This is a genomic window from Calidithermus roseus (genome assembly GCF_003574095.1).
Classification (GTDB): domain Bacteria; phylum Deinococcota; class Deinococci; order Deinococcales; family Thermaceae; genus Calidithermus; species Calidithermus roseus.
The window spans coordinates 1-55,909 of sequence record NZ_QWLA01000001.1 but is presented as its reverse complement, the minus strand read 5'-3'; the positions used below and the strand labels follow the sequence as shown (position 1 = coordinate 55,909).

Genomic DNA, 55,909 nt, shown 5'->3' with positions numbered 1-55,909 from the left:
CTCTGCGTGACGTGGGCTTGCAAGACCTCCCCAAAGTCGAGGCCCTGCCCGAGCCCGTCAACCGCCGGGCCCGGCACGTCGTCACCGAGAACGCGCGGGTGCTCGAGGGCCTCGAGGCCCTGCGCCGGGGCGACGTGCAGCGCTTCGGCGAGCTGATGTACGCCTCCCACGCCAGCCTGCGCGACGACTACGAGGTCTCCATCCCCGAACTCGACGAACTCGTGGAGGTCGCCCGCAAACACGGGGCCATCGGCGCCCGGCTCACCGGCGCGGGATTCGGCGGCGCCGCCGTCGCGCTGATCAAGGCCGAGGACTTCGAACGCTTCAAAAGCGGCGTGCTGGAGGACTACCCCAAGGCACAGGTGTTTTAGAGGACCAGGGCGCACCACAGTGCGCCCTTACGGGAACGCCGATAGCCGATGGCTGCCGGCGTTTTGCGTCTTGCGCTTAGCCTTCCGCAGTCCTTTTCAGCAATCCAACACGATGGCGAAAACCAGCGGCGCCACGATGGACGCGTCCGACTCGATGATGTACTTAGGCGTGTCCACCCCCAGCTTGCCCCAGGTGATCTTCTCGTTGGGCACGGCGCCAGAGTAGGAGCCGTAGCTGGTGGTGGAGTCGGAGATCTGGCAGAAGTAGCCCCATACCGGGATGTCGGGGCGGCGCATGTCCTGGTGCAGCATGGGCACCACGCAGATGGGGAAGTCGCCCGCGATCCCGCCGCCGATCTGGAAGAAGCCGATGGAGCGCTCCCTCGAGGTCTGCACGTACCACTCGGCCAGCACCATCATGTACTCGATGCCGCCTCTGACGGTGTGCACGTTCTTGATCTCGCCCGCGAGGCAGTGGCCGGCGTACATGTTGCCGGTGGTGCTGTCCTCCCAGCCGGGGACGAAGATGGGCAGGTTCTTCTCGGCGGCTGCGACCATCCAGGAGTCCTTGGGGTCGATCTGGTAGTACGGCTCGAGCTTCCCCGAGCGGATGACGCGGTAGAGGAACTCGTGGGGGAAGTAGCGCTCGCCCGCTTTGTCGGCACGGGTCCACTCCTCGATGAGGGCGCCCTCGAGCCGCCGCATGGCCTCCATCTCGGGGATGCAGGTGTCGGTGACGCGGTTCATGTGGCGCTCGAGCAGGGCCTGCTCGTCGTGGGGGGTGAGGTCGCGCCAGTGGGGCACGCGCTCGTAATGGTTATGAGCGACAAGGTTGAAGAGGTCTTCCTCGAGGTTGGCCCCGGTGCAGGAGATGGCCTGCACCTTGTCCCGGCGGATCATCTCGGCCAGGCTCAGCCCCAGCTCGGCGGTGCTCATGGCCCCCGCCAGCGTGATCATCATGGCCCCGCCCCCCTCGAGGTGGCGCTTGTAACCCTCGGCGGCGTCTACTAGGGCCGCGGCGTTGAAGTGCCGGAAGTGGTGCTTGATGAACTGGCTCACTGCTCCACGAGACATGAAATCCTCCTTCAAGGCTCGCGGGGTGGGCGAGTTGTTCCGGCTCCCCCCTGGCGGGTGCTGGCCCCGCCATGCCGGGCCGCCGCCAGATCGCGGCAACGGTTGAAAGTGTACAGGAAGCGGCGGGAAAATCAACCCTCAGCGCACGCCCCGGACCCTCGAGATGAACACCGTCCCCAGCGCGAAGAGGGTCACGGCGATGGCGAAGAGGATGGGGTAACCTCCTCCGGGGCTGGCCCGGTTGCCCGCGTCGAGGATTTGGCCGAACAGGCCCTGAAACAGTTGCGGGAACACCAGTGCCACGTGCCACACGCCCATGTCCCGCGCGTGCTTGGAGGGGTCGGGCAGCACCGAGGTGGCCATGGCCCAGTCCACGCTGACGTAGGCCCCGTAGCCCAGGCCAAAGATCAACCCCGCCAGCGCCGCCACGGCGAAGCTATGGGTCAGGGCGAAGCTCAGCGCGGCTGTCGCCATCACGGCCCCCGCGAAGTAGATCACCGGCTTCTTGCCGATCTTATCGGAATAAGGCCCGCTGGTGATGGCGGTGAGGGCCGCCGTGAGCGAGAGCAGCACCAGCAAGGCCGCCAGGGCCAAGTCGGCGGAGGGAAGGGTGATGGGGCCAATCTTGAACTGCCCGATCACGTCCTTGAGGTAAAACAGCAAGAAGGGCTGCACCGCAAAGCGCCCCGACTCCACCAGGGCGCGGGTGAGAAAAACCCAGCGAAACCCGGCGTACTGGGAGCGGAAGAACACCCGCAGGTCCAGCGGCTCGACGTCACGCTTGACTTCGGGCTCCCGCACGCTGCGCAGGGTGATGAACGTGCAGACGGACAGCACCAGGATAATCGCCAGGTATTGCCCCTCACGACTGCCCCCCAGGGCAAAGGCGGCCATCCCTCCGGCGATCTGGCTCGAGAGTTGGAAGAACCCCATCACCCCGCTGGCCGCCCCCTTCTCGTGGGCGGGTACCAGGTCGGGGATCAGTGCGGCGTAGGGGGCCGAAGCCACCGAGTTGCCCAGTTGCACCAGCACGTAACCCGCCGCATACACCCAGTAGCCCGGCGCGAAGAACATCACCACCAGGCCCAACACATTGATGAGCGTGCCCCACACCATGAAGGGCAGACGTCTGCCCAAGCGATCCGACCACATGCCCAAAAAGGGCGGCAACAGCAGCGGAATCAGCGCCAGGGTCCCGGCCAGCCAGCCCAGGTGGGTGCCCTGCTGCTCCTGCCCCACGAAGCGCAGCACGTCCGCAGGCATCAACAGCGGCAGCAGCAAGAACCAGTGAAAGGAGAAGCCGAACCAATAGGCCGAGAAGCCAAAGTAGCGGGACACGCCAGCCGAGCGGGTTTGCTGCATGGCTGGGGCGAGTATATCAGGGTATGCCGAACGCAAGACGCCTCATTGGGATAAATCATCCCCTGGGGTTGCACCCGGCCCAACAGCCGACCACAGCCCCACTTTCCAGGGGACACCCGCTCATCTCGCGAGCCCGTCACGCGAGAGGGGGTGGGCGGGGTGTCGGGGGACACCAAACCACGCCCCCGCACACCACCCACCTTCCTGCACACGAGCACCATCAGCCGGCCAAAGCGCTGTTCCAGCCGAAAATCACGTGCCTTTCCCGTGAATACCCGCTCTTTCCCCGATTCGGGCCCGATCCCAGCCTGAGTTCACACGAGGGGGGAGGGTTGATAGCATAGAACCCTGATGTCGCCGAAGCCACCCCTCAAGACCCAGCTTCAACAAAGCGTCGCCCAGGCCCTGAACGCCCTGGGCGTGAACGAGGTTCCCGAAATCGTCATCCAGGAAACCCCCAGCGACAAAGAAGGCGATTACGGCACACCCGTGGCCTTCAGCCTGGCGCGGGTATTGCGCAAGGCCCCGGCCCAGATCGCAGGCGATATCGCCCAGAAGCTGCAAGCGCCCCCCTTCGTCCGGCGCGCTTTCGCGGTGGGCGGCTACCTCAACTTCGAGCTCGAGCCCGGTTACGTGGTGCGCTCGGCCCTCGAGCCCGTGCGGCCCTTCCCCAAGCAGCCAGGCAAGGTGCTCGTCGAGCACACCGCTGTCAACCCCAACAAGGAACTGCACGTGGGCCACCTGCGCAACGTGTGCCTGGGCGACTCGGTAGCCCGCATCCTCGACTTCGCCGGGCGCGAGGTGGAGGTGCTCAACTACATCGACGACACCGGGCGGCAGGCCGCCGACTCGCTGTTCGCCCTGCGCTACTTCGGCCTGAAGTACGACGGCAGCCAGAAGTACGACCACTGGGTGGGCGAGGCCTACGTGCGGCTGCACAGGGAACTGGCCGACGAGGCCAAGAAGGCCGAACTCGAGCCACAGATCGCCGAGGTGCTGCACCAGCTCGAGGAGGGAAAGCTGCGCGAGGAGGTGGATAAAATCCTGCGCAGCCAGCTGCAAACCATGTACCGCCTGGGTGCCCGCTACGACGTGCTGGTGTGGGAATCGGACATCGTGCACGAGGGGTTGTTGAAGAAGGCGCTGGAGATCCTCCAGAAGAGCCCCTATGTCTTCAGGCCCAGCGAGGGCAAGTACGCCGGCGCGCTGGTGATCGACGCCTCGCAGATCATTCCGGGGCTGGAAGACCCCTACTTCGTGCTGGTGCGCTCGAATGGAGCCAGCACCTACTATGCCAAGGACATCGCCTTCCAGATGTGGAAGATGGGCTTGTTGCAGGGACTGAAGTTCGACCCCTACCCCGGCGACTACCCCGGCTTCCACCCAGGCCGTCCCATGTACACCAGCACTCCCTCAGGCTCGGTGCTCGAGCACGTCGGGGCCACAGAGACGATCAACGTCATCGACGCCCGCCAGTCGCACCCCCAGATGATCGTGCGGGCGGGGCTGGAAGTGGCCGGAAGGCACGACCTGGCCGAGGGGGCCTACCACCTGGCCTACGAGACGGTGCTGCTGGAGGGGCAGCAGATGTCCGGGCGCAAGGGCATCACCATCAGCGTGGACGAGGTGCTCGACGAGGCCGTGAAGCGGGCCAGGGCGGTCATCGCCGAGAAAAACCCCGACCATCCCGAACCCGACGCAGCGGCTGAGGCCATAGGAGTGGGGGCGGTGCGCTTCGCCATGATCAAAACCGAGGCCAAGAAGCAGATCGACTTCCGCTACGATCAGGCCCTGGCCTTCGAGGGCGACACCGGGCCCTACCTGCAATACGCCCATGCGCGGGCTTCGTCCATCCTGCGCAAGGCCGAGGAGGGGGGGATTGCGAACGAGGCTCCCGACTTCAGCCAGGTCACGCCCTATGAGCTCGAGCTGGCCAAAGCCCTGCTGCGCTTCGGGGAAACCATCGAGGAAGCCGCCAAAAACAAAGCGCCCAACCTGCTGGCGCAGTACCTGTTAGACCTGGGAGCGACCTGGAACAGCTACTACAACGCCAAGACCTCAGACGGCAAATCGGCGACCCCGGTGCTCACCGCTCCGCAGGGTTTGCGGGGGGTGCGGCTCGAGTTGGTGCGCAGCCTCAAGCGCACTCTGGCCCAGGGGCTGGGGCTGTTGGGATTGCAGGCTCCCGAAGTAATGTAGCTATGATGCGATCGGTCGTTGGACTCGCACTCATCCTGCTGCTGGCGCTGGCGCTGGCCCAGGGCCCCCGGCTCACTACCCCCGAGGAAGTGGCCCGTGCAACCGTAATTCAGCGTTCCCTGCCCGCGGTGGTCAAGGTTGAAGGCATCCCCCAGGAGAATTTCGGGCCCGGAGGCAACGAGCCGGTGGGGGGTTCGGGCTTTTTCTACAGCCCCACGCGCATCGTCACCAACTACCACGTCATCCAGGGCCTCAAGGACCTGCGGGTGGTCCTCTACGACGGGCAACCCTACCCCGCCCAGGTCTTCGCGGTGGACCGCGGCATCGACATCGCCATCCTCACCGTGCAGGGAGTGCGGGCTCCAGCGACGCTCAGCTTTGGCAGCTCACAGAACCTGCCCATCGGCATGGGCGTGGTGGTCATCGGCAGCCCCTTTCTGCAACGCCACGTGGTGACTTACGGCATCCTCTCCAAGGTAGGTCCGGTCGAACTCGTCCAGGAGGCCCCCCAAACCGACATTGGCACCGAGGTGGGCGAGGTGCTTTTCACCGATGCCCGCACCGAGGAAGGCAACTCCGGCGGGCCCATGCTCAACCTCCAGGGGCAGGTGATCGGGGTGGTGAGCATGGTGGTAGGGCCTCCCAGCGGGCTGGCCGGGATCGGTCTGGCCATTCCGGGCGACTTGGTGCGGCAGAGCGTGCAGGATCTCGAGCGCTTCGGGCGGGTGCAGCGCGGCTGGCTGGGAGCCAGCCTGGTTGACCTGACCGACCTCGACCCCATCCTGCTGCGCAGCGTGGGCCTCATCAGCAGTCAGGGCGCCATGATCGACCAGATCGAGCCCAGTAGCCCGGCCCGCAGCGCGGGCTTGCGCGGCGCCGAGCGCAACCCCAACGGCAAGCTCACCAGCCTGGGCGACGTGATCCTGGCGGTGGGCGGCAAGCCGGTCAGGAACCGGGCCGAGGTCGTCCAGCAGATCGCACGCTTCCGCGTGGGGGACAAGGTGCGGCTGACCGTCTGGCGGCAGGGACGGCGCATCGAGGTAACCCTTACAATGGTGGCAAGGCCGTAACGGAAGGTCAAGTCTTGACCCATTCCTTCAATCCAGGTAGCCTCACTCCGTCATGTACGTCGCGATCGAGGGGGTCATCGGGGTGGGCAAGACCACCCTCACCCACCTGCTGGCCGAGCGCCTGGGCGTGCAACCCCTGCTCGAGGTGGTGGAGGAAAACCCCTTTCTTCCCCTCTTCTATCAAGACCCGGTGCGCTACGCCTTCAAGGTACAAGTCTTCTTCCTGCTCTCCCGCTACAAGCAACTGCTACCCCTGGCCCAGCCCGAGCTCTTCAGCCGGGGCGTGGTGGCCGACTACCTCTTCGACAAGGACGCCATCTTCGCCGCCATGAACCTCTCCGGTGACGAGTGGGCGCTGTACTCCGACCTCTACGAGCACCTCTCCCCCCGCATCCCGGCCCCCGATCTCACCATCTATCTACGAGCACCGCTGGGCGTGATCCTGGAGCGCATCCGGCAGCGGGGCCGCAGCTTCGAAGCCGGCATGGACCCGGCCTACCTCGAGCGCCTCGGCGCAGCCTACGAACACCACTTCACCACCTATCCCCACCCGCTATGGGTGGTGGAGGCCGACCAACTCGACTACGCCAACAACCCCACCGACCAGGATTGGGTCGTAAGCCAGGTGCAGCAGCGCCTGGGGCTGGTCGCCCAGCCGACCGGAGACTAGGCCGAACGCGTTTTGCGCTTGGCTTTGAGCCTTTAGCCCTATGTACATCGCCATCGCCGGAAACATCGGAGCGGGGAAGTCCACGCTGACCTCGCTGCTCTCCAGCCGCTACGCCCTGCGCCCGGTCTATGAGGCCGTGGATGAAAACCCCTACCTGGCCGACTTCTACCAGGACATGGGAAGCTGGGCCTTCCACTCGCAGGTTTTCTTCCTGGCCAAGCGGCTAAAGCAGCACCTGAGCGAGATCAACGACGCCACCTACGTGGTGCAGGACCGCACCGTCTTCGAGGACGCTCACATCTTCGCCCAAAACCTCTACCTCGAGGGCCACCTCTCCGAGCGGGACTGGCAGACCTACATGGCCCTTTACCAGGGCATCGCCCCGGCCCTGCGCAAGCCCGACCTCCTGATCTACCTCGAGGCCGACCTCCCCACCTTGCAGGCCCACATCGCCCGCCGGGGCCGTGCCTACGAGCAGTCCATCCCCGCGAGCTACCTCGAGGCCCTCAACCGCCTCTACGCCGCCTGGATCGCCAGCTACGACCTCTCCCCCGTCTTGGTCCTGCCCACCCAGCGCCTCAACTTCGCCGACGACCCCGCCGCCCAGCAGGAGGTTTTCGCCCTTCTAGACAGCTATGGGTTGGCTCTGCCCTTTATCTGAGGTAAGTAGTGGGGCAGGGTAAAACTCACGCTTAGCGTTCAAGTGCCCTGCTTGATTTTCCCTCATCTGGGGCCCCCACGGGGAGCGTCCGTTGGCGCGGTGTCGGGAAGATTGGTCCAAGACACGAAGCTTCCTGTGGGTACTCAGCGTCTGGCGTACGACGTAGGACGTACGGCGTACGCCCCTTATGCTTTCTCACCCAAGACCCATTAGGCTTTTAGGGATGAAAAAGATACCCCTGACCCCGATGCTCACCGGCCTGTTGCTCGTGCTCACCGCCTGCCCTGGCCCGTCAGCGGGCATTACCGGGGAAAAGGGCAGCGTGCAGTTGAAGAATTGGCCCAGCGACACCACGGCCACCATTACCTTCGTGAACCTGGTCAACAGCGCCACCGTGCTCGAGGCCAAGGTCACGGCAGAAGGAGGGTTCGAGTATCGCCTGCCCGCCCTGGCGAGCACCGATCTGAAGCCTGTGGGCCAGCTTCTCGCTTCGGGTTGCACCGCCAGCCCCACCACCGCCAACCTGGCTCCGGTCAAGGCGACTGGCAAGACAGATGGCGGCGCAGATTTCTACCCCTTCGCCATCGACTTCCCCCTCGATGCACCCAGGCTGCGAGTGGGCGATGAATTGCTCAACTACATTGGCAGCTTCGACGTGGGCTGGTACTACAGCGACCAGGATGTCACGATCACCTGCAGTGGCTGGAGCGAGGCGCTGAAGTTCAAAAAGGGCTGGAACCTGTCGGTGACAAAGATCACCGACGCGGAGGGGGGCGTTGTTAAGGCGGTGCAGCAGACCAGCCCGAGTTCTCTGAGCAGCGCGTTCAGCTTCTACGCCGAGTTCAGTGCCTCCGGTCCCGCTCCCTCGTTCAGCTTCGATCCCGAGGGCTCTGCCGTCATGCTGAACCCGGAGTATCAGGCTAAAGCCGCACGACGGCTCGAGCGCTAGGCACTTTTCTCGGCGAAAGCTACCCATTCGCTTGCCGCAAAGCCTCGAGCACCTCGATCTTCTCGACTTCGAAGCGGATGTAGGTTTTGAGCCAGCCTGCACCGTCGGGCGCGGAGTACTCGAGCCTCGCCCAACAACCCACCAGCCCGAAGCGTTCCAGCGCACGCGGGAATGGTCCGCACGGCTATGAGCTATACGCAGCATGGCTTACAATCCCCCTAGTGCAGGGGGCCACATGATGCGCTATCTGTTGCTCGCAGTGAACTTCGTCGTCGTCTTGCTCATGGCCATCGCGCCGTGGGCAGTGCTCAAGCGCGAGTTCGGCGGGGTTGGGGTACTGCTCACTCCCTTCGACCTCGTCAACCCGCAAAACCTCGAGCTTCCCGCCATGAACACCGGCTGGGCCACGCCCTTCTTCTGGATCTGGGCGCTTCTGGTGCTCGGGACAAGCGTGGTGTTGTTCCTACCCGATGCCCGCACCCGCGCACGGCTGCTGTATGCCATAGGAGTCGTCGGGTTGGCGTTGTTCGCGGCGGAAGCCATCGTGTTTTATCAGAGCGTGGAGGCCATCAACGGGCCCGCGCTCGAGGCCGGTACCTCCCCGCGCCGCTTGCCCTTGCGGCGCTTCAGCCTGTCGCTGGGAGCCTACCTGGGCGTGTTCTTCAGCCTGGGCATGCTGATCCTGGCCCGGCTGCAACTGCCTGGGGGCAAAGCCTTCCTGGTGCGCTACCGGGGGGTGGTGGTCCCGCTGGTATCGTTGCTGCTGGCTTCGTTCATCGGGGCGCTGGTGGTGGGGTTCATCCGGCCCGGCCTGGGAGCCGAGGGCAAAGTACTGCCCCTGCTGGATGCGGTGGCGACCAAGCTCGACCTGGTGACTTACACCTTCCAGTTGCTCTTCAGCCCCATCATCAGCCTGACCGGCTGGTTCCAGAGCCTGCTGCTGGCGACGCCGCTGATCTTCACCGGGCTGGCTGTGGCCTTTGGTTTCCGCTCGGGTCTGTTCAACATCGGGGCGCCGGGGCAACTCACGCTGGGGGCCATCTGCGCCATGGTGGTAGGCGTGTACCTGCCCGGCCCCGGCTGGATCACGCTCCCGCTGTCCATCATCGCCGCGGCGCTGGGTGGGGCTTTGTGGGGAGCCATTCCGGGCTGGCTCAAGGCCCGCTTCGGAGCCCACGAGGTGATCAACACCATCATGCTCAACTACGTGGCTGCCTCGCTGTTCCTCTTCCTTATCGCTTCCAACGAGTACAAGTTCTTCGGGGCCACGGTGCACCTGCCTTTCAAGGCCGAAGGCTTCGAAGCCCGCAGCAACGAGGTACGCGAAGGCTCGCGCATCCCTTTGATGCTCGACCTGCTCGTGCGCGACGGGCACATCTCCTGGGCCATTCCCCTGGCCCTGCTGCTGGGGCTGGGGGTCTACTACACCCAGCGCCGCGCCGACCTCAGCCGCAGGCTGCTGATCTCGGGAGCGGCGGTGTTGGTGGGGTACGCGGCGGGCGGTTTCCTGCCGGGCCCGGCGGTCGAGCTTACCAGCGCCCTCACTTCATCGCGCTTCAACGGAGCCTTCCTGCTGGCCGTGCTGGCACTGCTGTTTTACAACTTCTACCTCTTCCGCACGCCCGGCGGCTACGAGCTGAGGGCAGTTGGGCTCGCTCCCAAGGCCGCCGAGTACGGCGGGGTCAATCTGCGCTCGAAGATCGTGCTGGCCATGGCCATCTCGGGGGCCCTGGCCGGGCTGGCCGCCACCCACTACGTGCTGGGCGGCGGGGTGGACGAGTACCGCCTCAAACAATCCCTGCCTACCGGGGTGGGGTTTGACGGGATCGCGGTGGCCCTCATGGGGCAGAATACCCCCATCGGCATCAGCCTCTCGGCGTTGCTGTTTGGGGTGCTACTCACGGGGGGGTTAGACCTTAACCAGCAACTGGCGATAAGCCGCGAGTTGGTGACGGTGTTGCAGGCTCTAATTGTGCTGTTCATCGCCGCGGGTGGCTTCCTGCCGCGTTACTTCATCGACCCGTTGCAAGCGGCGCAGGTAGAAACCGAAGCCCGTGCAGAGCAAGAAGACCACGAGAGAGCGCTGATCGGGAGGGCTGGATGAAACGCTTGTCGCCTTTCATGATTGGCTTCCTCGTGGTAGCGGCAATTGCCGTGGTGGTTCTGGGCATGCGGGTGGAGTCGGCGATCCTGATCGCACTGTTCTTCTCGACCCTGCGCCAGACCACTCCCCTGCTGCTCACGGCCCTCGGAGGCATGTTCTCTGAGCGCTCGGGGGTGGTCAATATTGCCCTCGAGGGCATGATTCTCTTCGGAGCCGCCGCCGCTGCCATCAGCGTGGAGCGGCTCGAGGCCCCCATGCTCGCCGCCGACCCCCTGGCCCGCTCAGCCTGGATTCCCTGGGTGGGGGTGCTGGTCGGGATGCTGATGGGTGGCCTGGTGGCCACCGTCTATGCCATCGCGGTGATCCGTTACAGGGCCGAGCAGATCGTGACCGGCACCGCCATCAACCTGCTGGCCGCCGGGGCCCCGCCGGTGTTGATGCAGGCTTTGTACAACACCACCACCAACTCCAAGGAGGTCGAGAACCGCCTGATCAACATCCCTATCGCAGGAGAGAGCATCTCTCCTTTGGTGTTCCTGGCCTTCCTGCTGGTGCCGCTGTGCTGGTGGGTGATGTTCAAAACCCCCTGGGGCCTGCGCCTGCGGGCAGTGGGCGAGCAGCCCGAAGCCGCCGATACCATGGGGATCAACGTCTACCGCATGCGCTACACCGCGGTGATCCTCTCGGGCCTGCTGGCCGGGCTGGCCGGGGCCTATCTCTCCGTCGGCTTCCTCAACCAGTTCGTCAAGAACATGTCAGCTGGGCAGGGTTTCATCGCCCTGGCCGCCCTGATCTTCGGCAAATGGCACCCGCTGGGCGTGCTGGGGGCGACGCTGCTGTTTGGCTTCTTCCGGGCTCTGGCCATCCAGCTTCAGGGAGGGGAGGTCATGCCTTCGGTAGTGGTGGAGGCCATCCCCTACGTCCTCACTATCCTGGTGCTGGCCGGATTTATCGGGCGCAGCCGCCCACCGGCGGCTGTCGGCAAGCCGTACGAGAAGTAAGTTGTACGTCGTGCGCCAAAGGCAAAACGCCGTGCTGCGCCCTAAGTCATCCCAATCTCTCAGCGCCTAACGGTGATCGTAGCCCCCTCGAGCGGCAACCCGCTGACGGTGAGGGAGTTGTTGCTGCCCGCTCCCCTGGCGCTCACAGCGCTCAGGGTGGCCTGGTAGGTGAGTTCCCTGGGGCGGTTGTCGCAAGCCGAAGTCAAGATCCCCAGGAGCAAAGCCACGATGAAGAGCCCCCTCCCGCGGTGCAGCCTCCAGAGGCTCACCATCAGCAACATGGCCAGAGTCACGACAAAAGAGATGAAGCCGGGAAACAGGCTGGCCTGCACGGCTTGGGGCCACAGGCCGATGGTGGTGTTGAAGGCGTAAACCACCAGGAAATCGCTCGAGCTCCCCGCTGCCAGCGGCAGGGAGCCGAGCACGAGCTTCAACTGACCGTTGTCCATGCCGTAAGCGCCGCTGGCGAGGGGGGTCTCGCCCACATCGACCTGGCCGTTGCCGTTGAGGTCGAGGTAGATCGAGACGCCGGTGATGTCCTTGTTGTCCACCCCGCTGCCCCTGGCCTGGAGGGTCACACCCTCGATCATCACGTCCTCGGCTCCCGGCACGCCGGTGTTGGTCAGGCGGAATTGCAGCACGGGGGTGGAGTTGCCCTTGTCGGCGGTCTTGTTGGCCGGGCTATTGCCGCCCTTGCTGGCCATCAGGCCCGCTGCCGCTACCACCGGGGTGTCGAGGGTCAGGCTGTTGTTGGCGGCGTTGGGGTCGGGGGTGCTGCTGCTGGCGGTGAAGGTGCTGCTGAGGCTGCCCATAGCCGTGGGCCTGACCACGATCTGCGCCGTGGCGAAGGCAGCGGCGGCCAGGTCGCCCAGGTTGCAGCTCACGCTGCTCCCCGAGTTGGTGCAGCCGCTCGAGGCCCCGACGAAGCTGGCTCCGGCAGGCAGGGTATAGCTGAGGGTGCTCGAGGTCGCAGTCTGAGGGCCAAAGTTGGTCAGGCGCAGTCCGTAGGTCAGCTCGCTGTTGCCCGCCACCGGGCTGGGCGCGGCCTGGCCGGTGAGCGAGAGGTTGGCCCCGCTGCTGGCCGTGCCGAAGTCGAGGTAGAAAGCACCACGCCCGTGGGTGAAGGCGTACAGGCGTCCACCGTTGGCCCCGAAGCCCAGTTCGAACACCGCCACGTTGGGCAGGCCGCTGCTGGGCCCCATGAACTCCCAGCTCGCTCCGGCATTGGGGCTGTGCCAGATGGCGATGTCGGTGCCCACGTAGACGTTGGCGGGGGCGTCGGGCCTGAGGGCCACGGTGTTGAAGGGAAGGTCGACCGGCGGGCTGATGTTGCTCCAGTTGGGCGAGGCCGCGAGCGCACCGGTGCTCTTGAACAGGTGGCCGGGCTTGCCGGGGGTGCCTTCGTCGAAGCCGGAGAGGCTCACGTAGAGGATGTTGGGGTCGGTGGGGTCGAACTCGAGGTCGGTGACGTAGCGACCTGGGACCTGATCGGCGGGGTCGAGGTCGGTCCAGGTCTGGCCGCCGGTGGTGGTCAGGCGCAGATCGCCAAAGCGCGTGCCGTAAGCGTAGGTCTTGCAGGTGGGGTCGGAAGGGGCGAAGGCGATGGCGCTGACGCGATTGGGGCGGCCCTGTCCGTCGGTGCCCATCTCGGGAGCGTTGGCCCGCCAGGTGGCCTGCGCGCCGCTGAAGAAGTTGTCGCTGCGCCAGAGGTTGTCGGTCCCGGCCAAGAACACGTCGTCGTCGGAGGGGCACTTCTCGAAGCGAGCGATGAACGGGGCGTTGGTGCGGTCAATACCCCCGCCAGCACCGACGAAGCTATTGCCCCCATCGGTGGTGCGGTAGATGTTGAGGCCCTGCGAGGAGACCGCCCAGTCGTTCTCGGGATCGCTGGCCGAGATAGCAGCGTCGGCCCCGTCGCCGCCGAAGATGGCGGGCCAGCCGTCGCTGCCCTGCCACAGCGAGGTGCCGTTGTCCTGTGAGCCGCCGATGGCCAGGCTGAGCCCGCTGGGATGGGCCACGCCCTCGTAGAACTGGGTGAAGGCCAGCTCGAGGTTGTGCGTCGCCCAGGTCGCACCACCATCGCCGCTCGACCACACCCCGCCATCGTTGCCCACCACCAGCCGGTTGCCCGCCCAGGCGAAGGCGTGCTGGTCGACGTGGGTGCCCAGGCTGGCCTTGTTGGAGACGTCGCTCCAGGTGAGGCCGTCGTACTTCCAAATCTCGATGCCCCCGGCGTAGAGCACGTTGGGGTTGGCGGGGTCGACGATGATCTCATGGTCGTACCAGCACTGGTTGACCGCCGCTTTGTAGGCGTCACCCCAGCCGCAGTAACCCAGCGTGCCGGTGCCGTTGTCGGTGGGCTTGAGCGAGATCTGGGTCCAGGTGGGGGTGGCGTCCCAGGCGTTGGTGGTCTTGTACAGGCCGATCATCCCGCCGTCGTTGCCCGCACCGTCAATGGCGTCGGAGACCGAGACGTACATCACGTTGGAATCGGAAGGGGCGATGGCCAGCTCGGTGCGACCCATCCCGCCCGCGGCATCATCCCACGGACCGCTCACCTTGGCCCAGGTGACCCCGGCGTCGGTGGAGCGGTAAAGGCCGTTGGTCTCATCTCCCAAAACCGCTCCCCTGGCAGCGTACATCTGGGCGAAGTTGCCGGGTCGCGCCTCGAGGTCGGTGACATCGCCGCTCAAGCGCAGCGACCAGTCGGCCCCAGCGTTGGTGGAGCGGAACACCCCGGTCGGAGCAGGATTGGGCAGGCGGCCTGCCCCCTTGCCCCCAATGCCCGACGTGGTCGCAGCCAGCAGGGTGTTGGCATCACTAGGGCTCACCACGATGTCGCTGAACGACCCCCCCTTGAAGGTGTCCGCGGTCCCAGGGATGACGCTCCAAGTGCTGCCACCGTCGAGCGACTTCAGCATCCCCGCGCCGAAGTAGCTCGAGCCCGAGAAGGTGGCCTCCCCGGTCCCGGCGTAAACGACGCTGGGGTTGCCGGGCGCGAAGGCGATGGCTCCCATGGCCATGGAGGGCTGGTCATCGGTGCGGGCGCTCCAGCTCACGCCGCCATCGGTGCTTTCCCAGATCCCGGCCTGGGCCCCGCCCACCAGCCAGTGGTTGGAGTCGGCGGAGTCGATGGCGACGTCCCCCACCCGGCCCGACATCTCGCGGGTGCCCAAAGCGAGGCCGATCTGGCCGCCCTCGATGGGTTTGGGTCCGATCGCCACCCAGTTTTCGGCGGCCAGGTTGCTCAGGCCCTGCCGCTGTCCAAACTGCTGGATCTGGCCGTAGGCCCGCAGCCGGGCCTGTGGGGGAACGTCGGCCAGGGGATAAGCCCGCTGCTCATGCCAGAACTCGTAGTGCTCCCAGGCCTCGAGGAAGGCGTTCTCGCCACTGCGCTCGAGTTCGGCCCTGAGGCGCTGACGGTCCTCGGGGGTTTGCACGAACAGTAGGGCGAAGGGCACCCAGTTGCCGTCCTTGACCTCGAACTCCTCGAAGCCTTCGGGATCTCCTTCCCCGTCGGTGGCCTGAACGGGAGCGGGACCCAGGGCCCACAGGCCACCCCCCCACAGCAAGAGGGCTACCATAAACCACCAGCGCCGCAAGAATCGCAACATGAGGGCTCCCCTGGTCGTGTCCTACGTCCTACGTCTACGCCAAGTGCCGAACGTTGAACGCCATATGCCATAGGCCTTTAGGCAGCGCAAAGTGGTCTACCTGAGCCTGAACGTGTTGATCCACCAGTTGACTTTGGGGACCTCGCCCCTCAGCTCGAGGGTGGCCTCAACCTCCTTTCCTACCCATAGCGGCAGGGGCCGCAGGGAATAAGCCTCGACCTGCATGCCCGCCCGCGCCGGGTTGCGCAGGCCAGGACCGATCGGTTCGGCGCTTTTGAGCTCGAGCCAGTACGAGTACACCCGCCTGCCCGCCTCGAGGGCTATCCCCTTCTCAAGAAGGGCCTGGGGCGACCACACCGAGTAGCGCAGCACTAGTGCGGCAACCCGGCTGCCGCCCTCAACCTCGACGGGAGGAGGCGGAGGCTGGGCCTGAGCCAGCATCAATGCGCCCAGGATCAGCGCCGCGAGCACTTGCCGCAGGTGCTTCGAGCGGTTCATGGGGGTTCCTCTACATGAAGCTATCACGGCTGGGGGTTGAGCTGGGCATAGGCCACCACCCCGATCAGGCCGCTAATGCCCACCAGCAGCACCAGCACGAAGAGATCGAGCAGCGGCAGGGAGGTTCCGGTAGGGACGTAGTTGATGAGTTGGATCAGCAAGACCAGCAGCACGTGGGCGGGCACCCCAGCCCGCAGGATCAGGTGCCAGCCTTCGCGCACTGCCCAGGTCCAGGAGCCGTGCCGCTCGGCGAGGTACTGGAAGGGGTAAAACCACAGCAGTCCCAAAACCGTGTTGGCTGCGAGGCGCAGCAACTCGGCCACGACCGGGGAGAAGCGCTGAAGTGGCAGCGGCACCACCAGCCCCACCAACAGCAAGGCCAAGTACACCCAACCTGCCAGAAAAACCTGGCGGCGAAACTGTTGCCACAGCAACTCCGGCACCCACTCCCCCTGGCGCAGGTAGCGCAGCATCACCGCGTTGAAGCCCACCTGCATGGGCCCGATAAGGATACCGAAGCTGACAAAGCTGAAGAGCAGGGCCACGAAGGTGACCCACAAAATGCCCAGCGGGTTGTGTGCGAAAATTCGCAGAGTCACCAACAGCACCTGAGTGAGGTTGAGCATTATGCGCCCATTGTATAGGGCCTTTGAAAGAGTTCCAGTCGCCCGACTTGACATATATATATTGCTTGCAATATATATATACGAAAGGTGTTAGAGAGGACGTCATATGACCGGAGCTACTACACTAGACCGCGAGCGCTTTTACCAAAGTCTGGCGAACTGGAAAGACGACGGCCCCATCTCAGTCGCGGTGGCCGACATTGACGAGTTTCTGGCGGTCAACCAGAACTACGGGCGCGAGGTGGGCAACGCGGTGATCGCGCTGGTGATGAAGGCGCTGGCTGGCAGCCTCCCCCCTGGCAGCCTGCTCACCCGCCTCGGCGGCGACGAGTTCGCCTGTGCCCTGCCGGGGGCCAGCCCCGAGGAGGCGCTGATCCAGCTCGAGGAGATCCGGCAGTACCTCGCGGGTCGCAAGCACAACGTGGGGGAGGTCTCGCTGGCGGTGCGGCTGTCCATCGGCATCGCCAGCTTCCCCCGCCACGTCTCCGACCCCCAGCAACTGCTCCAGGCCGCCGACGAGGCGCTGTTGCGGGCCAAGCGCGAGGGGCGCAGCCGTGTGGCGATCTACGTGGAGGACAGGATGGTGCTGAAGTCGAACTACTACCCCAAGAACCAGCTCGCCCGCCTGGCCACGCTCTCCGAGCGCTTAGGCCGCACCGAGGCCGCCCTGCTGCGCGAGGCCCTGGCCGACCTGCTCGACAAGTACCGGGAGTTCCTGTGATCGAGCGGCGCTGGATGGAGCGGGCCGTGGAGTTCGCCCTGCGGAGCATTGAGGAAGGCACCGCTTTGATCCCTCTGCCGGAGGTAACAAAATGCCCTGGAACCCCGAACAGTACGAGAAATTCAAAGCCGAGCGCACCGCCCCCTTCGACGACCTGCTCGCGCTGGTCAGGGTTCGGCCCGGCCTGCGGGTCGTGGACCTGGGCTGCGGGACCGGCGAACTCACCCGTCGCCTGGCCGACCGCCTCCCCGGCAGCACCGTGACCGGGCTCGACAGCTCCCCCGAGATGCTCGCCAAGAGTCAGAACTTCGCCCGCGAGGGGCTCAGCTTCGTGCAGGGCGACTTCCGGGAGCTCGAGGGGCAGTACGACCTGATCTTCTCCAACGCCGCGCTGCAATGGGCCGACGACCACCCCACCCTCTTCGCCCGGCTCTGGGGCCACCTGAACCCCGGCGGGCAGATGGTGGTACAGATGCCCGCCAACGGCGATCACCCCTCCCACCGCCTGGCCCGCGAGGTCGCCGAGGAGCCCGAGTTCAGGGCCTACTTCCCGCACCAAGGCCGCCGCCACCCGGTCCTGCCAGTCGAGGACTATGCCCAGTTGTTCTTCGACCTCGGCGGGCAGGACATCACCGCCGTGCTCAAGGTGTATCCCCACGTCCTGCCCGACGCCGACGCGATCGTGGAGTGGGTCAAGGGAACCTTGCTCACCGCCTACCTGGGCGTGCTGCCGGAGGGGTTGCAGGGGGTTTTCCTCGAGCGCTACCGCTCGAGGCTCAACGAATTGATGCCGCAAAAGCCGGTGTTCTACGGCTTCAAACGGGTGCTGCTGGCGGCGAGCAAGCCCGCCGTGTAACGCCCGACACGCAATCCAGGGCGGGAGTGGGCTGCGTAAGGTTTGGGAGGAGGTTCGGAGATGGAGTGGGTGGGAGGTTTGTTGCTGGGCGCATTGATCGCTAGCGCCGGGTGGAGGGTGGCGTACCTGCGGGTGCTGGAGCAGTCCTGCACCGACTCCCTCACCGGCCTCCCCAACCGGCGGGGCCTCGAGCGGGCGCTCGCGCGCGAACTCACCCTGGCCGAGCGCTCCGGCGAGCCCCTGTGCCTCGTCCTCTTCGACCTCGACGCCTTCAAACGGGTCAACGACACCTTTGGGCACGCGGCAGGCGACAAGGCCCTGCGCCTGGTGGCGCGCGTGGCACGGGAGAAGCTCCGGCGCTCCGACTGGGTGGGGCGCTGGGGCGGGGAGGAGTTCGTGGCGGTGCTGCCGGGCACCCTCCTCCTGGCCGCCGAGACCATCGCCCAGCGGCTGCGCAAGGCGGTGAGCGCCCTCGAGCCCGTCCCTGCCTGCCGCCTGAGCATCAGCCTGGGGGTGGCGGCGTACCGGCCGGGCGAGAGCGCGGCGGAACTGCTCGAGCGCGCCGACGCCCTGCACTACCGGGCCAAGCGGGCCGGGGGCGACCGGGCCTGCGCCGAGGGGTCAGGGCTCGAGCTCGACCACGTGGCGCGGGTGATCGGGTAGCCGCGTGAGGCCCTCGCGCAGGAAACGGGGCCGCACCGGCAGGCGCGGCATCTGGTCCTGGGGGAACCAGCGGTACAGCAGGTGGGTGTGTCTCTCGCTCCCGCGCCGCTCCCCCTCCCAGAAGTCCGGCAGGCTCATCGCGAAGTAGAGCCCCACCTCGTGATGGGCGCGTCCCCGATGGTCGAACAGGTTCTCGACCACGAAGAGCAGCGGGCCGGTCTGGGCCTCGAGCCCCAACTCCTCGCGCATCTCGCGCCGCAGGGCCTGCTGGGCGGTCTCGAGGGCCTCCACCCGCCCGCCAGGCAGCGCCCAGAAGTCGTCCTCCAATCCCCGGTGCAGCAAAATTTGGCCGTGCTGAAGGGCGATCCCGGCCACCCGGTAGATGAAGCGCACCCCCTGCGCGGCGAAGTAGGTAGGGGCTACCCCCTGCTCAGGAATCTCAGCCATAGGCCCTAAAGCCTACGCCAGCCCGGCGGCTCGGGCAAGGCCCGCTCGAGCTCAGCCCACCGACAGCGCCAGCAGGTACTGGGCCGCGTAGTACAGCGGCAGCCCCAGCAGCGGGTTGAGCACCTCCGAGCGCACGAAGCGCTCGCGGGCCACGAAGAGGTCGGAGAGGTAGAACAGCAGCGCCCCCAGCCGGGCCTCCGGGCGGCCTGCCGCCAGGGCGAAGAGCAGCATCACGCTGATGACGGCGGCGTAGGCCAGCACCGGGACGCGCCAGCCCTCGAGGTGCGGCCACAGCCAGCGCACGACCCCCAGCCCCACGCCCAGCACCAGCGCGAAGGCCCACGGGCCGGGGCTTCCCTCGGCGGCGAAGGCCCCCACGTAGGCCAGGTGCGCCAGCAAAAAGGCGACCAGCCCCGCCAGGAAGGCCCGCCCCGATGGAAAGATCAGAAAAACGTCGCCCAAAGCCGAGAGCACCAGCCCGGCGAACACCCACTGGGCGAAACGGCCCTCGAGGCCCTGTGACAGAGCCAGCAGGATGAAGCCCAGCGAACAGGCCACCTTGGAAGCCGCCCGCGCCAGGGGCCGCCGGCGCACCTCCGCCGCCAGCAGGCCCAGCAGGGAAAAGCCCCCCAGGCCGATCCACAGCCACGCCGCCGACACCCGCCCGCACCCGCCTCAGCGCCGCAGCTCGTCCTTGTGGGCCGTGACCAGGCTGCCCTCCTCGGTGATCATGTCCACGGTCTGGGCCAGCGGGTTGAGCTTGACCACCTTGCCGCACACGTCGTGGATGGTGCACACCTTGGCGTTCTTCTTGGGCAATCCCGCCAGCAACTCCTGGTACAGCTCGTGCTCGTACTGCAAGCAGCACAGCAAGCGCCCGCAGGGGCCGGAAATCTTCTCGGGCGACAGCGGGAGCTGCTGGTCCCTGGCCATCTTGATGGAGACCTGGGCGAAGTCTTGCAGGTGGGTCGAGCAGCACGACTCCATGCCGCAAGCCCCCAGCGTGCCCAGGTAGGCGGTCTGGTCGCGCGGGCCCAGCGCTAAGAACTCCACGCGCGCACCCGCCAGCCGGGAGATCTCCCCCACCCAGCGGCGCAGGTCCACGCGCTCCTCGGCGGAGTAGTGCACCGAGAGGTGGTTGCCGTCGAGGGTGAACTCGCAGCCCAGCAGCTTGGCCGGGACGTTTTCCCGACGGAACTTGGCCTTGAGCCACCACTTGAGGTCCTCGGCGCGCTCGCGCAGCTTGCTGGCGGTCTCGAGGTCCTGCGGGCTAGCCTGGCGCACCACCTCGCCTTGGGGCCGTCCCGCCCGGGGCGCGGTGCGCACCTTGCCCAGCTCGAGGCCCCTGGGCGTGCTGACCACCACCCAGCTCCCCTGCGCGGGGGGTTCCCCGCTGAAGCTGTAGTCGTAGAGTTTTGGGCCGTGATTGAAACGGACGCCTACGCAGTCCATTGATGCCGATCCTCCTCGCTTTGGACACTCTGAGCCAGCAGGCGGGCTCCAGAGCAGTTGACAGACCAGAGTCTGATGTCTTTCACTCTACAACTTCAGCGCTCGGCCATCACCGACCACAGCCGCAGACCCAGCCAGCTCAGCACCAGGTCCTCGCCGACGTAAGCGCTCAGGGCCTCCTGGGCCTGGTGGATGGCGAGCAGGGCCGCCGCGCGTCGCGGATCCTCGGGGGGAAGGGACTGCCCCAGCTTGCGGGCCAGGTAGTTCAGGCCGCCTTCGGTCTCGAGCAGCGGCCCCAGGGCCTCGAGGGTCTGGGCGGGGCCTTTCGCCAGGCTCTCGAGCACCCCCTGAGCCCGCCCCACGAGCTGGTTGAAGAGGGCCGGGTTGTCGAGCGCCCAGCGCACCCGCCCCGCGCTGCCCTCGGCGTAGGCCAGGATTTCGGGGTCGCGGGTGAGGCCGTGCAGCGTCTCCTCGGGCAGGGGGCCGAAGGCCAGCTCGAGCGAGCGCGAGGCCAGGGTGGGCAGCACCAGTTCGCGGCTGGGCGCGATGAGGACGAGACGGGCGTAGGTGGGGGGCTCCTCGAGCACCTTCAGCAGCGCGTTGGCCGCGGGCTCGTTGAGCAGGTGGGCCCCGTCGATCACCGCCACCTTGGCCCGGAAGCGGGGATAGGTCGAAAGCCACTCCAGCAGGCTCTCGCCGCCCTCCTCGCGCGGGGCGATCTGCTCGAGCCGGATTTGCAGGTTGCGGGCTTTGCGCCCGGTCTTGGTCTGGGCCTCGGGGGCGATCTCGAGGTAGTCGGTGTGCTCCTCCAGGCGGCAGGAAGCGCAGTCACCGCAGCCTGGAAACCCCTTAGCGCAGTTGAGGCCGTAGGCGTACCACCGCGCTACCGCCCGCCGCCCCACCCCTTCCGGGCCGGTAAACAGCAGGCTCTGGCTGCTGAGGCTCGGCAGCAGCCGCAGGATGTGCTCATGTCCCAGGATCGAAGGCTTCAACTGCGGTCTCCATTGCGAAAGTGCCTTTGAGGTCAGCGTGCCTGATATGAGCCATCGGCTATCGACGGTTTATTTCCCGTGCAGCAGCCGCTCGTAAAGCCAGTTGGGAAAGCCCACTTCCTCGATACGGCGCAATACCTGCTTGAGGTCGTAGGTCACGCGGTAGAACTCGACGAGATCCTCCTCGCTGTCCCAGATGGCATAAGCAGCTCCCGGCGTGCCGTCGCGGGGTTGCCCTACTGAGCCGGGGTTAACGATGGCCCGGACCTTGGGGGCTAAGATGAGCTCGCCGCCGTTGGTGTAGCGCTGGTAGCGCACCCACTGGCCGTTGGGGCCGTCGAGGGAGAGGTAGGCTCCCGCCAGGTGAGTGTGGCCGTGGAAGACCCAGCGGGCCGCCGTGCAGTCGAAGCCCTGGCGGGCGAGCTCGAGGTCGTCGAGGTACTGCATGGGATCACAGGGACTGCCGTGCACCAGCAAGGCCCCTTCCACGTTGGCGGCCATGGGCAATTTGGAGAGGTAGGCGTGGCTGGCGGCACTCATGCGCTCGGCCTGCCAGGCGATGATCTCGAGGATGGGCCCCTCGACATCCAAGGAGCCCAGCGACAGCATCCAGGCGTCGTGGTTGCCCAGCACTCCAATGGCATCGTGCGAGGCCAACCACGACACCACCCGCTCGGCATCGGGATAATAGCCCACCGCGTCCCCTAGAAAAAGAACCCGCTCCCAGTCCCTGGCCTCGCGCACGATGGCCTCGAGGGCAGCCCAGTTACCGTGCAGGTCGGAGAGGATCAGGTAACGCACAGTGACACATCATACGGCAGGTCAAGGGTCGAGGGTCGGTGGCTGAAAGACGCCAAGCGTCGAAGGCCACCGACCCTCGGCATCCTGCGTCTTGCGTTTGGCGTTTGGCCTTCGGCGTCTTATGCTGTGGCTGTGCTCGAGGCCGAAGAGCATAACACGGCAATGACGGAGGCCCGCTTGGTGAAAGAGGCTCTGGCTTCCGAGGAATCTTCCGGCCCTAGCAGCTCCGCCTGGCTGGAGGAGATCCTGGCGCGGCACGTCCGCACCGGATACGACGAGTTGGGCAGTTTCTACGCCTGGCTCGAGGGGCACTATGGCGGCGAGACCCTGCTGCTGTGGGCCCCCAGGGAGTGGGGCGAGGCCGTGATCCGCGCGCTGCGGGGCCTGGAGTACAAGGGTCGCATCGTGCTGGGCCTGGATGCTTCGGGAGGGCACGGCACGCCCTTTCAGCGGGCGCTGGAGTGGGTTCGCCCTCGCCGCGCGCTCATCCTGACCGAGGGGGAGGGGGTGGGCTCGAGCTTTACCCCAACCGACCCCGATCCCGATGGTGATGCTGAAGCTATCGAGGTGGAAGCGCCCACCGGGCTGCGCTACCGGGAAGTCCCGGCCAGACGGGCCTGGAAGGGTGAACTCGAGACCGACCTGCCACAAATCCCCGGCCCGGCACTGGGCGCGTACGGTTGGGAACGGGGCATTCCCACCTACGGCGTGGGACTGGTAGGATTGGACACAACCCTCCAGGCCCTGTTGCGGGTCTGGCGTTTGAATGTCTAGGAGGCTTGATGCTTGGCGCGGTTTTTACCCTGATCTTCGTCATCGGTTCGATCCTGGTCACCAGCCTGATCTACCTGGCCATCAACCCCAGGAGTGTCAACGTCGAGGGCGAGGGCGCCGACCTGCGCTACATCGGCTTCGCCCTGGTCCTCATCATCCTCTCGGCAGCCACGATCGGGGCCATGCTGATGTTGGGAAAGGCCCACAACGCCCTGGGCTGAGCATAGACACCGACCTCGACCCCGCCGCAGCGGGGTTTCTTCGTAAACCGAGGGCACACGTAACGTAATTAACGCCGTTATTTGGCCGTTTCGATAGATCGGAAACATACGAAAAAAGCTGCCTGGTCAGGCAGGAGCAAACTCCTGGAGCCGTGCCACGAGGTAACTGTTCCTTCACGCCAGCGCCTCTAATCTCTAAGCCACGGAGGCTTCTGGATGAATATTCAGCAGTATGGCTATAGCTTTAGACTACTGGTCCTGCTCTCGCTCATTCTGGTTGCCTGCACGCCCACAACAGGCAGCCTCAAGGTGAACATCGCGGGCCTACCGGCCGGGACCGACGCCAGGGTGACCGTAAGTAAGCAAGGTGGGGGGTATAGCAGAGAGGTCAAGAAGAGCGAAATCCTGAACAACCTCTCCAGCGGCACCTACCAAATCAGCGTATCGGACGTGAGCGCCGGGGGTTATACCTACAGCGGCACGGCCAGTAACGTCTCCGTCAAGGTAGAAGGCGGAAAGCAGGCCGAAGCCACCGTGAACTACGTGGCAAGCACGGGCAGCCTGGCCGTGAACATCACGGGCCTGCCTGAGGGCACGGGCGCCAGCGTCGCGGTGAGCGGCCCTGGGGGGTTCAGCCGGAACGTCACGGCCAGCACCACCCTCACCGGCCTAGCCCCCGGCGATTACAACGTCAACGCGGCGACGGTGAGCGCGAACGGTTTTGACTATGGCGCCTCGATTAATCCGAACCCGGTCAAGGTAAGCGCAGGGGCCACGGCGAGCATTCAGGTGAGCTACGGGCCCAGCAACGGCCAGCTGACCCTCAGCGTCAGCGGTATCCCCAGCGGGGCCAGCGCTTCGGTCACCGTGAACGGGGTAGACGGAGGCTTCAGCCAGACCCTTGTCTTCAGCAGCGACTCGAGCCAGAGCCTGGCAGTCCCCATTGGGCAGTACAACATCAGCGCCAACTCCTTTACCGCAGGGGGCACTACCTATGCGGGCACGGTGAGCGAATCGCCGGTCAGCGTGACCGGAGCCAGCACCAAGACGGTTAGCGTGACCTATAGTGCCAGCAGCGGAAATCTCCAGGTGAACGTCAGCGGGCTTCCCTCGGGCAGCGGCAAACCCATCACCATCAGCGGCCCCAGCGGGAGTTTTACTGTGGGCTCGAGACAGACCCGCACCGGCCTGGCCCCTGGCAATTACACGGTCACCGCCGCCGACGTTCTCAAGGACGGCAGCCGCTACGCCGGCACGGTCACGACCTCGCCGGTGACGGTCTCCGCGGGTGCGACGGCGTTGGTAGACGTCAGCTACAGCGCGATCACCGGGCGGCTGGTGGTGAACGTCAGCGGCCTGCCCGGTGGAGTCAACGCGAACGTCAGCGTGAGCGGCCCTGGCGGCTTCAGCCAGAACCTCACCGCCAGCGCCACCTTCGATGACCGCCAGCCCGGCACCTACATCATCGCTGCGAGCGATGTTCTCGAGAACGGCAGCCGCTACACCGGCAGCGTGAACTCCTCGCCGGTGACCGTGAGTGCGGGCGCGACAGCTTCGGTGAGTGTGGGCTACACGGCAGTAAGCGGGCGGCTGGTGGTGACGATTAATGGCCTGCCAACGGGCACCAACGCCAGCGTGAACGTGAGTGGGCCGGGGCTCAACCAGACCATTACCTCCAGCACGACCTTCGATGACCAGCAACCCGGCACCTACACCCTGAGCGTAAACGGCGTCACGGTCTCTCAGTCCGTCGTGGACGAGTACTACCAGGGCAACAACACTTCAGCGACGGTGACGGCAGGGAGTAGCGCCAGCGCCAGCGTAAGCTACGGCAAGTATGGCTCGGGCAAGCTCTGGGTCATCGAGTACGGCAGCAACAACGGCACCCCATCAGACCCCAGCGACGACCCCCCCAGCCGCCTGCTGGGCTATGACCAGGGCGCAGGAACGCAAACAGCAGTAAGCCTGGGCCTGTCAAACGGGTCACAGAAGGCGCGGGGAATGGCGCTCGACAAGGCGGGCAACCTCTGGGTGGGCATAGGGCCGGAGCCCTCGGGCAGCGGCGGCGAAATCCGCATGTACCGCGCCGCCGACCTCGCCAGCCCCTCGCCCAGTCCGGCGGTGACCATCACCAGCCCCGACCTGGGCACCCCGCGCGCCCTGGCCTTCGACAGCGCGGGCAACCTGTGGGTGGCCGACGAGTTCTACAACCAGATCCTACGCTTCGATGCTGGAGACTTGAGCGCTAACTACACGGGCCCCGCCAGGTACAAAATCCTGAACTTCGGCGGCACCATGACCACCCCAACCGGCCTGGCCTTCGACGCTAGCGGCAACCTGTGGGTAGTGGCTTTCTTCGGAACCAATGCGTCGGATACAGGCTCGGATTCGCCGGGCCAGGTGCTCAAGTTCAGCTCGAGCCAGCTCTCCAGGAGCGCGGGATACTACTCTGGCCGAGCAGCCCTGCTCATCTACGACAACACCCTCAACGGCAACGACAAAGCTTCCCTCCACGGCCCCATCAGCCTGGCCTTCGACAGCGCGGGCGGGCTGTGGGTCGCCAGCAAGCTGGGTGATTTCCTCTCGCGCTTCGACCCCTCCAGCCTCCCCCCCGATTGCGACGGCGACACTTCGTGCAGCCCCGGAACGGGCTCTTACGCCGGTGCGCCCGCAGTGAAGATCAGCAGCGACAATAGCTGGGTACAGCCCATCGGCCTGGCCTTCGACAACGCGGGCAACCTCTGGGTCAGCGACGACAGGCCACGTTCCGGCGTCAGCCTCCAGCAGCGCTTGCAGTGGAACCCCCGTATGCCTTACTTCTCGAGCGGCGGCACCGGGCAGATCGTCCGCTTCAGCGCTGCGCAACTGGCCAGCACCGGCTCCCCTACGCCCACCCAAGCCCTCAGCGGCATAAGCGTGCCGCTGGACACGTTCTTCAACCTTCCCCCCAGTGGCCTTCCGCTCTACGGACGCCCCTGATTGCTCCAGCGCTATCAACTTCACCCCCACCACCCGGTGGGGGTGAAAACATGCGTCCTGAAGTGGGCTATTGATCATCGGCAGCCTCTGCGAGGAGCTTATTGTAAGCTACTTGTATGTTTGAACCAGGTTTACTCAAAGAGAAGGTCATTCTAGTCACGGGCGGCGGGACCGGGCTCGGGCGCTCGATGAGCACGCGTTTCCTGGAACTGGGGGCTCGGGTGGCCATCGCCGGGCGGCGGCAGGAGGTGCTCGAGCGGGCCGCGCAGGAGATGATGGCAGAAACCGGGGGCGAGGTCCTGGGCGTGCCCTGCGACGTGCGCGACCCCGAAGCGGTCGTGAGCCTGATGAACAGCGTCCTGGGGCACTTTGGCCGCATCGACGTGCTGGTCAACAACGCAGCCGGCAACTTCATCTCTCCTACCGAACGCCTCTCCCACCGGGCGGTGGGCGCGGTGCTGGGCATCGTGCTGCACGGGACTTTCTACTGCACGCTCGAGCTGGGCAAGCGCTGGATCGCTAGCGCTCACAAGGGAGTCGTGCTCAACATCGCCACCACCTACGCCGAGGGTGGCTCGGGCTACGTGGTGCCCTCGGCGGTGGCCAAGGCCGGGGTGGTGGCCCTGACCCGCTCGCTGGCTGCCGAATGGGGTAAATACGGCATCCGGCTCAACGCCATAGCCCCGGGGCCTTTCCCCACCGAAGGAGCCTGGAGCCGTCTGATGCCCACCCCCGAGATCGAAAAGCTCTTTATGGAGCGCATCCCCCTGCGCCGCGTGGGCGAGCACAAGGAGCTGGCCAACCTCGCCGCCTACCTCATCTCCGACTACGCGGGCTTCATCACCGGCGACCTCATCTACATCGACGGCGGGGAGAAGGTGTGGGGCTCAGGCGAGTTCAACGTGCTCGATGCCGTGACCAAGGAGCAGTGGGACGCGCTCGAGGCGATGCGGAAGAAGCAGGGGGGTTGAACGGCGTTTCGCGCATGACCTACGGCTACCGACCATCGACTACCGACGGCTTGGCCACGCTCGAGTCCTCCTCGGCATAAAGCGCCGTGGTGAGGTATTTGGAGCCGGAGTCCGGGCTGATGCAGGCCACCCGCTTGCCCTCGCCCAGCTCCTTGGCCACCTGAAGGGCGGCCCAGACGATGCCACCGCTGCTCATGCCCAGGAAGAGCCCCTCCTCCCTGGCCAGGCGCCTGGCCAGCGGGAAGGCTTCCTCCTCCCAGACCTGAACCACCCGGTCGAGCATCCGCACGTCGAGGTTGGGCGGGATGAACCCCGGCCCCATGCCCTGGAACTGATGCTGCCCCATCTGGCCGCCGGAGAGCACGTTGGAGCGGGCCGGCTCGCAGGCGATGATCTGCACGCCGGGGATGCGCTCGCGCAGGTAGCGCCCCACGCCCATGATGGTGCCTCCGGTGCCCGAGCCGTAGACGAAGGCATCGATGCGGCCTTCCATCTGAGCGAAGAGCTCGGGGCCGGTGGTCTCGTAGTGGGCCCGGATGTTGGCGGGGTTGGCGAACTGGTCGGGCATGAAGCCTCCGGTCTCGAGCGCGATCTCCTGGGCCTTCTCGCGCGCGGCCAGCATGCGCCGCTCGGGGTCGGTGAGCACCAATTCGGCCCCGTAAGCCCGCAGCGTGCGCTTGCGCTCGTCCGACATCTGCGCGGGCATGCACAGGATGAGCCGGTAGCCCCGGCTGGCGGCGACCATCGCCAGCCCGATACCCGTGTTGCCGCTGGTGGGCTCGACGATGACCTGCCCCGAGCCGGGTTTGAGAATGCCGCGCTCCTCGGCGTCGCGCACCATGTACCAGGCGGGGCGGTCCTTGATGGAGCCGCCGGGGTTGGAGCCCTCGAGCTTCACGAAAACCTCGGCCATGCCGGGTTCGACGACCCGGTGCAGCCTGACCAGAGGGGTCTTGCCGATGACGTGCTCGATAAACATGTCCCCCAGCATACGGCTGCGATGGTCAAATGGCGTGCAGGCAGGCACAAAACCGAAAAGCGAAGCGGTGACTATTTGCATTGCGCCGGGATGGTAAACTCAGGCGTTTGAATGCCCGCGGAAGATTCGGTTTCCGCCGGGCATGACAGGTGTGCTGATGATTGCAACGCAAGACCACGTGGTGACCATCCGTTACGTCCTCAAAGTCGAGGGTGAAGTCATCGACCAGGGCGAGCTGCCCTACCTGCACGGGTATGGCAACATCATCCCCGGCCTCGAGGAAGCCCTCGAGGGCAAGCAGGTGGGCGATTCGCTCCAGGTCAGCGTGCCCCCGGAGAAGGCTTATGGCCTGGAAGACCCCGAGGGCGTGCGGGTGATCCCCCGCGACCAATTCCCCCCTGACGCTCCCCTCGAGCCCGGCGTGCAGCTCTTTGCCCAGGACGAAGACGGCCAGGTGCTGCCCTTCTGGATCATGGAGGTGGATGGGGACGAGGTCACCATCGATTTCAACCACCCCCTCGCGGGCGAAACCCTCAACTTTGACGTGACCATCTCGAGCATCCGCGCGGCTACCCAGGAAGAGCTCGAGCACGGCCACGTACACGATCCCGAAGGACACGTCCACTAGATAGCTAAACGCAAGGCGCCGGGGGCCTGGGGCTCCCGGCGTTTGGCATTTAACGCTGGGGGTTCGACGCTCGGCACCTCCGAGCCATCGGCCATCGACACTTTCTCAAGCCAGCAGACCCGTAGGCAGCGGCTGGCCCTTGGGCAGCCAGAAGGAGAGGTACTCCTGCTCGAGCCGCATCAGCAGCCGCAGGCCCTCCTCGGTTTCAAAGCGCATGAACAGAGGCAGGCTGAAACGGGCCTCGCCCCGCTCGATGCGGAAGTTCTCGTAGGTGTAGGCCATGTAGAAGTCCTGCTCGCTTTGCATCAGGCGCTCGGTGTAGAACACCACGGTCTCGCCGTAGCCCTTGGTGGCCTTGCTGATATCTTCCCAGAAGATCTCCTGGGCCTCGGCCTCGCTCAGGTATTCCCCGCTGACCACCCCCAGCCTCCCGTAGAAGGCCGCGGGGAAGTCCTTGAACTCGTAGTAAAGGCCCCGGGGGCCGTGCCACAGCCGGATCAGGCCGTTCTCGTAGCACCGGCCCTCGGCGCTCTCACGGGCGAACTCGCGGGCCAGGCTGAGGTGCTCGAGGTTGGGGAAGGAACCGGCCTCGAGGCCCTCGAACAGCAGTCGCTGGGGATCGATCACCAAGCCGCTGAGGGCGAGAATGTTGGGTTTGGTGCGGGTTTTGCGCTTATTCCGCAGGGCCATTTTACTCCTTGCCATCCTCACTTCTCTCCCACGTGCAGCGCGGCGATCCCGCCGGTGAACAGCCTGTATCGCACCCTGAAACCGGCTTTTTCCATCATCCCTCTCAGCGCTTCGGGGGGCGGAAAGCGCTCGACCGATGCGGGCAGGTAGCGATAGGCGGCGGCGTTGCCCGAGATCAGGCCGCCGATATAGGGCAGCACGCGGGTGAAGTAGAAACGGTAAAGCACGCCCAGCCCGCTTTTGGGGGGCGGGGGGAACTCGAGAATGCACAGCCGCCCACTGGGCCGCAACACCCGGTAAAGCTCGGCCAGGGCGCGCTCGTAGTCGGCGAAGTTGCGAAAACCGAAGGCGACGGTGATGGCGTCGAAGTACGCGTCGGGGAAGTCGAGCTCGAGCGCGTCGGCTTCCTGAAAGCGCACCTGCAAGCCGCTTTTTTGAGCTTTGGCGCGGGCGAGCTCGAGCATGGGCAGGGCGAAGTCGGCGCCCACTACCTCGGCTTCGGGAGCGCTTTTCTTGAGCAACAGCGTCAGGTCGCCGGTGCCGCAGGCCAGGTCGAGCACCCGTTTGGGGCCATGCTTCAGGGCTTCGCGCACGGTAGCCCGCCGCCAACTCTGATCTACCCCCGCGGAGAGGAGGCGGTTGAGCAGGTCATAGCGCGGGGCGATCTGGCTGAACATCGCCCTCACCGTCTGGGGATCGCGTTCGCGACTTAGCTCAGGCGTGGTCGGCTGGGTTTTGCCATCCCTCTCCGGCAGCACCGAACGAGTGTAGCACAAGAGGCTGGAAGCAAACGACCCCTGGAGTGAGGGATGAGCAGCTACCACCAGCCCCGGCGCTTCATCCACAAAGCCAGCAGGCCCGCGATCACCACCAGTCCACTCCAGAAGAACAACCTGCCGTAGGGCCAATGGTACTCGCTGAAGCTGTCGAAGTTGGTGCCGTAAATCCCGGCCCACAGCGTCATGGGCAGGAAGAGCACCGAGATGACCGTGAGGGCCTGTACGACCTTGTTCAGGCGGTTGCTCTGGGCGGAGAGGTAGACCTCGAGCACGTTGGAAAGCTCGTCTCGAGCCGCGTCGAGGCCCTCGTAGACCCGGCCCATGCGGTCGGTGAGGTCGCGGAAGAGGTAGGCATCGCTGCCGAGCTCAGGCAGGCGCTCGAGGTGCAGCAGGGCCTCGCGGGCCTGCGAGACCAGCCGCCGGATGCGCAGCACCTCGCGCCGCTGGGCGAACACCTGGCGGGGGACCTGGCTGGTGTCGTCGCCGTCGAGCGCGAGCTCCTCGAGGTCTTCGAGCCGGTCGGTGAGGGCTTCGACGTAGGCGAAGAAGGTCTCCACCCCCCTATCGACGAGTTGCTGCCACAGCCAGATGCAGCTCCCACCCCGGAAGCTCTCCCAGGCTTTCTCGATGTACTCGACGGGCTCGTTGCGGTAGGTCAGGAGCACCTGGCTCTGCGGGAAGTAGAAATAGCTCACCCGCTCAGTGCGGCTCTTAGGGGTGTGGGGGGTCTCGAGGGTGCGGAAGATGAGGAAGAGGTGGTTGGGGTACTGCTCGAAGCGGCTCCAGTGCCCGATCTCCTGGGCGTCCTCGAGGGCGAGGGGGTTGATAGGGTACTGGCTCTTGAGCAGCTCGACCTCCGCGGGCGTGGGAGTCTCGACGTCCACCCAAACCCGCGCTTGCAGGGGCCCAGAGGTCATGCCGTCAGCGAGCTGCTTGGCGCGGATCATATTCCAATCAAACGCGAGAACAGCATACCTGCCGGGGACAGCGGGTAGTTACTGGGTGCTCTGGATCAGCCAGTCGAGGTAATCCTTGGAGCCGTGCTGGATGGGCAGGGCAATGATCTCGGGCACGGTGTAGGGGTGGAGCTCCTTGATGCGGGCCTCGAGGGCGGCGTAGCGCTCCTGGCGGGTCTTGATGATCAGCAGCAACTCCTCACCGCTCGTCACCTCGCCCTCCCAGCGGTAGACCGAGGTCAGGCGGGGCAGCACGTTCACGCAGGCCGCGAGCCCCTCCGCCACCAGGGCGTGCGCGATGCTCTGGGCGGAGTCCTCGTCGGGGACGGTACACAGCACCACCAGGTTCATACCCTGTCAGGATACGCGGCCTCGTCGGCGAAGACCAGCACCTCGGGCGCTCGGATCCGGCTCGGGGGCACGTCCTCGCCGCGCAGGAAGCGGGCCAGGGCCTCGCGCTTGCTGGCCCCAGTCACCAGGTACACCACCAGTTGCGTCTGCGAAAGGGCCTTGGGGCTCAGCGAGACCCGCTCGGGCGGGGGCTTGGGGGCGCCGTGGACCGGCAGCACCAGGCGCTCGCTGCCCAGGTCCACGTGCGGCCAGAGGCTGGCGGTGTGGGCGTCCTCGCCCAGCCCCAGCGTCACCACGTCGAAGGGCAGCAAGGACTCCACCAGCCCCTCGCTCGCCTCGGCGGAGCGCTCGGGCCCGAGTTCGGCCCGGAAGGAGTGCAGCGTGTAGGGCAGGACCGTCGTGCCGATGGCCTTTGCAATCTGCACGTCGTTGCGCTCGAGGTGGCCCTCGGGCAGGCAGCGCTCATCGGAGGCGATGAGCTGCACGCGGTTCCACAGGATGTCGGCCTGGCCGAAGGCCCGGTAGGCGGCCAGCGGGGTGTTGCCTCCGCCCAGCACCGCGCGGCCCCCAGCCGACAGACGCTCGGCCAGCAGGCGGGCGAGGGCTTCGGAGGCGGCCTGGGGGGTGGAAAAACGCTGAACCTGGTAGCTCATAAGAGGTTCTTGAATTCCTCGATGCTCAAGCCGGCATCCCGGACCAACCCACCCATGGTGGTGGCGTTGATCAGGTTGTGGCAGGGAATGGTCAAGACCCGTACGCCATCGCTCATGACGGTATGTTTGCCCTGGCGGATGATCCTGAAGCCCGCTTTCTCAAAAGCCCGGATGGCCTCGAGGTGATTGATGCCCGGCAGTTTCGGCATTAAGCCGCGACCTCGACCTCACGGGTCATCGCGTCCTGGGTTAACTCGGCGATCGCCTCGAGGTACTCGTGGATGGCCTCTCGGATGTTCTCGAGGGCTTCGGCTTCGTCGCGTCCCTGGCTCCAGCAGCCCGGCAATCCTGGGACCGAGACCGCGTAGCCTTCCTCGGAAGGGTGCAAAACAACCGTGTATTTCATCGCCCGTATTGTAGCAACCCCACCATTAAAGGCTGCGCCAGCGGTGCAGGTCTTCCATCAGGTAGTGCTGCCCGGCGGGGCCGTCGGAGCCTACAGAGTAGAGTTCGACAGGCTGGTTGGCCCCCAGCACCGGCTCGATCAGGCGCCAGGCCCACTCCACCTCGTCGAAGCGGATGAACAAGCTGGCGTCGCCCTCAAGCGCGTCCAGGATCAGCGTGGCGTAGGCCGAGAGCTCGTGGGCGTCGCCGTTGCTGTAGGGGGTCGAGAGCACCACGGGCCTGGAGCCGAACTGCAAGCCGGGGGTCTTGACCTGCATCTCCAGGTGCAGTGATTCGTTGGGCTGAAGCTCCAGCACCACCCAGCTCGAGCCGGGGTCGCAGTGGGTGTCGGTGAAAAGCTGGGTGGGTGGCTCGCGGAACTGCACGGCGATGGTGGTGCGCTTCTTGCTCATCGACTTGCCCGTGCGCAAGTAGAAGGGCACGCCCTTCCAGCGCCAGTTGTCGAGGTACAGCCGCAGCGCCGCGAAGGTCTCGGTGTTGGAGCTCTTCACCCCGGCCTCCTCCAAGTAGCCCGTGTACTGGCCACGCACGATGTCGCCGGAGGAGAGCGGACGCGCCGAGCGCAGCACCTTGTTCTTCTCGTTTCTGAGCAGGTCGGCCTCGAGGCGGGGCGGGGGCTCGAGGGCCGAGAGGGTGAGCAGCTGCATCATGTGGTTTTGCATCATGTCGCGCACCGCCCCCACCTTGTCGTAAAAGGCTCCGCGCCCTTCGATGCCGATGCTCTCGGCGGCGGTGATCTGCACCTGGGCGATGTGCTGGGCGTTCCACAAGGGCTCGAGCCAGGAGTTGGCGAAGCGGAAGACCAGGATGTTCTGCACCGTCTCCTTGCCCAGGAAGTGGTCAATGCGCAGGATCTGGCTCTCGTCCCAGTGCTTCGTCAGGGTAGCCTGCAGCTCGAGGGCGCTCTGGAGGTCGTGGCCGAAGGGCTTCTCGATGACCAGGCGGCGGAAGTGGTTGCCCTTCTCGCGCGCCAGCCCGGCCTCGCCCAGCCCGGTGCCCACCACGGGGAAGGCGTCGGGGGGGAGGGAGAGATAGAAGATGCTCGAGGGAGCGCTGTCCTTGGCCAGGGCTTCAAAGCTCTCGGGCGAGAAGTCCATCTGGCGGTAGGTAGTGCGCCGGATGAAGCGCTCCACTACGTCGGCCTCGAGGTTCTTCTGGAACTCGGCGAGGGCTTCACGCACGCTCTTGTCAAACTCGTGCTCGCTCCAGGGCTTGCGGCCTACCCCCACGATGCGCAGTTCCTCGGGCAGGTAACCCGCGGCCTCGAGTTCGTAGATGGCCGGAAACAGCTTGCGCGCGGCCAGGTCGCCGGTCGCACCGAAGATCACCAGGTCGATCATGGGCACCCTCTGGCCGCGCCGCAGACCAAACGCCAAACACCAAACGCCATGAGTCTCACCATCGTCCGTGCTCCCCCTCAGTCTTGGGCCTTCCTCACCCCGTGCCCGCCGAACATCTTGCGCATCACTGCCAGCAGGCGCTCGTCGTAGTCTTCCTCGTCCTGGCTCTCGAAGCGGGTAAAAAGCGACTGGGTGATCACCGGGATGGGCACCCCCAGTTCGACGGCCTCGAGCACCGTCCAGCGCCCCTCGCCCGAGTCGGCCACCACCGGGGCGATGTCGCCCAGGTCCTGGTCGCTGGCGAGGTACTGCGCCGTGAGGTCGAGGAGCCAGCTCCTGATCACCGTCCCGTGCCGCCAAGCCTCGGTGAGGCGGGCTAAGTCGAAGCCGAACTCCCGCTTCTTGCGCAGCAGGTTGAGCCCCTCGGCCAAAGCTTGCATCATGCCGTACTCGATGCCGTTGTGGACCATCTTGGCGAAGTGCCCCGCCCCCACCGGCCCGGCGTGGACCCAACCGCTATCGGGGGAGGGGGCCAGCGCCCGGAGCACGGGCTCGAGCCGCCGCGCCACCTCCGGCGTGCCCCCCAACATCAGGCCGTAGCCGTTCTCGAGGCCCCACACCCCGCCCGAGACCCCCACGTCGGCGAAGAGGATGCCCCGCTCGGCCAGCCGGGCCGCGCGCCGCTGGGAGTCCTTGTAGTAAGCGTTGCCCCCGTCGATCACCAGGTCGCCGGGCTCGAGCACGTTCGCCAACTCGCTCAGGGTGTTCTCGGTGATCGCTCCCGCCGGGAGCATCAGCCATACCGTGCGTGGCGCGGGAAGTAAGCCGCGCAGAGCCTCCAGGGAGGGGGCGGCAACCAGCCCCTCGGCTTCCAGCGCCCGCACCGCTTCGGAGGCCTGGTCGTAGCCCAGCACGCCGAAGCCCGCCCGCAGCAGGCGGCGGGCCATGTTGCCTCCCATTCGTCCCAGGCCGATCATCGCCAGGTCCATGCCCCAAAGTTTATCGTGCTTTGCACTCATTCGCTCCGAGGAGTCGGGGACGTGCCCTCGACGACGCGACTCAGAAAGCGTTTATCTTCGCCGGTTAGACTCGAGTTCATGAGACTCCTGTTTGTGCCGCTGGTGCTTTTACTCTCGTCGTGCGTGCTGATGGTGCAGCCCACGCCCGCACCTGAGCCCGACAGGTCGCCCACCCTGGTCAACAGCCGTCTTGGCCTTCCGGCCTACCCCGGCAGCCGCATCCTCAAAAGAGAAGAAAAGAGCAATGGCTCGAGCGAGGTCGAGTTCGAGACCGGCGCCGACCTCGACCGCGTTTACGCCTACTTCCACGACTTCCTCTCCAGAGCCGGGTGGAGCCGCTGGACCCTGGAGCGCAAGAGCCAAGCCACCAAGATCGAAGCCCGCTACCAGCGCAACAACCTGAGCTTCAAGCTCGAGCTCGACCAGGAAGGCCGCAGCGGGCGGTACAAGATGAGCATCGATTTTTAGCTGCCAAGCTCAAGTCCCTTCCTGCCACGAGGCCAGGTAGCGCTCCTGCTCGGGGGTGAGCCGGTCGATGCGAACGCCCATGGCCTCGAGCTTGAGCCGGGCGATTTCCTGGTCGATGGCCTCGGGAACGGGGTGAACGCCCACCTCGAGCCTCCCCCGCTCCTTGAGCATGTACTCCACCGAGAGGGCCTGGTTGGCGAAGGACATGTCCATCACCGCGCTGGGATGGCCCTCGGCGGCGGCCAGGTTGACCAGGCGACCCTCGGCCAGCAAGTTGATGCTGCGTCCGCCCTCCACGGTGTACTGCTCGATGAAGGGGCGGCCCACGCGCTTCTCGCGGGCGGCGGTCTCGAGCGCGGGGATGTTGATCTCGACGTTGAAGTGACCCGAGTTGCAGAGGATGGCCCCATCCTTCATCACCGCGAAGTGCTGCGCATCAAGCACGTTGATGTTACCGGTGACGGTGATGAAGATATCGCCGATGCGGGCGGCCTCGAGCATGGGCATGACCACGTAGCCGTCCATGGTGGCCTCGAGGGCCTTGAGCGGGTTGACCTCGGTCACCACCACGTGCGCCCCCATACCCCGCGCGCGCGAAGCCACGCCCCGCCCGCACCAGCCATAACCCGCCACCACCACGGTCTTGCCCGCCAGCAGCACGTTGGTGGCTCGGATGATGGCATCCAGGGTGCTCTGGCCGGTGCCGTAGCGGTTGTCGAACATGTGCTTGGTCTGGGCGTCGTTGACGGCGATGACTGGGTAGGAAAGCACTCCATCGGCGGCCATGGCCCGCAGTCGGATCACGCCGGTGGTGGTCTCCTCAGTGCCGCCGAAGATGTTCGGCAGCAGGCCGCGGCGCTCCTTGTGGATGAGGCTCACCAGGTCGCAGCCGTCGTCCATGGTGAAGTGGGGCTCGTGGGCCAAGGTGGCCTCGAGGTGGGCGTAATACGTCTTGGTGTCCTCGCCTTTGATGGCATAGACCGGGATCTCGTCATGGACCACCAGCGAAGCCGCCACGTCGTCCTGGGTCGAGAGCGGGTTGGAGGCGCACAGGGCCACCTGGGCACCGCCCGCCTTCAAGGCCCGCACGAGATTGGCGGTCTCGGTGGTGACGTGCAGGCAGGCCGCAATGCGAACGCCCTCGAGCGGCTTCTCTCGCGCGAAGCGCTCAGCGATCTGGCGCAGCACCGGCATCTCCTGGGCCGCCCAGTCAATGCGGCCCCGTCCCATCTCGGCCAAATCCAAGTCCCGAATGTCGTAATCCTTGACGGCCACAGTACCCTCCTTAGCATCCCGGTGTGGGGTGCTTCCAGTGTACCGGGTCGCAAGCGTTGGATACCGAGCGCTCGAGGACCTTCGAGGCCATCAGCCGTCAGCAGTGAGCCGTTAGCTCGTGGCTCGTGGTTTGTCGAGGGTCTAAGTCGAGGGGCGAGGCGTATTGCGTACGACGTACGACCCGCGTTCAACGTACGACATCACGCGATCTCCACCGTCTCCTGCACGATCACCCCGCGCTCGAGCACCTCTCGAGCCAGTTCGCGGGCGGTGGCCAGGTCGTGGTCACGCCAGTTGCCGCACTCGAGCTCCGAGACCCCCGGAATGTCCGCGCCGTGGTTGACCACGTCCTGCAGGGTCTGCTCGAAGGCTTCCCTGACCCGCTCGGGGCCGATCTCGCCCAGCGCCACCATGTAGAAGCCGGTGCGGCAACCCATCGGGGAGATGTCCACGATGCCCTCGAGGTGGGCGCGCATGTACCCGGCGAGCAGGTGCTCGAGGGTGTGGATGGCCCCGGTGGGCATGGCCCCCTGGTTGGGCTGGATGAAGCGCAGGTCGTACTTCTCGATGCGGTCACCTCTGGGCGTGAGCTTGACCCCGGCCAGCCGCACGTAGGGGGCGCGCACCTTGGTGTGGTCGAGGCGGAAGGATTCGACAATCACGTAGTCCGACATAGCCACGAGTCTAGAGCCTCGAGGGGTGGAGGGGGGGCCTCGAGGTCACGTTTATGGGAGTGCCGATAGTCATCCGCCGTAGGCAACCCGCGCGCCCTAACTCCGCAGTTTGCGCCACAGCTCGGGCGTGAAGAGCGAGAAGACCGCGATCAGTTCGATACGCCCGGCCCACATCTGGAAGATCAGCACTAGTTTGGACAGAGGGTGCAGCTCAGCATAGTGGGCCATCGGCCCTACTGCCCCCAACCCCGGCCCGATGTTGCCCACAGCGGCGGCGGAAGCCGTGAAGGCTACGACGAAATCTTCCTCGAGCATCCCCAGCACTACTGCCCCGAAGCCGAAGAGCATCACGTAGAGGGTGATGAAGGCCGCGACCGAGCGCATGGCGTCGTCGGTGAGGCTCTTCTTACCCACCCGCAGCGGCAGCACCGCCTGGGGGTGCAGCACCCGTATGAACTCGCGCCGCACGATAGCCCCCACCACCAGCCAGCGGATCACCTTGATGCTGCCGCCCACGCTTCCCGCGCTGCCCCCCACGAACATCAAGGACACCAGGATGGCCTGCGCGGAGATAACCCATTGGGCAAAGTCGGTGCTGGCGAAGCCGGTCCCAGTGATCAGCGAGGTAACCTGGAAGTAGGCGTGGCGCAGGGCGGGCTCGAGGCCGTAGCCGTGGCGCAGGTAGAGGGTGAGGGCCAGGGCCAGCCCGGCGAACAGCACGACTAGGCCATAGGCGCGGAACTCAGGGTCGCGCATGGGGGCGCGCAACTCACGCCCGAAGAACACCCGGTACTGCAAAAGCAGGTTGACTCCGGTGAGAAACATCACCCCCGCTGCTACCCACTGGATGAGGGGGCTGTAGGCAGAGAAGCTCTGGGGGTTGGGGCTGAAGCCTCCTGCGGATACGGTGGAGAGGGTGTTGGCAACGGCCTCGAAAGGGGACATGCCGCACAGGAGGTAGGCTACCAGGGTCACCGCCGTCAGGGTTAGGTAGACCCGCAGGATGGCCTGGGCGGTCTGCCGCAGCTTTGGGGTGAGCTGTTCCTTTTGTACCCCCGTGATCTCGGCGAAAAACATCTGCCGCCCGGCCACCGCCAGGTGGGGCAACACCACGATGAACAGCACCAGAATCCCCATGCCGCCAAACCACTGGATCAGGCTGCGCCACAAGAACAGCCCATAGCCCCAGGCGCTGAAGTCGCTCAGCACCGTGGCCCCGGTGGTGGTGAAGCCGGACATGGCCTCGAATAGCGCGTCAAGGTAGGGCATCCCGCCCGAAACCCAGAAGGGCACCGCCCCCAGCACCGGGATCATCAGCCACAAAGCCGCCACCGTGAAGAGGGCCTCGGCCCGGCTGGGCTCACTGCGGACACTTCCCAGACGGCGAAAGAGCAACCCCATGCCGATCCCCAGCAGCGCCCCCAGCACAAAACCCAGCACGTCCTCGCCGTAGAGGCCATCCACCACGCCCAGCAGACCCATAACGCCGCCCAGGCCCAGAAAAACCGTCCCCGTGACGTAGGTCGCCACCGGGATCGGCGACAGGGGGGCTTCAGCTGACCTTCGCCAGGACCGCATCGGTGACCTCGCGGGCAGAGAGGATGAGGATTTTGTCACCTGGGTTGGCGCTGAGGTTGGGTTCGGGCAGAAAGACCCTGCGCTCGCGCTCGAGGGCCACGGCCACCGCCCCTTGGGGCAGCTCGAGCCGACTCAGGGGCCTGGAGCGGAAGTCGGGGGGGAGCTCGAGCTCCATGAGCTCCACCCGGTCTTCGATGAGGGCCAGGTGGTCGATGTTGTCGGGCAACAGCCAGTCGAGCACCTCGCGCACGGCGGCCTGGCGCGGGGTCATGGGGATGTCGATGCCCACGTGCTCGAAGAGGCGGCGGTTCTCGGTGCGGTTGACGCGGGTGATCACCTTGGGCACGCCCTGTTGCTTGGCGATGAGCGATACCAGCAGGTTTTTCTCGTCGTTCTCCGTGACGGCTACCAGCACGTCGGTGCGGTCGAGCCCCTCCGACTCCAAGAGTTCGAGGTTGGTGCCGTCGCCCTCGAGCACCCAGGCTCCGGGCAAGTTCTCAGCCAGCCAGGCGCAGCGCTCGGAGTTGTGGTCGATGATGGTGACCTCGAGGCGACGCGTCAGGAGCTCCTTGGCCGTCATGTAGCCCACGTTCCCCCCACCCACCACCATCACCCGCCGCACGCCCCGGCTGCGCTTGGAGGCGAAGCAGGCCTGGATGGCGTCGAAGCCGGGGTGGGTGGTCATGAAGAACAGACGGTCTTCGGGCTCGAGGACCAGGGTTTTGAAATCGAAATCGGTGGAGGCAATGAAGCGCTCCTCCCGCAGCACCCCAGCCAGGAACACCCCCTCGGGCCAGTCCAGCAGGGCTATCTCCTTTTGGGCATAAGGGCCGCCCTCCTGCACCCGGTATTCCACGAAGTGCAGGCGACCGCCCGCTACTACCTCGGCATCGACCGCGCCGGGCACCTGGATCACCTCGACGATCTCCTTAGCCAGCGAGCGCTGAGGCCACAGCACCTTGTCGATGCGCGTACCCAGGATCTCGATGGCGCGGGGGTCGTTGAGAATGTCCATGTAGCTGGCTTTGCCTACGAAGCACAACGTTTCCCTGGCCCCCAGGCCCTTGGCCAGCATGCAGGCCAGCAGGTTGACCTCGTCCCAGTTGGTCGCGGCCACGAAGACATCGGCCATGTCCACCTTGGCCTCGCGCAGAACCTCCACGTCGGTGGCCGAACCCACCAACACCTGCACGTCGAGTTGGGCCAGTTTCTCGCGGGTTTCGGCCTCGCGGTCGATGACCACGATGTCGTGAACGGTGTGAAGAGCTTTGGCAATCTGGCCGCCGATCTCGCCTGCTCCCGCAATGACGATGTGCATAGCTCAGCTCCGCTGAGCGCCCAAGGCCAAACGCTGGACACCGCACGCCGAAACAGCGGGCGTACGACGTAGAACGCATGGCGCAGGACGCTTCATCAAAACGACCTTAGCTTACAACCGGATTAGGCTGTCTGCCACGCCCATCACCGGAACATTGGGCTTCCAGGCCACCGCCCGGGTCATCTCCCCGTACAGGTCGTAGGTGTCGGCTTGGGTGATCCTTACTTCGATGATGTCACCGATCTTGACCGTGCCGTCGGTGTCGGCGTAGACCAGCCCGTCGATGCCCGGAGCATCGTACTTGCTGCGGCCTACCACCTGTCCCGGCAGTTCGCCGTACTCATCGACGATGACCTCGAGCACCTGCCCCACGCGCGAGCGGTTCTTCTCGAGGCTCACCCGGCTTTGCAGCTCCATGAGGCGGGCCCTGCGCTCCTCCTTGACCTCTTCGGGCACACGGCCCTCCAGGGCGTTGGCGTCGGCGCCCTCCACCTCGGAGTAGGTGAAGCAGCCCACCCGGTCGAGCCGGGCCTCAGCGATGAAGTCGAGGAGAAGCTGGAAATCCTCCTCACTCTCGCCGGGAAAGCCCACGATGAAGCTCGAGCGGATGGCCAGGTCGGGGGCGATGGCGCGCCACTCCTGGATGGTCTTGAGGTGGCTCTCGGCCCCGCCGGGGCGACGCATGGCCCGCAGGACGCGGGGGCTGGCGTGCTGAAGGGGCACGTCGAGGTAGGGCAGCAGCCTGCCCTCGGCCATCAGCGGGACTAGCTCGCGCACGTGGGGGTAGGGGTAGACGTAGTGCAGGCGCACCCAGGCCCCCAATTCGGAGAGTTCGCGCACGAGGTCGACGAGGTGGGCCCGCACCTTCCTGCCCGCGTAGTCAGACTCGCGGTGGCGAATGTCCACGCCGTAGGCCGAGGAGTCCTGGGCGATAACCAGGAGTTCCTTGGTGCCCGTGCTCACCAGCCGGGTGGCCTCGAAGAGCACCTCGGCGGCATCGCGCGAGACCTGCAGACCGCGCAGCTTGGGGATGATGCAGAAGCTGCACTTGTGGTTGCAGCCCTCGGCGATCTTGAGGTAGGCGTAGTGGCGCGGGGTGAGCTTGACGGCGGGCGGGATGAGGGCGGTGAAGGGGTTGGCGTCGGGCGGGATGACCTGGTGCACGGCGGCGAGCACCCGGTCTACCTCGCCGGGGCCGGTGACCTCGAGCACCTCTGGGTGCGCCGCCTTGACGACCTCGGGCCTGGCCCCCAGGCAGCCGGTGACGATCACCTTACCGTTCTCGGCCAGCGCCTCCCCGATGGCCGAGAGCGACTCCTCGACCGCCGGGGTGATGAAGCCGCAGGTGTTGACCACCACCACGTCGGCTCCGTCGTAGGTGGGGGAAGTCTCGTAGCCCTCCGCGCGCAAGCGCGAGAGGATCTGCTCGGAATCAACCAGCGCCTTGGGACAGCCCAAGCTCACGAAGCCAACCTTGCCTGCCATAGCTCTCCGGGCCCGCCGGCAGCCGCGCACGGCGCGGCCCGGGGGCAACCGCTTGAGTATAGCAGGTGCCCGCTGGGCCGCAGGCGCGGGAGTCACTTTGGCCGCGCCACCAGCGCCCCCGCTATCAGCAACCCCGCCCCCAGCGCGAACCCCAACCCCAGCGACTCGCCCAGCAGCGCCCACCCCAGCAAAGCCCCTACCGCGGGCTGGGCGAAGAAGGCGATGCCGCTGAGCACCGAGCCCGCTCGAGCCACCGCGTACACCCACAGCGTGAAGGCCACCGCCGTGGAGACAATACCCAGGTAGAGCACCCCGGCCACGATCCCCGCGGTGATCTCCCCCACCGGCTGGCGGGCCAGCTCCCCCGGAACTAAAGGCAGCAGGGCCAGGCCCCCCACCAGGCTGGCCCAGGCCGAGACCAGCGCCGGGTCGTAGCGGCGCACGGTCTGGCCGCCGATGAGGCCCAGGATGCCCCAGGTCAGGGCAGCCAGCAGCAGCCACAGAATGCCCGGCAAGTTGGCCTCCCCACTGCCGGAGAGCGCCCAGACCCCCAGCAGGGCAATGCCCAAGCCCATCCAGGCCCTGGCCGTGACCCGCTCGAGGCCCAGCAGCGAGGCCAGGGCCACCGTGACCAACGGCGAGGCAGTCGTGATCAGCGAGCCCAGCGCGGCCCCGGCCAGGGCAGTGCCGATGAACTGCGCGGTGATGGAGAGGGCATAGCCCACCAGCCCCATCGCCAGCACCCGCCCCCACAGCACGCGGGGCAGCCGCCAGTCGCGGCCTAGCAGGCGCAGATACAAAAGCATCGCCACGAAGGCGATCGCCATGCGAATGGCTACCAGGGTAATGGGCGGGATGACCTCCAGCACCACCTTCGAGACCACGTACATCCCGCCCCAGATCGCCGAGGCCAGCACCCCGGCCACGAATCCTCGCTGCACGTCGCTCATAAGCTCCCAAGAGTCTAACCGGGGATTGCGACTGAGGGGCATGTGTCTCCAGCCCGAACGTGCTACCTTAACTCGGTTATGGCAGACGAAACCACCACCCAACCCCAAGGCGGCTTGCAGCGCCAGTACGAGGAAAAGCAGACCCGCCGCATGGTCGAGCTCGACCCCGCCGGCCTCATCAGCCGCAAAGCCCCCGACCAGGCCAAGCGACAGTTCCTCAACTATAGCTTCTACAAGCTCGAGCCCGCCTTCCGCCGCCTGAGCAAGGAGGAGCGCGAGGCGGCCAAGGCCGAGTTCGCCCACGTGTGCCGCTGCTGGGCCGAGCGCGGCGATGGCTTCATCCTGCGCACCTACAGCCTGGTAGGGCTGCGGGCCGACGTGGACTTCATGCTCTGGCGCATTTCCTTCGACGTGCGCGACTTCCAAGCCATGCAGCGCGAGCTCAACCGGACCGTCCTGGGCGGCTACCTGACCCAGCCCTACTCCCTTTTGTCCATGCAAAAGCGCTCGATCTACGTCGACCGCTTCAACCCCGAAGGGGAGGGCGTTCACCTCAAACCCGGCGAGGGCAACTACCTCTTCGTCTACCCCTTCGTCAAGACCCGCGCCTGGTACAACCTCTCCCCCCAGGCCCGCCAGGGCATGATGGACGAGCACATCTACGTCTCTGCGCCCTTCACCGGCGTCACGCTCAACACCAGCTACTCCTACGGCATCGACGACCAGGAATTCGTCGTAGCCTTCGACTCCAACTACCCCCAGGAGTTCGTAGACCTCGTCCAGCGCCTGCGCTTTACCGAGGCCAGCCTCTACACCCTGCGCGACACGCCGATGTTCACCTGCGTGAAGAAGGACATCCTCGAGGTGATGGAAGATTTGGCCTGAGAATGTCGAACGCCTGACGCCCTTTGGGGGCAAGGGAGGATATCCACGAGCCTCCAGTCTTCGACTTTCGGCGCCTCCTGGCTATTGGCATCTCTCACGGACGACCTCAAAAGGACCCAACGATGAACGTACTCCTGATGGCCTACGGCACGCCCTACCGGCGCAGTGAGATCGAAGCCTACTACACCGACATCCGTCGGGGCCGTCCCCCTACGAAGGAGTTGCTGGAGGAACTCGAGGAGCGCTACGAGCTCATCGGGCGCAGTCCCCTCAACGAGATCACCTACGCCCAGGCGGTGCGGCTCGAGGCCGCGCTCAACGCGACGCTGCCCCTATTCGCCCAGCCCCTCGGCTCTTCGCCCGGAGCGCGGGTGCGCGGCCCGGCGCGGGTTTACCACGGCACCAAGCACTGGCACCCCTTCATCAAGGAAGCGGTGCAGGCCATGGCCGAGGACGGCGTAAAGCGGGCGGTGGGCATCGTGGCCGCTCCGCACTACTCCTCCCGCAGCATCGCCGAGTACCAGGAGAAGGTGGAGCAGGCCCTCGAGGAGCTGGGGCGGCCCTTCGAGATGCGCTACGTGGAGGACTATTACGATCACCCCGGCTACGTGCAGGCCATCGCCACGCGGGTGGGCGAGCAGTTGTGGCGGCTGGCGGACCCAGAGCAGGCCCTCTTCCTCTTCACCGCCCACTCCATCCCCGAGCGGGCCGCGCAGGACGGGCGCTACCAGGGCCAGATCCGGACCACCGCCGAGCTGGTGGCGCAGCGGCTGGGCCTGCGAAACTGGGACACTGCCTGGCAGTCGGCAGGGCGCACCCCCGAGCCCTGGATCGGTCCTGACATCAATGAGCGGCTCGAGCAGGCCGCCGGGCAGGGCTACAAGGAGGTGGTGGTGACGGCAGTGGGCTTCCCCAGCGACCACCTCGAGGTCTACTACGACCTCGACTACGAAGCCCACAACACCGCTCGGCGCCTGGGCCTGCGCCTGCTGCGCACCCGCAGCCTCAACGCCGACCCCGACTACATCGAGGTGCTGCGCGACGTGGTGAGCCGGCGATGGGCGGAGTTCCGATGAGCCGCCTGGTGATCGTCGGGGGCGGGATGGCCGGGCTGGCCGCGGCTTACCATGCCCACCGGGCCGACCCCAGCTTGCAGGTCAGCCTGCTCGAGGCCGCCGAGCGGCTGGGGGGCAAGGTCAGCACCGTGGCCGAGGAGGGTTTCGTGCTCGAGGGCGGCCCCGACGCGGTGGTGCGCTACAAGCCCTGGGCCCTGGCCCTGATGAAGGAGCTGGGGCTGGAGGGGCAGGTCGTGGGCACCCTCCCCGCCCAGCCCTCGGCCCTGATCCACGACGGGGAGCGGGCCTTGCCTATCCCCGCTGGGCTGCAGATGGTGGTGCCGGGCGATCTCAAGGCCCTCGCCCTCACGCCCCTGCTCTCCCCCTTCGGCAAGGCCCGGGCCTTGCTGGATTTGCTGCTGCCCAGGGGTCAGGCAGGGGACGAGCCTTTCGGGGCCTTCATCCAGCGCCGCCTGGGGCGGCAGGTCTGGGAGCGGCTGGCGGCACCCCTCTCAGGGGGCATCTACGGCGGCGACCCCTACTCCCTCTCCACCCTGGCGGCCTTTCCCCAGCTCAAGGCCCTCGAGCAGGAGCACGGCAGCCTGGTGCGCGGGGCGCTCAAACAGCGCAGCCAGCGGGGAAGCCGGGAGGCGGGCCAGCTCTTCGCCTCGCTGGAGGGCGGCTTGGGGCAGTGGGTTCGGGCGCTAGAACACAAGCTCACCGGCGTGACGGTGCGGCTGGGCACCGCCGCGACCGCGCTCGAGCGCCGGGGCGAGAGCTGGCGCATCCACACCCCGGAGGGCTGGCTCGAGGCCGACGCCGTGATCCTGGCGACCCCGGCCAGCGTCAGCGCCCGCCTGCTGGAACCCCTTCACCCCTCCGCGGCTGGAGCCCTGCGGCAGATCCCCTACGGCGACTCGGCCACGGTCTCGCTGGCCTTCCCCCTCGAGGGCCTGCCCCCCCGAGTGGGCCACGGGATGCTGATAGCGACAGGCCGGAATTTCGCGGTGCGGGGCTTCACCTGGACCGACCAGAAGTGGAAAGGCCGCGCCCCGGAGGGCTATGGGCTGGTGCGAGCCTACTTCTCGGGGGTCAGGGCCGACGAGGCCGAGCTGGTCCGACTGGCCCTGGCCGACCTGCAACGGCTGTGGGGCAAGGTGCCTCCGCCCGAGCGCAGCTGGGTCTTCCGCTGGCAGGAGGGCCTGCCGCACTACACCCTGGGGCACCAGCAGCGCGTGGCGGCGGCGATGGAGGCCGAATCCCTGCCGGGGCTCTTCCTGGCCGGGGCCGCCTACTTCGGGGTGGGTCTGCCCGAGGTGGTGCGGATGGGCCAGGAGAAAGCGGCTCGAGCCGTGGAATTCCTGAGAGCGGTTCCCACGAATACCCCACACGGACAATCAGGCCGTGTGGGGTAAAACACCCGCCGGGATCGGCGGGTGTTTGTGGGCAACGCGACGAGGTAGCTGTCGGCTATCGCAAGAAGTCCTTTGCATCAGCTCTGCCAGGCTCGAGGCTGATAGGCGCAGCGCGGGTCGGAGCCCAGGTAATCGCCGGTCTCGGCCCAAGCCCTCGCGCGGCTCCCCCCGCAAAGCTGTTTGTACTCACAGATCCCGCACTTGCCCCGTAGCAGGCTCTTGTCGCGCAAGTTGGTGAAGAGCGGGCTGCTCTGGTAGATCTCCCGCAGCGGGCGCTGCCGGATGTTTCCGCCCGACTCGGCCAGGAAACCCGAGGGGTAGACCTCGCCGGTGGCCGAGACGAACACGAAGCCGTTGCCGTCGGAGAGGTGGACCCCGCGCCCGTGCCCTACCAAGGCCTGGTCCTCCACGCCCTCGGCCTTGCGCCGCTGCATGACCACCCGTCGGAAGTGCGGTCCCTCGGTGGTGCGGATTTTGATCCCCTGGTCGCGGCTGGCCTCGTAGAGCCAGTGCATGACCTGCTCGTACTCCTCGGGCGATAGCTGGCTGAGCAAGGCCCCGCGCCCGACGGGAACCAGGAAAAACACCTCCCAGGTGGCGACGCCCTTTTCACGGATGATCCGGGCGATGCCGGAGAGTTCGGCCTGGGTGAGGCGGGTGACGGTGGTGTTGATCTGGGTGGGCAGGCCCACTTCGCGGGCCCACTCGAGCGCCTCCATGGCCCGCTGAAAGGTTCCGGGCACCCCCCTGAAGCCGTCGTGGGTCTGGGGGCTGGCCCCATCCAGCGAGAGGGCCATCTGGTGGACCCCCAGCGCCTTGAAACGCTCGACGACCTCTTTGGTCAGCAGCGGGGTGACCGCCGGGGTGATCCCCACGGTGAGCCCGAGTTCCCGGGCCCTCTCCAGCAGCACGAACAGGTCGGGCCGGCGCAGGGGGTCGCCCCCGGTGGGGAGCAGGATGGGCTTGGGGGTGTAGGTGGCCAGCTCTTCCAGCAGCCGCAGGCCCTCCTCGGTGCTGAGCTCGCCCGGCAGCGGGTCGGGCTCGGCAGAGGCGCGGCAGTGCTTGCAGGCCAGCAAGCAAGCGTGGGTCATCTCCCAGGCCACCAGAAAAGGGTAACGGCTAAAGTCAGGACGCACGTTTGCATGATCGGGGAGTCTCTTTAGACAGATGTCCCGGCCCCACCCCCAGGCTGGGGGTGTTCCCCGAATGGCGGCAGGGCGAGCTACTCCTCGACCCGCAGGGCCTTTTGAATGCTCAGCAGGGCTTCGACGATGCGGGGGTCGAACTGCCTGCCGCTTTGCCTGCGGATTTCTTCCAGGGCTTCTTCGACGGGCCAGGCCTGTTTGTAGGGCCGCCGGCTGGTGAGGGCGTCAAAGACGTCCACCACCGACACGATGCGGGCCTCGAGGGGGATGGCTTCTCCACACAGCCCATCGGGATAGCCCGAGCCGTCCCAGCGCTCGTGGTGCGAGCGGGCGATGCGCTCGGCTACCCGCAGCATCTCGGTGCGCCCACCGGCCAGGAGCCCTGAACCGATGAGGGTATGGGTCTTGACGATCTCGAACTCCTCGGGCGTGAGCTTGCCCGGTTTCTTGAGGATCAGGTCGGAGATGCCGATCTTGCCCACGTCGTGCAGCGGAGCGGTGTGGTGGATCATGTCCACAGTGGCGAACTCCAGCCCTAAAGCCTCGGCCAGCCGGGCGGCGTTGGCTGCTACGCGCTTGACGTGCTCGCCGGTCTCGTCGTCGCGGTATTCGGCGGCCCTGGCCAGCCGCTCGAGCACCTCCAGCCGGGCGGCGTCGAGCTCCTGGGTGCGCTCGCGCACAACCTCCGAGAGCAGGGTGTTTTCTCCCTGCAAGGCCAGGTACAGGCGGCGGGTCTCGAGGTGGTTCTTCACCCGCAGCAACACCTCCAGGGCATCCAGGGGCTTGGTCAGGAAATCCCTGGCTCCCAGCGAGAGGGCTCTGTGCTTGGCCTCCGGGGTGGCATCGGCGGTGAGCACCACCTTGGGCACCACGTCGCCGCCGAGTTCAAGGCGCCTGAGCTGCTCGAGCACCTCGAAACCATCGAGGTGGGGCATGTGCAAATCCAGCAGGATCAGGTCGGGCCGGTGCTGAATGTAGAGCTCGACGACCTCCCGGGGGTCTTGGGTGCTGATGAGCCGCAGCCCCTCGTCCTTGCGCAACAGGCGCTCGAGGAAGACGACGTTGGCGGGCTCATCATCGACCACCAGAACGGTCATGGGCTCAGGCTTCATACACACCTCCGAAAACGCTGCTCAATACCTGATGGAATCGTTCGATGTCCAGGGGCTTGGCCAGGAAATCCACCGCGCCGCGGGCCAGCACCCCCTGCACCTGCTGGGGCGAGGCGTCCGCACTGACCACCACTACAGGGATGCCCAGTACCTGGGGATCGGCTTTCAGCCGCGAGAGCACCTCCTGGCCGGCGATATCGGGCAGGTGCAGGTCGAGGAGGACCAGGTCGGGCTTCAGCGAGCGGGCCAGCTCAAGGCCCAGCCGCCCCTGCATGGCCGAGATCAGATGCACGTTAGGCCAGCGGGCCAGCAACCGCTCCACCAGGCGCAGGTTGGAGAGGTTGTCCTCGATGTACAGCAGGGTCCGGATTTCACCCTCCGGCAGAACCAGCGGCTTTGGCAGGGGCTCGAGCGGCCACTCCTCGCTCACAGGCTGCGCCTGGGCCAGGGGCAGCTCGAGCCAGAAGGTTGTACCCACCCCCACCTCGCTCTCGACTCCCAGTGTACCCCCCATGGCCTCGGCCAGGCGCCGGGAGAGCGCCAGCCCCAGCCCCGTGCCCTCCACCCCGCTGGCTTCGGCCCCCAGGCGGTTGAAGGGCTCGAACAGCCGCTCCAGCTTCTCGCTGGCGATACCCATGCCGCTGTCGCTGATGCTCAGGCGCAGCCACTCACCGGAGTGCGGCTGGCACGACAGGCGCACCCAGCCCCCCTCACGGTTGTACTTGATGGCGTTGGAGAGCAGGTTCAAGAGGATCTGCTTCAGGCGCTGGCGGTCGGCCAGGACGAACTGCCCCCCTTCGAGGCCGTCGGTTTGCAGGGCGATGTGGCGCTGCTGGGCCAGAGGGCGCAGCAGGTCCAGGCATTCGCGCACCACCCCGCACAAGGGCACGCTCTCGATGGACAGCGAAATCCGCCCGGCCTCGATGCGGGTGATGTCGAGCACCTCGTTGACCAGCTCGAGCAGGTGGTGGCCCGCCCGCAGGATCTGCTCGACGCTCTCGGCCTGCTCGCGCTCGAGCGCTTCCATGTGCAGCAGTTGGGCGAAGCCTAAGATGGCGTTCAGGGGGGTGCGCAGCTCGTGGCTCATGCGCGAGAGGAACTCACTCTTGGCCCGGTTGGCCCGCTCGGCTTCCTCCTTCGCCGCCTGCAGGCTCGAGGCCGCCTGCACCTGCGCGGTGATGTCGCGCAGGGCCCACAGCCGCCCCAGCACCTCTCCCCCGGCCTGCTGCGCGCGGCTGAGCAGCTCCAGCACCCGCCCATCCTTCAGGCGCAGGGTGTCGCGCACCTCGGCCAGGGGGTCGGCCAGCAGGCCATAAGGATCGATCCCAAAGGGAGGCGGCTGGGCGAGGCGGGAGAGGAAAAACTCCGAGCGCTGGGCAACATCCCCGTTCAACACCTCCTCGTCGAGGCCCCACATCTCCAGGAAGCGCCGGTTGTAGACCTGGGCCCGGCCCTGGAGGTCGAGCACGACCAGCCCCTCCTCCACCGACTCGAGGGTGGTGCGCAGGAGGGCCATAGCCTCCTCGTGGGCCCGCTCGGCCCGTTTGCGCTCGGAGAGGTCGAGCACGGTGACGATGAAGTGCTCATCCCCCGCCAGCTCGATGCGCGAAAGCGCCATCAGCACCGGCACTCGGTGGCCATCCTTGTGGAAATACTCCTTCTCGTAGATGACCGAAGCCCTTTCCCGGCGCACCTGCTCGGTCTTCTGCCAGTCGACGGGCAGCCACTCGGGCGGGGTGATCTCCGTCCAGCGGATGCGGCCTTGCTCGAACTCCTCGCGCGTATAGCCCAGCATCTGCACGTAGGCCTGGTTGACGTAGCTGATCCCGCCCTCGGCGTCGCTGAGCACCACCCCGGCCACGTTGGCCTCGGCCAGCAGGCGGAAACGGGTCTCGCTGCTTTGCAGAGCGGCCTCGATGCGCTTGCGCTCGGTGATATCGACGGAGATCCCGCCCAGGCCATAGATCTCACCCGTGTGGCTGCGCAGGGGAAACTTGATGGAGCTGAAGGTCCGGCTGAGGTCGGATTCCTCGAACTCGATGGGCTGGCCGAGGCGCAGCACCTCGCGGTCGTGCTCGCGGAAGGTACGGGCGATGTCTGGGGGGAAGATCTCGAGGTCGGTCTTACCCACGATCTCCTGTCGCGAGCGCCCGTCTATGGTCTCGTAGGCGCGGTTGACCATCAGGTAGCGCCCCTCGGTATCCTTGAGGAAGACCATGAGCGGGGCGTACTCGAGGATGTCGTGCAACAGGGCGCGCTCCTTGCGCAGGGCTTCTTCGGCCTCCTTGCGGTCGTTGATGTCGATGCTCACGCCCACCAGCCGGTTGCGGATGACCTGGGCCCGCACCGAACGCCAGCTGGATTGGCCGGCGAAGTCGAGCACCCGGAATTCCATCTCGGTGGGCTCCTTAGTGGCGAAGGCCTGGTTCCAGGCGGCCAGAACCTTTTCCCGGTCGTCGGGGTGGATCTGCTCGAGGATCTCCAGCAGGCTCGAGGGGCGCTCGTCGGCGATGGTTCCCCGGCGGAAGAACCGGTCGGTCTGGGAGTCGAGGCGGGCCTGCTCCTGGGAGAGCTCGGCCTCGAACAGCCAGAGCTTTCCCGCCTGCAAGGCCACCCTCAGGCGCTCCTGCTCCGCCTGGATGAGTTCCTTGGCTTGCCGCAGCGCATCGGCGAGCTGGCCGAGTTCATCCTGGCTGGGCTGGTGGGGCAGCAGTTCCTGGTCCTGGGCGATGCGCAGGGCATTCTGCTGCAGCACCCGCACCCGCCGCACGATGCCCCGGCTCAACAGTTGGGCCGCCCAGATGCCCGTGAGCACCCCCAAAAGCAACGAGGCCAGCAGCACGAAATAGCTCCGCCGGTGTTCGCCCTCGGCCTGGGCTAGGCTCAGGGCGATTTCCCGACCCATGACCTGGCGGTACGCCGTGGTCTCGACGCGCAGGGCCTCGAGCAGCTCCTGCTGCCGCTGGGTCAGGGCGGCGAGTTGCTGGCTATCCGGGCGAAGGTCGCCGATGGAGGCACTCAGGAGTTCGTAGAGCTGTGCGCTGAGCGCCTGGAGTTTCTGGATGTGGCGCTGGCTGCCCCCTTCCCCCCCGAGCTCGGCCAAGCGCCGGAGGTGCCGCTGGGCCCGCTCCCACCCTTGCGAATACTGCCGGAGGAGGCTCTCGTCCTGGGTGAGCCAGTACCCCCGCACCATCCCAGCAGTCTGCTCGAGCCCCAGCTGGAAGCCGTCGAGGGCCTGATTCACCTCGTAGTCCCGCTTCACCAGAAGCCAGGTCCGCGCTTCGGCCTGCTGCGCAGCGAAGAATGCCAACACGCCCCCCAAAAGCATTGCAACCGGCAATATCACGACCAGGGCAGCTTTTCCGCTTAGCGGCAAATTCAGCCAAAGACGATTTGCGTTATGTAAGAACCGCTTGTGGACCACTGCCCTTCACGAGGTCACTATACAAACGCTTTACAGCTTGGTCGGGTTACATTAGTCATCCCCCGACCAGGTGCGTGGGTCAGCAGCATTAACCCTCCGACCCAGCCCGGCTTCCGGCGAAGCGAGCGATCTGTCCCGCCCCGTAGACTAGATTCATGCTGTACAGCCGTGAAAAACTTCAGCAACTCGAGGCCGCCACCCTGGCCCCCTATGCCTGCACCTCGGCGCACAGCCGGGGGCGCGAGTTCGCGGAGGGCGAATCGGCCTTCCGCACGCCTTTCCAGAAGGACCGCGACCGGGTGATCCACACCACCGCCTTCCGGCGGTTGGAGTACAAGACCCAGGTCTTCGTCAACTACGAGGGGGACTACTACCGCACGCGCCTGACCCACAGCCTCGAGGTCGCCCAGGTCGCCCGCTCCATCGCCCGGGCCCTGGGGCTCAACGAAGACCTCGCCGAGACCATCGCCCTGGCCCACGACCTCGGCCACCCCCCCTTCGGCCACGCGGGTGAGCGGGTCTTGAACGAGCTGATGCACGATCACGGCGGCTTCGACCACAACCGCCAGTCGCTGCGCATCGTGACCTACCTCGAGGAGCGCTACCCCGGCTTCAGGGGCCTCAACCTGACCTGGGAGACCCGTGAGGGCCTCATGAAGCACGAGACCCTCTACGACACCCCCCAAGAGGGCGTGCGCCTCGAACGCAGGCCCAGCCTCGAGGCCCAGGTCGTGAACCTAGCCGATGAGATCGCCTATAACGCCCACGACCTCGACGACGGGCTGCGCTCGGGCCTGCTGCAACCGGCCCAGCTCGGCGAGGTGAGGCTCCTGGCCGAGCTGGCCGAGGAGTTGGGCTTCAGGCTCGAGAGCTTGAGCGAGTTCCAGCGCCGCGTCTTCATCCGCGAACTGCTGGGCCTGATCATCACCGACTGCGTCAAGGCCACCCACGAGGCCCTGGAAAAGCACGCCATCACCAGCCTCGAGGCCGTGCGAGCCCACCCCTCGCTGCTGGCGTGCTACTCCGAGCACCTCAGGCCCCGCCTGGCCGAGTTGCGCCGCTTCCTCTTCGCCAACCTCTACCGTCACTACTACGTCGTGCGCCAGGTGAGCAAGTCAAAGCTGGTGCTCGAGCGACTCTTCGAGAGCTACACCCGCCAGCCCGACCTGCTGCCGCCGGGCGTGCGAAAAGCGCAGGATAGCCAAGGCCTGCACCGGGCGGTGTGCGACTACCTGGCCGGAATGACCGACCGCTATGCCCTCGACGAGTACGCCAAGCTCTTCGAGCCTTACGGGCGGTGATCCTCATCGCCCGCCCTTTGGAGGGGCAGGCCCTCCTGCTTGCTTCAAGTTCGGCACACTTTGGCTTTTGGGCTATCGGCTATCGACCTTCCTCAAGCCCTAGCCACCGCCGGGGTCTTGGAGCGGGCCTTGGCTTTGGTCTTCTCGCGCTTGGCCTTGGCCCGCTGCTCCAGGCCCTTCAGGCCGCCCACCAGGGAGCGGTCGAGGGCCTCGTCGAGGTTCTCGACGAAGTGGAACACCATGTTGTGGCGCAAGTAGGCCGGGATATCGGAGAGATCGGGCTGATTCTTCTTGGGCAGGATCACCTCACGAATCCCCGCCCGACGCGCACCCAGCACCTTCTCCCTAACCCCCCCAATGGGCAGAACCCGCCCGGTGAGGGTGATCTCGCCGGTCATGGCCACGTCGTTGCGCACTGGAATTTCGGTCAGGGCCGAGACCACGGCGCTGGTGATGGCGATGCCCGCCGATGGGCCCTCCTTGGGCACCGCGCCCGCCGGGACGTGCAGGTGCAGGTCGGTCTTGTCGAACTTCTCGAGCGGAATCCCGAAGCGGCTGGCGTTCCGCTTGGCGTAGGTCAGCGCCGCGCGGGCCGATTCTTTCATGACCTCGCCCAGTTGCCCGGTGATGATCAGGCCCCCCTTGCCCGGTGTCGCGGAGACCTCCACGAACATGATGTCCCCTCCCACCGGGGTGTAGTACATGCCCGTCGCCACGCCCACCTGGGGTTCGCGGGCCTCAGCTTCGGGCAGGAAGCGGGCCGGGCCCAGGTACTTCTCCAGGTCGTGCTCGATGATGCGCACGCGCTTCTTGCCCGACTCCAGCAGGTTGCGCGCCGCCTTGCGCAGCACCGCCCCGATCTCGCGCTCGAGGTTGCGCACCCCCGCCTCGCGGGTGTAGGAGTTGATCAGCCGTGACAAGGCCGCATCGGTGAAGACCACCTGGCTCTCCTTCAGCCCGTTTTCCATGATCTGGCGCGGCAGCAGGTAGCGCTTGGCGATCTCGAGCTTCTCCTGCTCGATGTAGCTGGTGAACTCGATGAGCTCCATGCGGTCCATCAAGGGCCCTGGAATGTTGTCGGGGAAGTTGGCCGTGCAGATGAACAGCACCTCGCTCATGTCGAAGGGCACGCCCAGGTAGTGGTCGGTGAATTCCTTGTTCTGGGCCGGGTCCAACAGCTCCAGCAGCGCCGCCGCAGGGTCGCCCTGGTAGGAGGCTCCGAGCTTATCGACCTCGTCGAGCAAGAAGACCGGGTTCTTGCTGCCCGCCTGGCGCAGGCCCTGGATGATGCGCCCCGGCATGGCCCCGATGTAGGTGCGGCGGTGGCCCCGGATGTCCGACTCGTCGCGTGCGCCCCCCAGGCTGATGCGGTGGTACTTGCGGCCCAGCGCCCGGGCGATGGACTTGGCGATGGAGGTCTTGCCCACGCCAGGAGGCCCCACGAAAAGCAGGATGGGCCCCTTGCTGACCTCCTCCTCCTTCAGCTCGCCCTTGCGTACGCGCTCGAGCTTGAGCTTGCGCACCGCCAAGTACTCCAGCACGCGGTCCTTGACCTTCTCCAGGCCGTAGTGCTCCTCGTCGAGGATCCTGGCGGCCTCGGCGAGGTCGATCTGGTCGGTGGTGCGGGTGTTCCAGGGCAACGAGACGATCCAGTCGAGGTAGGTGCGCACCACGCTGGCCTCGGCGGAGTCGGGGTGCATGCGGGCGAAGCGGTTGAGTTCGCGCTCGACCTCGCCCTTGACGGCCTCGGGCAAGCTCAAAGCCTCGATCTTCTCGCGGAACTCCTCGACCTCCTGATCGCCCTCCTCGCCGTGCAGCTCACGCTGGATGGCCTTCATCTGCTCGCGCAGGAAGTACTCGCGCTGGTTGCGGTCGATCTCCTCCTTAACCTGCTGCTGAATGCGGCGCTGGGTCTCCATGAGCTCGATCTCGGCGTCCAGCAGCACCAGCACGCGCTTGAGGCGCTCGGCGGCGGAGGCGATCTCCAGGAGCTTCTGCTTGTCCTCGAGCTTGAAGTCGACGTGGAAGGCGATGTAGTCGGCGAGCTGGGAGGGGTCCTCGAGGTTGAGCACGAACTGGGCGGTCTCCGGGGAGAGGTATTTGCCCTCCTTGAGCACCGTCTCGAAGCGGGCCTTGACCTCGCGGAAGAGCGCCTTGAGCTCGACTTCCTTGTCCTGCGACTCAGGAATGGGCTCGACGCTGGCCTCGAGGTAGCCCTTGCGCTGCTCGTAAGCCTTCACCCGCACGCGGGCGAAGGCCTGCACCAGCATCTGCACCGAGCCGTCGGAGTTCTTGCGCATGCGCAAGATGTTGCAGGCCGTGCCCACCATGTACATGTCCTCGGGTCCGGGCTCCTCGATCTCCTTGTCGCGCTGTGAGGCGATGAGGATGATCTTGTCGCGAGCCAGCGCCTCGTCGATAGCCCGGATGGAAACGGGCCGTCCGGCCTCGATGGGCATGACCATGGTGGGGTAGATGACCGAGCCGCGCACCGGGCAGACCGGCAGGGTTTCAGGGATGGGGATATTGGAGCTGGATTCGCTCATTACAGTCACCTGGTTCGATGTTGCAGGGCTAAAGGCCAGAACTGCCGAAGTGGAGTATAAGTGCTAAGCGCAGTCTAGCGCTTTTAGAGCGGGGATTGGTGACCTAGTACCATAAAGTCTTAGCATGAACTATGAGCATGGTATTGTCAAGTTTACTGCCTCTGACGTTTCAATGCGGTGCGTCTTTAACCTGTTGCGCTTGGCAGCGCCGGGGCCGGTTGCCTTATGCTGGACCCAATGCGACGCATCTGGATGTGGCTGCTGGTGCTGCTCACCGTGTTCGGGGTCTTTCCCCTGCTCTCCCAGGCTGATGCCCAGCGCAGCGGCGGGGGCGTGGGGGGC

At 66.2% G+C, this 55,909-nt stretch carries 52 protein-coding genes (1 of these 52 cut by a window edge); 21 read left to right on the top strand and 31 right to left on the bottom strand.

The window, feature by feature from the left end; genetic code table 11:
- Positions 1-371: the 3' portion of a galactokinase gene (gene galK, locus Mrose_RS00255; RefSeq protein ID WP_119275429.1), read on the top strand. 673 nt of this gene lie to the left of the window's left edge; only the last 371 of its 1,044 coding nucleotides appear in the window; its start codon lies off the left edge, out of view; its stop codon occupies positions 369-371.
- 96 nt (positions 372-467) lie between these two features.
- Here the strand turns inward: galK and Mrose_RS00250 are convergent, their stop codons facing one another.
- A complete protein-coding gene (locus Mrose_RS00250) occupies positions 468-1,445 on the bottom strand; it encodes a deoxyhypusine synthase family protein (protein WP_119275428.1) in 978 nt (325 codons plus the stop codon).
- 138 nt (positions 1,446-1,583) lie between these two features.
- Entirely contained in the window at positions 1,584-2,807 is a 1,224-nt protein-coding gene (locus Mrose_RS00245) for an MFS transporter (RefSeq protein ID WP_119275427.1), read from the bottom strand.
- 351 nt (positions 2,808-3,158) lie between these two features.
- Here Mrose_RS00245 and Mrose_RS00240 point away from each other — a divergent pair, with 351 nt between their 5' ends.
- From Mrose_RS00240 to Mrose_RS00220, 5 genes are all read left to right on the top strand, one after another.
- The gene (locus Mrose_RS00240) at positions 3,159-5,006 is read left to right on the top strand and encodes an arginine--tRNA ligase (protein ID WP_119275426.1); all 1,848 of its coding nucleotides are present in this window, start codon (positions 3,159-3,161) and stop codon (positions 5,004-5,006) included.
- A gap of 2 nt (positions 5,007-5,008) precedes the next feature.
- Entirely contained in the window at positions 5,009-6,076 is a 1,068-nt protein-coding gene (locus tag Mrose_RS00235) for a S1C family serine protease (protein ID WP_119275425.1), read from the top strand.
- A 52-nt stretch (positions 6,077-6,128) separates the two neighbouring features.
- Positions 6,129-6,746, top strand: a complete 618-nt coding sequence (locus Mrose_RS00230) for a deoxynucleoside kinase (protein ID WP_119275424.1) — start codon at positions 6,129-6,131, stop codon at positions 6,744-6,746.
- A gap of 40 nt (positions 6,747-6,786) precedes the next feature.
- Complete coding sequence (locus Mrose_RS00225; protein ID WP_119275423.1) at positions 6,787-7,407, top strand: deoxynucleoside kinase; 621 nt, start codon at positions 6,787-6,789, stop codon at positions 7,405-7,407.
- A gap of 223 nt (positions 7,408-7,630) precedes the next feature.
- On the top strand, positions 7,631-8,356 hold the full coding sequence (locus Mrose_RS00220; protein ID WP_119275422.1) for a hypothetical protein: 726 nt from the start codon (positions 7,631-7,633) through the stop codon (positions 8,354-8,356).
- Between the two features lie 19 nt (positions 8,357-8,375).
- Here the strand turns inward: Mrose_RS00220 and Mrose_RS19580 are convergent, their stop codons facing one another.
- On the bottom strand, positions 8,376-8,498 hold the full coding sequence (locus Mrose_RS19580; protein ID WP_275052645.1) for a hypothetical protein: 123 nt from the start codon (positions 8,496-8,498) through the stop codon (positions 8,376-8,378).
- A 93-nt stretch (positions 8,499-8,591) separates the two neighbouring features.
- On the opposite strand from Mrose_RS19580, the gene Mrose_RS00215 reads away from it, so the two are divergent.
- Complete coding sequence (locus tag Mrose_RS00215; RefSeq protein WP_119275421.1) at positions 8,592-10,460, top strand: ABC transporter permease; 1,869 nt, start codon at positions 8,592-8,594, stop codon at positions 10,458-10,460.
- Positions 10,461-10,525: 65 nt separating this feature from the next.
- A complete protein-coding gene (locus tag Mrose_RS00210) occupies positions 10,526-11,461 on the top strand; it encodes an ABC transporter permease (protein ID WP_119275517.1) in 936 nt (311 codons plus the stop codon).
- A gap of 59 nt (positions 11,462-11,520) precedes the next feature.
- On the opposite strand, the gene Mrose_RS00205 is transcribed toward Mrose_RS00210, so the two are convergent.
- From Mrose_RS00205 to Mrose_RS00195, 3 genes are all read right to left on the bottom strand, one after another.
- A complete protein-coding gene (locus tag Mrose_RS00205) occupies positions 11,521-15,075 on the bottom strand; it encodes a DUF11 domain-containing protein (protein WP_119275420.1) in 3,555 nt (1,184 codons plus the stop codon).
- Positions 15,076-15,171: 96 nt separating this feature from the next.
- Positions 15,172-15,573, bottom strand: a complete 402-nt coding sequence (locus Mrose_RS00200) for a hypothetical protein (RefSeq protein ID WP_119275419.1) — start codon at positions 15,571-15,573, stop codon at positions 15,172-15,174.
- A 23-nt stretch (positions 15,574-15,596) separates the two neighbouring features.
- The gene (locus Mrose_RS00195; protein ID WP_119275418.1) at positions 15,597-16,199 is read right to left on the bottom strand and encodes a hypothetical protein; all 603 of its coding nucleotides are present in this window, start codon (positions 16,197-16,199) and stop codon (positions 15,597-15,599) included.
- Between the two features lie 106 nt (positions 16,200-16,305).
- Here Mrose_RS00195 and Mrose_RS00190 point away from each other — a divergent pair, with 106 nt between their 5' ends.
- The 3 genes from Mrose_RS00190 to Mrose_RS00180 all read left to right on the top strand — a co-directional run bounded on the left by Mrose_RS00190 (position 16,306) and on the right by Mrose_RS00180 (position 18,439).
- Entirely contained in the window at positions 16,306-16,920 is a 615-nt protein-coding gene (locus tag Mrose_RS00190) for a diguanylate cyclase (RefSeq protein ID WP_119275417.1), read from the top strand.
- 91 nt (positions 16,921-17,011) lie between these two features.
- On the top strand, positions 17,012-17,776 hold the full coding sequence (locus Mrose_RS00185; protein ID WP_119275416.1) for a methyltransferase domain-containing protein: 765 nt from the start codon (positions 17,012-17,014) through the stop codon (positions 17,774-17,776).
- A gap of 60 nt (positions 17,777-17,836) precedes the next feature.
- Positions 17,837-18,439 (top strand): GGDEF domain-containing protein, encoded by a 603-nt coding sequence (locus tag Mrose_RS00180; protein WP_119275415.1) that lies wholly within the window; start codon positions 17,837-17,839, stop codon positions 18,437-18,439.
- Here Mrose_RS00180 and Mrose_RS00175 read toward each other — a convergent pair.
- The 5 genes from Mrose_RS00175 to Mrose_RS00155 all read right to left on the bottom strand — a co-directional run bounded on the left by Mrose_RS00175 (position 18,398) and on the right by Mrose_RS00155 (position 22,131).
- Positions 18,398-18,886, bottom strand: coding sequence for an NUDIX hydrolase (locus tag Mrose_RS00175; protein ID WP_119275414.1), 489 nt, complete (start codon positions 18,884-18,886; stop codon positions 18,398-18,400). The two genes, Mrose_RS00180 and Mrose_RS00175, sit on opposite strands and share 42 nt — an antisense overlap.
- A 51-nt stretch (positions 18,887-18,937) precedes the next feature.
- Entirely contained in the window at positions 18,938-19,546 is a 609-nt protein-coding gene (locus Mrose_RS00170) for a lysoplasmalogenase (protein WP_119275413.1), read from the bottom strand.
- 15 nt (positions 19,547-19,561) lie between these two features.
- Positions 19,562-20,338: a PSP1 domain-containing protein gene (locus Mrose_RS00165; RefSeq protein ID WP_119275412.1), complete on the bottom strand. Its 777-nt coding sequence runs from the start codon at positions 20,336-20,338 to the stop codon at positions 19,562-19,564.
- Between the two features lie 95 nt (positions 20,339-20,433).
- On the bottom strand, positions 20,434-21,330 hold the full coding sequence (locus Mrose_RS00160) for a hypothetical protein (protein WP_119275411.1): 897 nt from the start codon (positions 21,328-21,330) through the stop codon (positions 20,434-20,436).
- A gap of 69 nt (positions 21,331-21,399) precedes the next feature.
- A complete protein-coding gene (locus Mrose_RS00155; protein ID WP_119275410.1) occupies positions 21,400-22,131 on the bottom strand; it encodes a metallophosphoesterase family protein in 732 nt (243 codons plus the stop codon).
- 180 nt (positions 22,132-22,311) lie between these two features.
- On the opposite strand from Mrose_RS00155, the gene Mrose_RS00150 reads away from it, so the two are divergent.
- From Mrose_RS00150 to Mrose_RS00135, 4 genes are all read left to right on the top strand, one after another.
- Entirely contained in the window at positions 22,312-22,905 is a 594-nt protein-coding gene (locus Mrose_RS00150; protein ID WP_245969357.1) for a hypothetical protein, read from the top strand.
- 8 nt (positions 22,906-22,913) lie between these two features.
- The gene (locus tag Mrose_RS00145) at positions 22,914-23,126 is read left to right on the top strand and encodes a hypothetical protein (protein WP_119275409.1); all 213 of its coding nucleotides are present in this window, start codon (positions 22,914-22,916) and stop codon (positions 23,124-23,126) included.
- A 216-nt stretch (positions 23,127-23,342) separates the two neighbouring features.
- On the top strand, positions 23,343-26,105 hold the full coding sequence (locus tag Mrose_RS00140) for a hypothetical protein (protein WP_119275408.1): 2,763 nt from the start codon (positions 23,343-23,345) through the stop codon (positions 26,103-26,105).
- 116 nt (positions 26,106-26,221) lie between these two features.
- Positions 26,222-27,076 carry an SDR family oxidoreductase gene (locus Mrose_RS00135; protein ID WP_119275407.1) on the top strand — a complete coding sequence of 285 codons (855 nt, stop codon included), beginning with the start codon at positions 26,222-26,224 and terminating at the stop codon, positions 27,074-27,076.
- 25 nt (positions 27,077-27,101) lie between these two features.
- Here the strand turns inward: Mrose_RS00135 and cysK are convergent, their stop codons facing one another.
- Positions 27,102-28,055, bottom strand: coding sequence for a cysteine synthase A (gene cysK / locus Mrose_RS00130; protein WP_119275406.1), 954 nt, complete (start codon positions 28,053-28,055; stop codon positions 27,102-27,104).
- 157 nt (positions 28,056-28,212) lie between these two features.
- On the opposite strand from cysK, the gene Mrose_RS00125 reads away from it, so the two are divergent.
- Positions 28,213-28,683 (top strand): FKBP-type peptidyl-prolyl cis-trans isomerase, encoded by a 471-nt coding sequence (locus tag Mrose_RS00125; RefSeq protein WP_119275405.1) that lies wholly within the window; start codon positions 28,213-28,215, stop codon positions 28,681-28,683.
- A 105-nt stretch (positions 28,684-28,788) separates the two neighbouring features.
- Here Mrose_RS00125 and Mrose_RS00120 read toward each other — a convergent pair whose 3' ends face one another.
- From Mrose_RS00120 to gnd, 9 genes are all read right to left on the bottom strand, one after another.
- The gene (locus Mrose_RS00120) at positions 28,789-29,373 is read right to left on the bottom strand and encodes a hypothetical protein (RefSeq protein WP_119275404.1); all 585 of its coding nucleotides are present in this window, start codon (positions 29,371-29,373) and stop codon (positions 28,789-28,791) included.
- Between the two features lie 17 nt (positions 29,374-29,390).
- Positions 29,391-30,131 carry a bifunctional demethylmenaquinone methyltransferase/2-methoxy-6-polyprenyl-1,4-benzoquinol methylase UbiE gene (gene ubiE / locus Mrose_RS00115; RefSeq protein WP_275052644.1) on the bottom strand — a complete coding sequence of 247 codons (741 nt, stop codon included), beginning with the start codon at positions 30,129-30,131 and terminating at the stop codon, positions 29,391-29,393.
- A gap of 59 nt (positions 30,132-30,190) precedes the next feature.
- Positions 30,191-31,099: a magnesium transporter CorA family protein gene (locus Mrose_RS00110; protein ID WP_119275403.1), complete on the bottom strand. Its 909-nt coding sequence runs from the start codon at positions 31,097-31,099 to the stop codon at positions 30,191-30,193.
- A gap of 48 nt (positions 31,100-31,147) precedes the next feature.
- Positions 31,148-31,459 (bottom strand): divalent-cation tolerance protein CutA, encoded by a 312-nt coding sequence (cutA, locus tag Mrose_RS00105; protein WP_119275402.1) that lies wholly within the window; start codon positions 31,457-31,459, stop codon positions 31,148-31,150.
- Positions 31,456-32,112: a 6-phosphogluconolactonase gene (locus Mrose_RS00100; RefSeq protein WP_119275401.1), complete on the bottom strand. Its 657-nt coding sequence runs from the start codon at positions 32,110-32,112 to the stop codon at positions 31,456-31,458. Before Mrose_RS00100 ends, cutA begins: the two co-directional genes overlap by 4 nt.
- On the bottom strand, positions 32,109-32,321 hold the full coding sequence (locus tag Mrose_RS00095) for a type II toxin-antitoxin system HicA family toxin (protein WP_119275400.1): 213 nt from the start codon (positions 32,319-32,321) through the stop codon (positions 32,109-32,111). The genes Mrose_RS00100 and Mrose_RS00095 overlap by 4 nt, the downstream gene beginning before the upstream one ends.
- On the bottom strand, positions 32,321-32,518 hold the full coding sequence (locus Mrose_RS00090) for a type II toxin-antitoxin system HicB family antitoxin (RefSeq protein WP_027894091.1): 198 nt from the start codon (positions 32,516-32,518) through the stop codon (positions 32,321-32,323). Before Mrose_RS00090 ends, Mrose_RS00095 begins: the two co-directional genes overlap by 1 nt.
- A gap of 25 nt (positions 32,519-32,543) precedes the next feature.
- On the bottom strand, positions 32,544-33,917 hold the full coding sequence (gene zwf, locus Mrose_RS00085) for a glucose-6-phosphate dehydrogenase (protein WP_119275514.1): 1,374 nt from the start codon (positions 33,915-33,917) through the stop codon (positions 32,544-32,546).
- 77 nt (positions 33,918-33,994) lie between these two features.
- Complete coding sequence (gnd, locus tag Mrose_RS00080) at positions 33,995-34,906, bottom strand: phosphogluconate dehydrogenase (NAD(+)-dependent, decarboxylating) (protein WP_119275399.1); 912 nt, start codon at positions 34,904-34,906, stop codon at positions 33,995-33,997.
- A 108-nt stretch (positions 34,907-35,014) separates the two neighbouring features.
- On the opposite strand from gnd, the gene Mrose_RS00075 reads away from it, so the two are divergent.
- Complete coding sequence (locus tag Mrose_RS00075; protein WP_119275398.1) at positions 35,015-35,404, top strand: hypothetical protein; 390 nt, start codon at positions 35,015-35,017, stop codon at positions 35,402-35,404.
- Between the two features lie 9 nt (positions 35,405-35,413).
- Here Mrose_RS00075 and ahcY read toward each other — a convergent pair whose 3' ends face one another.
- From ahcY to Mrose_RS00045, 6 genes are all read right to left on the bottom strand, one after another.
- Positions 35,414-36,679: an adenosylhomocysteinase gene (gene ahcY / locus Mrose_RS00070; RefSeq protein WP_119275397.1), complete on the bottom strand. Its 1,266-nt coding sequence runs from the start codon at positions 36,677-36,679 to the stop codon at positions 35,414-35,416.
- A 200-nt stretch (positions 36,680-36,879) separates the two neighbouring features.
- On the bottom strand, positions 36,880-37,353 hold the full coding sequence (locus Mrose_RS00065; protein ID WP_119275396.1) for an S-ribosylhomocysteine lyase: 474 nt from the start codon (positions 37,351-37,353) through the stop codon (positions 36,880-36,882).
- Between the two features lie 96 nt (positions 37,354-37,449).
- A complete protein-coding gene (locus Mrose_RS00060) occupies positions 37,450-38,931 on the bottom strand; it encodes a TrkH family potassium uptake protein (protein WP_119275395.1) in 1,482 nt (493 codons plus the stop codon).
- Positions 38,906-40,249 (bottom strand): Trk system potassium transporter TrkA, encoded by a 1,344-nt coding sequence (gene trkA / locus Mrose_RS00055; RefSeq protein ID WP_119275394.1) that lies wholly within the window; start codon positions 40,247-40,249, stop codon positions 38,906-38,908. The genes Mrose_RS00060 and trkA overlap by 26 nt, the downstream gene beginning before the upstream one ends.
- A 111-nt stretch (positions 40,250-40,360) precedes the next feature.
- Positions 40,361-41,734, bottom strand: a complete 1,374-nt coding sequence (gene rimO, locus Mrose_RS00050) for a 30S ribosomal protein S12 methylthiotransferase RimO (protein ID WP_119275513.1) — start codon at positions 41,732-41,734, stop codon at positions 40,361-40,363.
- Positions 41,735-41,826: 92 nt separating this feature from the next.
- On the bottom strand, positions 41,827-42,684 hold the full coding sequence (locus Mrose_RS00045) for a DMT family transporter (RefSeq protein ID WP_119275393.1): 858 nt from the start codon (positions 42,682-42,684) through the stop codon (positions 41,827-41,829).
- 78 nt (positions 42,685-42,762) lie between these two features.
- Between Mrose_RS00045 and Mrose_RS00040 the strand changes: the two genes are divergently transcribed.
- From Mrose_RS00040 to hemG, 3 genes are all read left to right on the top strand, one after another.
- The gene (locus Mrose_RS00040) at positions 42,763-43,569 is read left to right on the top strand and encodes a chlorite dismutase family protein (RefSeq protein ID WP_119275392.1); all 807 of its coding nucleotides are present in this window, start codon (positions 42,763-42,765) and stop codon (positions 43,567-43,569) included.
- Positions 43,570-43,691: 122 nt separating this feature from the next.
- Complete coding sequence (gene hemH, locus Mrose_RS00035; RefSeq protein WP_119275391.1) at positions 43,692-44,645, top strand: ferrochelatase; 954 nt, start codon at positions 43,692-43,694, stop codon at positions 44,643-44,645.
- Positions 44,642-46,039 carry a protoporphyrinogen oxidase gene (gene hemG, locus Mrose_RS00030; RefSeq protein WP_119275390.1) on the top strand — a complete coding sequence of 466 codons (1,398 nt, stop codon included), beginning with the start codon at positions 44,642-44,644 and terminating at the stop codon, positions 46,037-46,039. The genes hemH and hemG overlap by 4 nt, the downstream gene beginning before the upstream one ends.
- A gap of 77 nt (positions 46,040-46,116) precedes the next feature.
- On the opposite strand, the gene Mrose_RS00025 is transcribed toward hemG, so the two are convergent.
- From Mrose_RS00025 to Mrose_RS00015, 3 genes are all read right to left on the bottom strand, one after another.
- On the bottom strand, positions 46,117-47,175 hold the full coding sequence (locus tag Mrose_RS00025; RefSeq protein ID WP_119275389.1) for a TIGR04053 family radical SAM/SPASM domain-containing protein: 1,059 nt from the start codon (positions 47,173-47,175) through the stop codon (positions 46,117-46,119).
- Between the two features lie 86 nt (positions 47,176-47,261).
- Complete coding sequence (locus tag Mrose_RS00020; protein WP_119275388.1) at positions 47,262-48,296, bottom strand: HD-GYP domain-containing protein; 1,035 nt, start codon at positions 48,294-48,296, stop codon at positions 47,262-47,264.
- Positions 48,286-51,609, bottom strand: coding sequence for a PAS domain S-box protein (locus tag Mrose_RS00015; RefSeq protein ID WP_182482606.1), 3,324 nt, complete (start codon positions 51,607-51,609; stop codon positions 48,286-48,288). Before Mrose_RS00015 ends, Mrose_RS00020 begins: the two co-directional genes overlap by 11 nt.
- 266 nt (positions 51,610-51,875) lie before the next feature.
- Between Mrose_RS00015 and Mrose_RS00010 the strand changes: the two genes are divergently transcribed.
- Positions 51,876-53,021 carry a deoxyguanosinetriphosphate triphosphohydrolase gene (locus Mrose_RS00010; RefSeq protein ID WP_119275386.1) on the top strand — a complete coding sequence of 382 codons (1,146 nt, stop codon included), beginning with the start codon at positions 51,876-51,878 and terminating at the stop codon, positions 53,019-53,021.
- A gap of 92 nt (positions 53,022-53,113) precedes the next feature.
- Here the strand turns inward: Mrose_RS00010 and lon are convergent, their stop codons facing one another.
- Positions 53,114-55,567, bottom strand: coding sequence for an endopeptidase La (gene lon, locus Mrose_RS00005; protein ID WP_119275385.1), 2,454 nt, complete (start codon positions 55,565-55,567; stop codon positions 53,114-53,116).
- Positions 55,568-55,909 lie beyond the last annotated feature (342 nt).

Coding starts and splice junctions, on each gene's coding strand:
- Mrose_RS00250 (WP_119275428.1), bottom strand. CDS start 1,445: ATGTCTCGTGGAGCAGTGAGCCAGTTCATCAAGCACCACTTCCGGCAC.
- Mrose_RS00245 (WP_119275427.1), bottom strand. CDS start 2,807: ATGCAGCAAACCCGCTCGGCTGGCGTGTCCCGCTACTTTGGCTTCTCG.
- Mrose_RS00240 (WP_119275426.1), top strand. CDS start 3,159: ATGTCGCCGAAGCCACCCCTCAAGACCCAGCTTCAACAAAGCGTCGCC.
- Mrose_RS00235 (WP_119275425.1), top strand. CDS start 5,009: ATGATGCGATCGGTCGTTGGACTCGCACTCATCCTGCTGCTGGCGCTG.
- Mrose_RS00230 (WP_119275424.1), top strand. CDS start 6,129: ATGTACGTCGCGATCGAGGGGGTCATCGGGGTGGGCAAGACCACCCTC.
- Mrose_RS00225 (WP_119275423.1), top strand. CDS start 6,787: ATGTACATCGCCATCGCCGGAAACATCGGAGCGGGGAAGTCCACGCTG.
- Mrose_RS00220 (WP_119275422.1), top strand. CDS start 7,631: ATGAAAAAGATACCCCTGACCCCGATGCTCACCGGCCTGTTGCTCGTG.
- Mrose_RS00215 (WP_119275421.1), top strand. CDS start 8,592: ATGATGCGCTATCTGTTGCTCGCAGTGAACTTCGTCGTCGTCTTGCTC.
- Mrose_RS00210 (WP_119275517.1), top strand. CDS start 10,526: ATGCGGGTGGAGTCGGCGATCCTGATCGCACTGTTCTTCTCGACCCTG.
- Mrose_RS00205 (WP_119275420.1), bottom strand. CDS start 15,075: ATGTTGCGATTCTTGCGGCGCTGGTGGTTTATGGTAGCCCTCTTGCTG.
- Mrose_RS00200 (WP_119275419.1), bottom strand. CDS start 15,573: ATGAACCGCTCGAAGCACCTGCGGCAAGTGCTCGCGGCGCTGATCCTG.
- Mrose_RS00195 (WP_119275418.1), bottom strand. CDS start 16,199: ATGCTCAACCTCACTCAGGTGCTGTTGGTGACTCTGCGAATTTTCGCA.
- Mrose_RS00190 (WP_119275417.1), top strand. CDS start 16,306: ATGACCGGAGCTACTACACTAGACCGCGAGCGCTTTTACCAAAGTCTG.
- Mrose_RS00185 (WP_119275416.1), top strand. CDS start 17,012: ATGCCCTGGAACCCCGAACAGTACGAGAAATTCAAAGCCGAGCGCACC.
- Mrose_RS00180 (WP_119275415.1), top strand. CDS start 17,837: ATGGAGTGGGTGGGAGGTTTGTTGCTGGGCGCATTGATCGCTAGCGCC.
- Mrose_RS00175 (WP_119275414.1), bottom strand. CDS start 18,886: ATGGCTGAGATTCCTGAGCAGGGGGTAGCCCCTACCTACTTCGCCGCG.
- Mrose_RS00165 (WP_119275412.1), bottom strand. CDS start 20,338: ATGGACTGCGTAGGCGTCCGTTTCAATCACGGCCCAAAACTCTACGAC.
- Mrose_RS00145 (WP_119275409.1), top strand. CDS start 22,914: ATGCTTGGCGCGGTTTTTACCCTGATCTTCGTCATCGGTTCGATCCTG.
- Mrose_RS00140 (WP_119275408.1), top strand. CDS start 23,343: ATGAATATTCAGCAGTATGGCTATAGCTTTAGACTACTGGTCCTGCTC.
- Mrose_RS00135 (WP_119275407.1), top strand. CDS start 26,222: ATGTTTGAACCAGGTTTACTCAAAGAGAAGGTCATTCTAGTCACGGGC.
- cysK (WP_119275406.1), bottom strand. CDS start 28,055: ATGTTTATCGAGCACGTCATCGGCAAGACCCCTCTGGTCAGGCTGCAC.
- Mrose_RS00125 (WP_119275405.1), top strand. CDS start 28,213: ATGATTGCAACGCAAGACCACGTGGTGACCATCCGTTACGTCCTCAAA.
- Mrose_RS00120 (WP_119275404.1), bottom strand. CDS start 29,373: ATGGCCCTGCGGAATAAGCGCAAAACCCGCACCAAACCCAACATTCTC.
- Mrose_RS00110 (WP_119275403.1), bottom strand. CDS start 31,099: ATGATCCGCGCCAAGCAGCTCGCTGACGGCATGACCTCTGGGCCCCTG.
- cutA (WP_119275402.1), bottom strand. CDS start 31,459: ATGAACCTGGTGGTGCTGTGTACCGTCCCCGACGAGGACTCCGCCCAG.
- Mrose_RS00100 (WP_119275401.1), bottom strand. CDS start 32,112: ATGAGCTACCAGGTTCAGCGTTTTTCCACCCCCCAGGCCGCCTCCGAA.
- Mrose_RS00095 (WP_119275400.1), bottom strand. CDS start 32,321: ATGCCGAAACTGCCGGGCATCAATCACCTCGAGGCCATCCGGGCTTTT.
- Mrose_RS00090 (WP_027894091.1), bottom strand. CDS start 32,518: ATGAAATACACGGTTGTTTTGCACCCTTCCGAGGAAGGCTACGCGGTC.
- zwf (WP_119275514.1), bottom strand. CDS start 33,917: ATGATCGACCTGGTGATCTTCGGTGCGACCGGCGACCTGGCCGCGCGC.
- gnd (WP_119275399.1), bottom strand. CDS start 34,906: ATGGACCTGGCGATGATCGGCCTGGGACGAATGGGAGGCAACATGGCC.
- Mrose_RS00075 (WP_119275398.1), top strand. CDS start 35,015: ATGAGACTCCTGTTTGTGCCGCTGGTGCTTTTACTCTCGTCGTGCGTG.
- Mrose_RS00065 (WP_119275396.1), bottom strand. CDS start 37,353: ATGTCGGACTACGTGATTGTCGAATCCTTCCGCCTCGACCACACCAAG.
- Mrose_RS00060 (WP_119275395.1), bottom strand. CDS start 38,931: ATGCGGTCCTGGCGAAGGTCAGCTGAAGCCCCCCTGTCGCCGATCCCG.
- trkA (WP_119275394.1), bottom strand. CDS start 40,249: ATGCACATCGTCATTGCGGGAGCAGGCGAGATCGGCGGCCAGATTGCC.
- rimO (WP_119275513.1), bottom strand. CDS start 41,734: ATGGCAGGCAAGGTTGGCTTCGTGAGCTTGGGCTGTCCCAAGGCGCTG.
- Mrose_RS00045 (WP_119275393.1), bottom strand. CDS start 42,684: ATGAGCGACGTGCAGCGAGGATTCGTGGCCGGGGTGCTGGCCTCGGCG.
- Mrose_RS00040 (WP_119275392.1), top strand. CDS start 42,763: ATGGCAGACGAAACCACCACCCAACCCCAAGGCGGCTTGCAGCGCCAG.
- hemH (WP_119275391.1), top strand. CDS start 43,692: ATGAACGTACTCCTGATGGCCTACGGCACGCCCTACCGGCGCAGTGAG.
- hemG (WP_119275390.1), top strand. CDS start 44,642: ATGAGCCGCCTGGTGATCGTCGGGGGCGGGATGGCCGGGCTGGCCGCG.
- Mrose_RS00020 (WP_119275388.1), bottom strand. CDS start 48,296: ATGAAGCCTGAGCCCATGACCGTTCTGGTGGTCGATGATGAGCCCGCC.
- Mrose_RS00010 (WP_119275386.1), top strand. CDS start 51,876: ATGCTGTACAGCCGTGAAAAACTTCAGCAACTCGAGGCCGCCACCCTG.
- lon (WP_119275385.1), bottom strand. CDS start 55,567: ATGAGCGAATCCAGCTCCAATATCCCCATCCCTGAAACCCTGCCGGTC.